59 protein-coding genes, 1 tRNA gene and 1 riboswitch (1 of these 61 only partly in view) are annotated in these 56864 nt (G+C 42.1%); of the genes, 31 read left to right on the top strand and 29 right to left on the bottom strand.

The window, feature by feature from the left end:
* Window positions 1-855, bottom strand: the 5' portion of a protein-coding gene (locus tag GWK08_RS12420; RefSeq protein ID WP_163607541.1) for a YncE family protein. It extends 390 nt beyond the left edge of the window; only the first 855 of its 1245 coding nucleotides appear in the window; the start codon lies at window positions 853-855; the stop codon falls past the left edge of the window.
* A gap of 189 nt (window positions 856-1044) precedes the next feature.
* Between GWK08_RS12420 and GWK08_RS12425 the strand changes: the two genes are divergently transcribed.
* Both GWK08_RS12425 and GWK08_RS12430 read left to right on the top strand, forming a co-directional pair.
* Window positions 1045-1833, top strand: a complete 789-nt coding sequence (locus GWK08_RS12425; protein WP_163607542.1) for a LytR/AlgR family response regulator transcription factor — start codon at window positions 1045-1047, stop codon at window positions 1831-1833.
* 2 nt (window positions 1834-1835) lie between these two features.
* A complete protein-coding gene (locus GWK08_RS12430) occupies window positions 1836-2933 on the top strand; it encodes a sensor histidine kinase (protein WP_163607543.1) in 1098 nt (365 codons plus the stop codon).
* A 607-nt stretch (window positions 2934-3540) separates the two neighbouring features.
* Here the strand turns inward: GWK08_RS12430 and GWK08_RS12435 are convergent.
* Window positions 3541-4128 carry a riboflavin synthase gene (locus GWK08_RS12435; RefSeq protein ID WP_163607544.1) on the bottom strand — a complete coding sequence of 196 codons (588 nt, stop codon included), beginning with the start codon at window positions 4126-4128 and terminating at the stop codon, window positions 3541-3543.
* Between the two features lie 60 nt (window positions 4129-4188).
* On the opposite strand from GWK08_RS12435, the gene pdxA reads away from it, so the two are divergent.
* The 9 genes from pdxA to GWK08_RS12480 all read left to right on the top strand — a co-directional run bounded on the left by pdxA (window position 4189) and on the right by GWK08_RS12480 (window position 11573).
* Window positions 4189-5253 (top strand): 4-hydroxythreonine-4-phosphate dehydrogenase PdxA, encoded by a 1065-nt coding sequence (gene pdxA / locus GWK08_RS12440; protein WP_163607545.1) that lies wholly within the window; start codon window positions 4189-4191, stop codon window positions 5251-5253.
* A 79-nt stretch (window positions 5254-5332) separates the two neighbouring features.
* Window positions 5333-5866 (top strand): YceD family protein, encoded by a 534-nt coding sequence (locus GWK08_RS12445; RefSeq protein WP_163607546.1) that lies wholly within the window; start codon window positions 5333-5335, stop codon window positions 5864-5866.
* A gap of 8 nt (window positions 5867-5874) precedes the next feature.
* Window positions 5875-6072, top strand: coding sequence for a 50S ribosomal protein L32 (gene rpmF, locus GWK08_RS12450; RefSeq protein WP_163607547.1), 198 nt, complete (start codon window positions 5875-5877; stop codon window positions 6070-6072).
* Window positions 6073-6240: 168 nt separating this feature from the next.
* Window positions 6241-7236, top strand: coding sequence for a beta-ketoacyl-ACP synthase III (locus GWK08_RS12455; RefSeq protein ID WP_163607548.1), 996 nt, complete (start codon window positions 6241-6243; stop codon window positions 7234-7236).
* A gap of 23 nt (window positions 7237-7259) precedes the next feature.
* Complete coding sequence (gene accB, locus GWK08_RS12460) at window positions 7260-7757, top strand: acetyl-CoA carboxylase biotin carboxyl carrier protein (RefSeq protein ID WP_163607549.1); 498 nt, start codon at window positions 7260-7262, stop codon at window positions 7755-7757.
* A gap of 84 nt (window positions 7758-7841) precedes the next feature.
* Complete coding sequence (gene accC, locus GWK08_RS12465; RefSeq protein WP_163607550.1) at window positions 7842-9191, top strand: acetyl-CoA carboxylase biotin carboxylase subunit; 1350 nt, start codon at window positions 7842-7844, stop codon at window positions 9189-9191.
* Window positions 9192-9313: 122 nt separating this feature from the next.
* Window positions 9314-10429: an NAD(P)/FAD-dependent oxidoreductase gene (locus GWK08_RS12470; protein WP_163607551.1), complete on the top strand. Its 1116-nt coding sequence runs from the start codon at window positions 9314-9316 to the stop codon at window positions 10427-10429.
* 1 nt (window position 10430) lies between these two features.
* Entirely contained in the window at window positions 10431-11114 is a 684-nt protein-coding gene (gene mtgA, locus GWK08_RS12475) for a monofunctional biosynthetic peptidoglycan transglycosylase (RefSeq protein WP_163607552.1), read from the top strand.
* 6 nt (window positions 11115-11120) lie between these two features.
* Window positions 11121-11573: a GreA/GreB family elongation factor gene (locus tag GWK08_RS12480; RefSeq protein ID WP_163607553.1), complete on the top strand. Its 453-nt coding sequence runs from the start codon at window positions 11121-11123 to the stop codon at window positions 11571-11573.
* On the opposite strand, the gene GWK08_RS12485 is transcribed toward GWK08_RS12480, so the two are convergent.
* The 12 genes from GWK08_RS12485 to GWK08_RS12540 all read right to left on the bottom strand — a co-directional run bounded on the left by GWK08_RS12485 (window position 11574) and on the right by GWK08_RS12540 (window position 22595).
* Window positions 11574-12545, bottom strand: a complete 972-nt coding sequence (locus GWK08_RS12485; protein WP_163607554.1) for an ABC transporter ATP-binding protein — start codon at window positions 12543-12545, stop codon at window positions 11574-11576.
* Between the two features lie 76 nt (window positions 12546-12621).
* Window positions 12622-13341, bottom strand: a complete 720-nt coding sequence (locus tag GWK08_RS12490) for a DUF434 domain-containing protein (protein ID WP_163607555.1) — start codon at window positions 13339-13341, stop codon at window positions 12622-12624.
* Window positions 13342-13890, bottom strand: a complete 549-nt coding sequence (locus tag GWK08_RS12495; protein ID WP_163607556.1) for an RNA 2'-phosphotransferase — start codon at window positions 13888-13890, stop codon at window positions 13342-13344.
* A complete protein-coding gene (locus tag GWK08_RS12500) occupies window positions 13866-14831 on the bottom strand; it encodes an ADP-ribosylglycohydrolase family protein (protein WP_163607557.1) in 966 nt (321 codons plus the stop codon). Before GWK08_RS12500 ends, GWK08_RS12495 begins: the two co-directional genes overlap by 25 nt.
* Window positions 14832-15155: 324 nt before the next feature.
* On the bottom strand, window positions 15156-15836 hold the full coding sequence (locus tag GWK08_RS12505) for an NUDIX hydrolase (protein ID WP_163607558.1): 681 nt from the start codon (window positions 15834-15836) through the stop codon (window positions 15156-15158).
* A gap of 136 nt (window positions 15837-15972) precedes the next feature.
* Window positions 15973-16269 (bottom strand): phage repressor protein, encoded by a 297-nt coding sequence (locus GWK08_RS12510; protein ID WP_163607559.1) that lies wholly within the window; start codon window positions 16267-16269, stop codon window positions 15973-15975.
* Window positions 16270-16438: 169 nt separating this feature from the next.
* Entirely contained in the window at window positions 16439-18595 is a 2157-nt protein-coding gene (locus GWK08_RS12515; RefSeq protein WP_163607560.1) for a prolyl oligopeptidase family serine peptidase, read from the bottom strand.
* 93 nt (window positions 18596-18688) lie between these two features.
* Window positions 18689-19066, bottom strand: coding sequence for a DoxX family membrane protein (locus GWK08_RS12520; RefSeq protein WP_163607561.1), 378 nt, complete (start codon window positions 19064-19066; stop codon window positions 18689-18691).
* 83 nt (window positions 19067-19149) lie between these two features.
* Window positions 19150-20160 carry an aspartate-semialdehyde dehydrogenase gene (locus tag GWK08_RS12525; RefSeq protein WP_163607562.1) on the bottom strand — a complete coding sequence of 337 codons (1011 nt, stop codon included), beginning with the start codon at window positions 20158-20160 and terminating at the stop codon, window positions 19150-19152.
* Between the two features lie 182 nt (window positions 20161-20342).
* Window positions 20343-20756 carry a large-conductance mechanosensitive channel protein MscL gene (gene mscL / locus GWK08_RS12530; RefSeq protein ID WP_163607563.1) on the bottom strand — a complete coding sequence of 138 codons (414 nt, stop codon included), beginning with the start codon at window positions 20754-20756 and terminating at the stop codon, window positions 20343-20345.
* 89 nt (window positions 20757-20845) lie between these two features.
* On the bottom strand, window positions 20846-21952 hold the full coding sequence (alr, locus tag GWK08_RS12535; RefSeq protein ID WP_163607564.1) for an alanine racemase: 1107 nt from the start codon (window positions 21950-21952) through the stop codon (window positions 20846-20848).
* On the bottom strand, window positions 21936-22595 hold the full coding sequence (locus tag GWK08_RS12540; protein WP_163607565.1) for a thymidine kinase: 660 nt from the start codon (window positions 22593-22595) through the stop codon (window positions 21936-21938). Before GWK08_RS12540 ends, alr begins: the two co-directional genes overlap by 17 nt.
* A gap of 208 nt (window positions 22596-22803) precedes the next feature.
* Here GWK08_RS12540 and GWK08_RS12545 point away from each other — a divergent pair, with 208 nt between their 5' ends.
* The 5 genes from GWK08_RS12545 (at window position 22804) to GWK08_RS12565 (ending at window position 26186) form a co-directional block, all read left to right on the top strand.
* On the top strand, window positions 22804-23493 hold the full coding sequence (locus GWK08_RS12545; protein WP_163607566.1) for a hypothetical protein: 690 nt from the start codon (window positions 22804-22806) through the stop codon (window positions 23491-23493).
* 134 nt (window positions 23494-23627) lie between these two features.
* The gene (locus GWK08_RS12550) at window positions 23628-23984 is read left to right on the top strand and encodes a DoxX family protein (protein WP_163607567.1); all 357 of its coding nucleotides are present in this window, start codon (window positions 23628-23630) and stop codon (window positions 23982-23984) included.
* Between the two features lie 30 nt (window positions 23985-24014).
* Complete coding sequence (locus GWK08_RS12555; RefSeq protein WP_163607568.1) at window positions 24015-24431, top strand: DoxX family membrane protein; 417 nt, start codon at window positions 24015-24017, stop codon at window positions 24429-24431.
* Between the two features lie 21 nt (window positions 24432-24452).
* On the top strand, window positions 24453-25130 hold the full coding sequence (gene rsmI, locus GWK08_RS12560; protein ID WP_163607569.1) for a 16S rRNA (cytidine(1402)-2'-O)-methyltransferase: 678 nt from the start codon (window positions 24453-24455) through the stop codon (window positions 25128-25130).
* A complete protein-coding gene (locus GWK08_RS12565; RefSeq protein ID WP_163607570.1) occupies window positions 25131-26186 on the top strand; it encodes a flavin monoamine oxidase family protein in 1056 nt (351 codons plus the stop codon). It begins immediately after the preceding gene.
* Window positions 26187-26195: 9 nt separating this feature from the next.
* Here GWK08_RS12565 and GWK08_RS12570 read toward each other — a convergent pair whose 3' ends face one another.
* Window positions 26196-26708, bottom strand: coding sequence for a hypothetical protein (locus GWK08_RS12570; RefSeq protein ID WP_163607571.1), 513 nt, complete (start codon window positions 26706-26708; stop codon window positions 26196-26198).
* Between the two features lie 96 nt (window positions 26709-26804).
* A complete protein-coding gene (locus GWK08_RS12575) occupies window positions 26805-27395 on the bottom strand; it encodes a carboxymuconolactone decarboxylase family protein (RefSeq protein ID WP_163607572.1) in 591 nt (196 codons plus the stop codon).
* A gap of 98 nt (window positions 27396-27493) precedes the next feature.
* Here GWK08_RS12575 and recJ point away from each other — a divergent pair, with 98 nt between their 5' ends.
* Both recJ and GWK08_RS12585 read left to right on the top strand, forming a co-directional pair.
* Entirely contained in the window at window positions 27494-29197 is a 1704-nt protein-coding gene (recJ, locus tag GWK08_RS12580) for a single-stranded-DNA-specific exonuclease RecJ (protein WP_163607573.1), read from the top strand.
* 44 nt (window positions 29198-29241) lie between these two features.
* Complete coding sequence (locus GWK08_RS12585; protein ID WP_163607574.1) at window positions 29242-29619, top strand: hypothetical protein; 378 nt, start codon at window positions 29242-29244, stop codon at window positions 29617-29619.
* Here GWK08_RS12585 and GWK08_RS12590 read toward each other — a convergent pair.
* The 3 genes from GWK08_RS12590 to GWK08_RS12600 all read right to left on the bottom strand — a co-directional run bounded on the left by GWK08_RS12590 (window position 29616) and on the right by GWK08_RS12600 (window position 32232).
* Window positions 29616-30464: an alpha/beta fold hydrolase gene (locus GWK08_RS12590; protein WP_163607575.1), complete on the bottom strand. Its 849-nt coding sequence runs from the start codon at window positions 30462-30464 to the stop codon at window positions 29616-29618. The genes GWK08_RS12585 and GWK08_RS12590 overlap by 4 nt on opposite strands.
* Before the next feature lie 126 nt (window positions 30465-30590).
* A complete protein-coding gene (locus tag GWK08_RS12595) occupies window positions 30591-31484 on the bottom strand; it encodes an alpha/beta fold hydrolase (protein ID WP_163607576.1) in 894 nt (297 codons plus the stop codon).
* Window positions 31444-32232 (bottom strand): UDP-2,3-diacylglucosamine diphosphatase, encoded by a 789-nt coding sequence (locus GWK08_RS12600; protein ID WP_163607577.1) that lies wholly within the window; start codon window positions 32230-32232, stop codon window positions 31444-31446. The genes GWK08_RS12595 and GWK08_RS12600 overlap by 41 nt, the downstream gene beginning before the upstream one ends.
* Before the next feature lie 175 nt (window positions 32233-32407).
* Between GWK08_RS12600 and GWK08_RS12605 the strand changes: the two genes are divergently transcribed.
* Entirely contained in the window at window positions 32408-32590 is a 183-nt protein-coding gene (locus tag GWK08_RS12605) for a hypothetical protein (protein ID WP_163607578.1), read from the top strand.
* Window positions 32591-32698: 108 nt separating this feature from the next.
* Here GWK08_RS12605 and GWK08_RS12610 read toward each other — a convergent pair whose 3' ends face one another.
* Complete coding sequence (locus GWK08_RS12610; RefSeq protein ID WP_163607579.1) at window positions 32699-33151, bottom strand: 6-pyruvoyl trahydropterin synthase family protein; 453 nt, start codon at window positions 33149-33151, stop codon at window positions 32699-32701.
* Between the two features lie 157 nt (window positions 33152-33308).
* Window positions 33309-33409: riboswitch (TPP riboswitch) on the top strand.
* Between the two features lie 108 nt (window positions 33410-33517).
* Between GWK08_RS12610 and thiS the strand changes: the two genes are divergently transcribed.
* The 7 genes from thiS to thiH all read left to right on the top strand — a co-directional run bounded on the left by thiS (window position 33518) and on the right by thiH (window position 39642).
* Window positions 33518-33721 (top strand): sulfur carrier protein ThiS, encoded by a 204-nt coding sequence (gene thiS / locus GWK08_RS12615; RefSeq protein ID WP_163607580.1) that lies wholly within the window; start codon window positions 33518-33520, stop codon window positions 33719-33721.
* Window positions 33722-33738: 17 nt separating this feature from the next.
* Window positions 33739-35595 (top strand): phosphomethylpyrimidine synthase ThiC, encoded by a 1857-nt coding sequence (gene thiC / locus GWK08_RS12620; RefSeq protein ID WP_163607581.1) that lies wholly within the window; start codon window positions 33739-33741, stop codon window positions 35593-35595.
* A 1-nt stretch (window position 35596) separates the two neighbouring features.
* Window positions 35597-36196: a thiamine phosphate synthase gene (locus tag GWK08_RS12625; protein WP_163607582.1), complete on the top strand. Its 600-nt coding sequence runs from the start codon at window positions 35597-35599 to the stop codon at window positions 36194-36196.
* The gene (locus tag GWK08_RS12630) at window positions 36193-36939 is read left to right on the top strand and encodes a hydroxymethylpyrimidine/phosphomethylpyrimidine kinase (protein WP_163607583.1); all 747 of its coding nucleotides are present in this window, start codon (window positions 36193-36195) and stop codon (window positions 36937-36939) included. The genes GWK08_RS12625 and GWK08_RS12630 overlap by 4 nt, the downstream gene beginning before the upstream one ends.
* A 2-nt stretch (window positions 36940-36941) precedes the next feature.
* Window positions 36942-37577 (top strand): thiamine phosphate synthase, encoded by a 636-nt coding sequence (gene thiE, locus GWK08_RS12635; protein WP_163607584.1) that lies wholly within the window; start codon window positions 36942-36944, stop codon window positions 37575-37577.
* Window positions 37578-37603: 26 nt separating this feature from the next.
* Window positions 37604-38377, top strand: a complete 774-nt coding sequence (locus tag GWK08_RS12640) for a thiazole synthase (RefSeq protein ID WP_163607585.1) — start codon at window positions 37604-37606, stop codon at window positions 38375-38377.
* Between the two features lie 149 nt (window positions 38378-38526).
* On the top strand, window positions 38527-39642 hold the full coding sequence (gene thiH, locus GWK08_RS12645; RefSeq protein ID WP_163607586.1) for a 2-iminoacetate synthase ThiH: 1116 nt from the start codon (window positions 38527-38529) through the stop codon (window positions 39640-39642).
* Between the two features lie 248 nt (window positions 39643-39890).
* Here thiH and GWK08_RS12650 read toward each other — a convergent pair whose 3' ends face one another.
* The 5 genes from GWK08_RS12650 to GWK08_RS12670 all read right to left on the bottom strand — a co-directional run bounded on the left by GWK08_RS12650 (window position 39891) and on the right by GWK08_RS12670 (window position 44193).
* On the bottom strand, window positions 39891-40556 hold the full coding sequence (locus GWK08_RS12650) for a ubiquinol cytochrome C oxidoreductase (protein WP_163607587.1): 666 nt from the start codon (window positions 40554-40556) through the stop codon (window positions 39891-39893).
* Between the two features lie 89 nt (window positions 40557-40645).
* On the bottom strand, window positions 40646-41500 hold the full coding sequence (locus GWK08_RS12655) for a LytR/AlgR family response regulator transcription factor (RefSeq protein ID WP_163607588.1): 855 nt from the start codon (window positions 41498-41500) through the stop codon (window positions 40646-40648).
* 66 nt (window positions 41501-41566) lie between these two features.
* Window positions 41567-42337 carry an enoyl-CoA hydratase/isomerase family protein gene (locus GWK08_RS12660; protein WP_163607589.1) on the bottom strand — a complete coding sequence of 257 codons (771 nt, stop codon included), beginning with the start codon at window positions 42335-42337 and terminating at the stop codon, window positions 41567-41569.
* A gap of 18 nt (window positions 42338-42355) precedes the next feature.
* Window positions 42356-43690 (bottom strand): MATE family efflux transporter, encoded by a 1335-nt coding sequence (locus GWK08_RS12665; RefSeq protein WP_163607590.1) that lies wholly within the window; start codon window positions 43688-43690, stop codon window positions 42356-42358.
* Entirely contained in the window at window positions 43687-44193 is a 507-nt protein-coding gene (locus tag GWK08_RS12670; protein ID WP_163607591.1) for a GNAT family N-acetyltransferase, read from the bottom strand. Before GWK08_RS12670 ends, GWK08_RS12665 begins: the two co-directional genes overlap by 4 nt.
* Window positions 44194-44248: 55 nt before the next feature.
* Between GWK08_RS12670 and GWK08_RS12675 the strand changes: the two genes are divergently transcribed.
* From GWK08_RS12675 to GWK08_RS12690, 4 genes are all read left to right on the top strand, one after another.
* On the top strand, window positions 44249-45037 hold the full coding sequence (locus GWK08_RS12675) for a universal stress protein (protein WP_163607592.1): 789 nt from the start codon (window positions 44249-44251) through the stop codon (window positions 45035-45037).
* A 5-nt stretch (window positions 45038-45042) separates the two neighbouring features.
* Window positions 45043-45119 (top strand) — tRNA-Ala (locus tag GWK08_RS12680).
* Window positions 45120-45371: 252 nt separating this feature from the next.
* Window positions 45372-46118: a hypothetical protein gene (locus GWK08_RS12685; RefSeq protein WP_163607593.1), complete on the top strand. Its 747-nt coding sequence runs from the start codon at window positions 45372-45374 to the stop codon at window positions 46116-46118.
* A 220-nt stretch (window positions 46119-46338) separates the two neighbouring features.
* Window positions 46339-47100 (top strand): hypothetical protein, encoded by a 762-nt coding sequence (locus tag GWK08_RS12690; RefSeq protein ID WP_163607594.1) that lies wholly within the window; start codon window positions 46339-46341, stop codon window positions 47098-47100.
* A 47-nt stretch (window positions 47101-47147) separates the two neighbouring features.
* On the opposite strand, the gene GWK08_RS12695 is transcribed toward GWK08_RS12690, so the two are convergent.
* The 4 genes from GWK08_RS12695 to GWK08_RS12710 all read right to left on the bottom strand — a co-directional run bounded on the left by GWK08_RS12695 (window position 47148) and on the right by GWK08_RS12710 (window position 55827).
* The gene (locus GWK08_RS12695; protein ID WP_204336065.1) at window positions 47148-49925 is read right to left on the bottom strand and encodes a PD-(D/E)XK nuclease family protein; all 2778 of its coding nucleotides are present in this window, start codon (window positions 49923-49925) and stop codon (window positions 47148-47150) included.
* Window positions 49926-50000: 75 nt separating this feature from the next.
* Window positions 50001-51362: an OmpA family protein gene (locus tag GWK08_RS12700; protein WP_163607595.1), complete on the bottom strand. Its 1362-nt coding sequence runs from the start codon at window positions 51360-51362 to the stop codon at window positions 50001-50003.
* Between the two features lie 112 nt (window positions 51363-51474).
* A complete protein-coding gene (gene kbl / locus GWK08_RS12705) occupies window positions 51475-52668 on the bottom strand; it encodes a glycine C-acetyltransferase (RefSeq protein WP_163607596.1) in 1194 nt (397 codons plus the stop codon).
* Window positions 52669-52713: 45 nt separating this feature from the next.
* Entirely contained in the window at window positions 52714-55827 is a 3114-nt protein-coding gene (locus GWK08_RS12710) for a UvrD-helicase domain-containing protein (protein ID WP_163607597.1), read from the bottom strand.
* A 123-nt stretch (window positions 55828-55950) separates the two neighbouring features.
* Between GWK08_RS12710 and GWK08_RS12715 the strand changes: the two genes are divergently transcribed.
* The gene (locus GWK08_RS12715; protein ID WP_163607598.1) at window positions 55951-56559 is read left to right on the top strand and encodes a superoxide dismutase; all 609 of its coding nucleotides are present in this window, start codon (window positions 55951-55953) and stop codon (window positions 56557-56559) included.
* Window positions 56560-56864: the final 305 nt, after the last annotated feature.

Raw genomic sequence — 56864 nt, forward strand, 5'->3', positions numbered from 1 at the left:
GTTTTTATCCAGGGCAATCCCCTGCAGGTTAAATGCACCTTCTATCTCTATGGTCTTTTTTACAGCTCCTTCTTTGGCGTCTATCAGCAGCACTTCCGGCTTTACCGAGTTCGTGGCATAAAGAGTACCCCCGGCATCCATTATCATACTTCCGATAACACTCTTACCGGGAATGTTAATTTTAGTGATCACCTTTTGCTGCCGCGTATCGAATTTAAGGAGGGTGGATTGCAAGGCTTTTTCCGTATCGAAATCGGAATACTGATCCATCATGGATGCAGAGATCCAGATAATATGATCCTCTGCTCCTTTTTCTATGGCGATGGCAGAACGGTCCAGTTTCAGAATTTCTTTAAAGTTGCCTTCCTTTAAATTGTAAACCCCTACTGCTCCAGAATGGATATCCGTAAAATAGACCTGCTCTCCTATTCGTACCACATCTTCCACATGAAAATTTGCAGGGAGTTCAAAGAGGAGCCTACTGTTTTTAACGGTCTTTCTGTATCCCTCTGCATGGGCCTGTATTTTATTAAAAAGTCCATGTGAAGCCTTCAGACCTTCCAGGTCTTTATCCTCCCCAAACTTTAAAGTAGCATTCCAGCTAAGGATATATTTCAGTGCTTTGGCAGCGGCTTGTGGTTCCTTGTTAAGAGCATGGGCCACCGCCAGGTTATAAAGAAAAGCGGGTTGGGAAGGGTGGATCTTCAGGGCCTGCAGGTTGAGGTTCCTGAATTCCTCATAGTTTTTATGTTCGTAGGCCTGCTTGCTCTGCGTAAACAGTTCCCTCAGGCTTTGTGCATTCGTATTTGAAATAAAGATCAGGCTGAAACACAGCAGTAATAATCGTGTCCTCATAAATACATACTTTTTATAAATGTAGTTTATTTGCTCTCCGGGGATGCTTAATTAGATATTTTATACGGAAAAATTGATATTTTGACATAAACATATCTTTATCTTGAGTCTTGATATCAATAATGGACATGCCGGCCGATATTTTTTTAATTTCATTTTCTTTTGGCCAAAATTCTTTAGTTTTAGTTGATGAAAGTAGCAGTTGTAGACGATGAATCCCTCGCCCGCAAGCGAATTGTAAAGCTCCTGAAAGACAATGAGCACATCAGCTCTGTATGGGAAGCTTCTTCAGGGAAAGAGGCAGTAGATCTGATCAGGGAAGAGCTTCCGGACCTGGTATTCCTGGATATTCAGATGACGGATATGTCGGGTTTTGATGTGCTGAAAAAACTCGATATGAACGAGCTGCCGGTCATTATTTTTGTTACGGCCTTCGATCATTTTGCCGTAAAGGCTTTTGATGTAAAAGCCATCGACTTTCTCCTTAAGCCCTTTAAGAACGATCGCTTTTTTGATGCCCTCGAGAGGGGGATGAAAACCATTGAGAGCAGGGAAAAAGAAAATTTTAAGGACAAGGTAAATGCCCTGATGAGTTTTCTGGATAATGAAGGTAACCAGCTTTTGAAGGAAGAGAGCAGCTACCTGGAAAATGTAGTGATCAAGAGAGGGAAGAAATACTATTTTGTACCGGTAGATCAGATCAAATACATTACCTCTTCGGCCTATTATGCGGAGATATTTACCCTCAATAATGAAAAGCATGTGTACCGGATCTCGATGAACGATTTTATCAGTAAACTGGACCCGGCAAATTTTAGCAGGATCAACCGCTCTTCCATTATCAACACCAGGCAGTTAAAGGAAGTGATAAGTGAAGGCCTGGGCGATTTCAGTATTGTGATGCAGGACGGCCAGAGCTTTCCGCTTTCCAAAATATACAAGCAGGACTTCCTTAGAAAACTGAATATTAAATCCTGATCATGTTGGGAAAAACAGATACGATCATCAACAGGCGTTTTATTGCATTTATTGCGGCCTTCTATTTTATGGCCTGCTTCCTGGATATCCTGGGCATGTCTTTTCAGAAGTTCAACAAACTGGCATTGAATACCTGGGGCTGGGGGCGGTTACTGAGTAGTTCCCTGGCCAACTACACTTCCAAGTTTGTATTTATCGTCCTGGCGGTCCTGTTTACCGCCTACCTGATCCGGAAAAAAGTAAAGCTTGTTCCCAGTATCCTTATCCATACGGTGATCTCGATAATCCTTTCGTTTTATTCTACCGTATTTATCTTCTCTATGAATAAGTTTGTCTACGGGGATGATGTGGATTTTACATGGGTTTCTATTTATTCCCGCGGGATCTTCAGCTTTAGCTTTAATTTCTTTGTGTACTTTTCCATTATTATAATGGTATATGCCTATAACTATTTCCGGAACCAGAAAGAATATCAGGTCAAGGAAGCAAGACTCCGGACGCAGCTGCTCGATTCCAAGATCAGGGCACTTCAGTCTCAATTGCAGCCGCACTTTTTGTTCAATGCTCTGAATGATATCTCCTCCCTGATAGATATCGATACCAAAAGATCTCAGGATGCTATTGCCGATCTGAGCGAGATGCTCCGTTCTACCCTGAACCTGAAAGATGTTAAACAGATCAGCCTAAGGGAGGAACTCGATCTATTAGAAAAGTATATAGATATCGAAAAGATCCGCTATGCCGAAAAGATCTCTTTTAAAATGGAAGTTTCTCCGGATCTGTTGAATATAAAAGTACCTCCTTTATTGCTTCAGCCTATTGTGGAGAACTCTATCAGACATGGTTTCTCTTATGAACACGATAAGCTGATGATCTCCATCCGCGTAAGCGAAGAGAACGGGAGTATTCGTTTTGAGTTAGAGAACAACGGTAAAGCCGTAAATGAAAATGAGATTACCTATGGTACTGGCATTACCAATATTCTGGAAAGAATGGATACTCTATATGACGGGCGTTTCTTTTTTGAAATGAAAAACAGCGCCGGAGAAGGAGTCATTACCATCATTAAGATCCCGTCAATAAAGGAAAGAGAGCAATAAGCAGTCACGATCTCGTGGTTGGAAAAGGGCGGGAAAACAATGATCTTCGGGTTAAAAAAATATTATCCTTTGCCGCAAAACAGCAAATGGGATATACGAATTGCTTTATTCTCGGAATTGTTCTTATATTTGCCCAAACTTCCTGTAAAACAGGAGGATTAACGCGGGAAAACTTCCCGTGAATATCGGGACGAAAGATCGGGAAAGTTCCCGATCCAAAAGGCAGATGAGGTAAATACTCTATGCCTTACCGGAAGAATAAAAGTAAAATATTTATCGTTTATTCTTCGCAAAATGTCGCCCTGAAAAAAGATTGTCACGATAGAATGTTCCCGGATTCTTTTAGGTGTGGATACAATTTTGTAAGGTAAAAGATGTTATATATAAAATAAATTTTTTTACATTTACACTGTTATGACCTCAAATCAAAGAAAATTTATGCTAATCGCACTAATGTGTGCGGTTCCCATGTTGTCCTTTTGCCAGCCCGGCGGAGGACCCGGATCACCTCCCGGTGATGTTCCGATTTCTGAAAGTTTAATATTCCTCCTAATCTCCGGAATTGTCTATGGCTTCAGAAAGAAAGTAAAGAAATAAACCCTCCTTATTATTTAATAGAATACAATCTGGAAACGTATTTACCTATAACGTCGAATTCCAGGTTAACTACCGTTCCTACCTTATAGTTACAAAAATTGGTATGCTCGTAAGTGTAGGGAATAATCGCTACGCTGAAATTATTTTTTCCCGAATTAACTACGGTCAGGCTGGTACCGTCTACGGTGATCGATCCTTTTTCTATAGTAATATTATTGAGTTGTGAATCGTACTCGAATGTAAAGACCCAGCTCCCGTTCTCTTCCTTTATTGAGGTACATACTCCCGTCTGATCTACATGCCCCTGAACAATATGGCCGTCCAGACGATCTCCCAGTTTCATGGCTCTTTCCAGATTTACCTGATCTCCTGTATTTAAGGTATTGAGATTGGTCTTGTCTAAAGTCTCCTTTATAGCGGTTACGGTATATTCATCATCTTTAAAAGAGACCACCGTAAGACATACTCCGTTATGTGCTACGCTCTGATCGATCTTTAATTCGGGAGTCAGGGAACTTTTTACGCTAATATGCAGATTATCTTTGTCTTTTACCAGATTGGTCACAGTACCTAACTCCTCTATTATACCTGTAAACATTTTTAAGTTTTAAATAGTTAATTTTGTAGCCAAAGTTAGAAATAAAAGTTACATACATATATGAAAGGAACCGAAAACATTAAAGTCGGAATTTCCATAGGAGATATTAACGGAATAGGGTGTGAAATTATCCTGAAAACATTTAAAGACCCCAGAATGCTGGATTTTTGTACCCCGGTAATATTTGCCTCTGCAAAGACCATTTCCTTTCAGCGTAAGCAACTGGGAATTCAGATGAATTACAACGGTGTGGAGAAAGCATCCCAGGCAGTGAACGGGAAGATCAATATTGTTAATGTCTGGAAAGAAGTTCCCAAGGTTGAATTCGGAAAAGAAACCGAAGAGGGAGGAAAATACGCATTACTGTCTTTAGAAGCCGCAGTTCAGGCTCTTATAAAAAAGGAGATAGATGTTCTGGTAACAGCACCCATCAACAAGCACAATATTCAGAGTGATAAGTTTAAATTTCCGGGACATACAGATTTCCTGGCAAAAGAACTGAAGGGAGAAGCGTTGATGTTTATGGTTACCGATGAGCTGAAGGTCGGACTTTTTACAGACCATGTTCCGGTTAAGGATGTAAGCGAACATCTTACCCCCGAGCTGGTAAAAAATAAGATAGATAAGGTATATGAATCCCTGAAGAGGGATTTCAGGATTGCAAGACCTAAAATTGCTGTGCTCGGATTAAATCCGCATAGCGGAGACAACGGAGTGATAGGGCAGGAAGACGATAAGGTGCTGAGGCCGGTTATAAGCGAAGCCTTTAATAAAGGAAAGCTGGTGTACGGTCCGTATGCAGCCGATAGCTTCTTTGGCTCGGAGAATTACAAAAAGTTCGATGCCGTTCTGGCAACCTATCACGATCAGGGGCTTATTCCGTTCAAGACATTGTCGTTCGGGCAGGGAGTTAATTTTACTGCCGGCCTCAATGCCGTAAGGACATCTCCCGACCATGGAACCGCTTTTGAAATAGCGGGTAAGAATGAAGCAGATCATCACTCTTTTAAGGAAGCTGTTTTTACCGGGATCTCCATATTTCGAAACCGAAAGGAACACGAAGAAATTAGTGCAAATCCCCTAAAAAAACACTCTTTAAAAGTGGAGACAAAAAAAAATTCATAACAGCTTGAAGATTAATAAAAATGTTTATCTTTGCACCCGCCTTTAACACAAGGTAAAGGCATTAAACTGATTGTTTAAAATGAAGAAGTTAAAGGAGTTTGATATTCCTTTTGTAGGATTAAAGCAGGGAAAACACCAGTTTGTTTATCAGATTGATAATGCGTTCTTTGAAGCTTTTAACTTTGATGAATTCAACAGCACCTCAATTAAGGTTGTTGTTGAGCTGGACAAAAAGAGCAGTTTGCTCGAACTCAGCTTTAATGCCGAAGGGGTTGTAAATGTTCTTTGCGACCTGTCTAACGAACCTTATGACCAGGAGGTCGGAGGTGAGTTAAACCTGGTTGTGAAATTCGGAGAGGAATACAACGATGAGAATGAAGAGATCCTCATTATTCCTCACGGAGAACATCAGATCAATGTTGCTCAGTATGTATATGAGCTGATCGTTCTCTCGGTTCCGGCAAAGAGAATTCATCCGGGAATAAAAGACGGAAGTTTAAGTTCGGAAATCGTAAAAAAACTGGAAGAACTTCAACCCAAAGAAATAAAAAACGGAAAAGAAGAAACAGATCCCAGATGGGACCAATTAAAAAAACTATTAACGGATAAATAAGTTAGAAAATGGCACATCCTAAGAGAAAAATATCCAAAACTAGAAGAGATAAAAGAAGAACTCATTACAAAGCTTCGGTACCTCAGATAGCCACAGATCCTACAACAGGAGAAGCTCATTTATACCACAGAGCTCACTGGCATGAAGGAAAACTTTATTACAGAGGGCAGGTATTGATTGACAACACTGAGGAAAACGCAGCCTAATTGAAATAATGGAAAAGTTAAAACTCTCACCACTGTGGGAGTTTTTTTATTCAAAATTTTTCTATCATTCAAAAAGAACCTATTTTGCGTCGAGAATCAAGGAAAATTTATTAATTTCATTAAATTTTTCGACAGTTTTATACTTTTTTGGTAAAAACTTAACTTGTTATGAGTAAAAAAACAGCAGCAATAACAGCTGTAGGTGGCTATGTGCCCGATTTTGTGTTATCCAACCAGGTGTTGGAAACCATGGTTGAAACAAATGACGAATGGATAACAACCAGAACCGGAATTAAAGAAAGACGTATTTTAAAAGAAGAAGGAAAAGGAACTTCTTACCTCGCCATTAAAGCCGCAGAAGATCTAATTGCAAAAAAAGGCTTAAATCCCGAAGAAATAGACATGGTAATCGTTGCAACTACCACCCCGGATATGCCGGTGGCGGCAACTGCTGCTTTTGTCGCTTCGCAACTGGGTGCGGTAAATGCTTTTTCCTATGACCTGCAGGCTGCCTGCTCCGGATTTTTGTTCGGAATGTCTACGGCAGCCAGCTATATAGAATCCGGAAGATATAAAAAAGTACTTCTTATCGGTGCAGATAAGATGTCCTCTATTATCGATTATACAGACAGAACCACCTGTATCATTTTTGGTGACGGTGCTGGAGCTGTTCTCTTCGAACCCAATGAAGAAGGCCTGGGCTTCCAGGATGAATATCTGAGAACCGATGGGATCGGAAGAGAATTCCTTAAGATCGATGCGGGAGGATCTATTATGCCTGCATCTGAGGAGACCGTAAAGAACAGAAAACATTTTGTGTATCAGGATGGAAAGACTGTTTTTAAGTTTGCGGTTTCCAATATGGCAGATGTAGCCGAAAGGGTTATGAATCAAAATGACCTTACAAAAGACGATGTTCAATGGCTGGTACCACACCAGGCGAACAAAAGGATCATCGATGCCACAGCTAACAGAATGGGATTGGATGAATCTAAGGTAATGATGAACATTCAGAGGTACGGAAATACAACTTCCGCTACCCTTCCTCTTTTGTTAAACGACTATGAAAAACAACTAAAAAAAGGTGATAACCTTGTATTTGCTGCATTTGGTGGTGGCTTCACTTGGGGAGCCATGTACCTGAAATGGGCTTATAATTCTTAAAAATTAAAACTAACAACTGTATCATGGATTTAAAAGACATTCAAAACTTAATTAAATTCGTAGCCAAATCGGGAGCAAGCGAGGTTAAGCTCGAGATGGAAGATGTAAAGATTACGATCAAAACAGGGGCGGATGAGACCAAGGCTGAAACTACAATTGTACAGCAGATCCCTATGACAACTCCTGTACCTCAGGTAGCTGCCACTCCGCAAACACCTGCACCTGCAGTGACTCCTGCTGCTGAAGCTGCTCCGGAAAAAGCAGCGGCTGACAATGATAAATACATAACGGTAAAATCGCCTATTATTGGTACTTTCTATAGAAAGCCATCTCCGGATAAAGCACCTTTTGTTGAGGTGGGAAGTACAGTTTCTCAGGGAGATGTACTTTGTGTGATCGAAGCGATGAAACTTTTCAATGAAATTGAATCTGAAGTTTCCGGAAAAATTGTAAAAGTATTGGTTGACGATTCTTCTCCTGTAGAATTTGATCAACCATTATTTTTAGTAGACCCATCATAAGTATTTACAAATTCCGATATACAGATCCCGAAAGCTGTTTCGGGTGTTTAAAAACCGGAATTTAGAACTTTTAATTCGGAAGTCATGTTTAAAAAGATACTGATTGCAAATAGAGGTGAGATCGCGCTTCGGATCATAAGAACCTGCAGGGAGATGGGAATTAAATCGGTTGCCGTATATTCTACAGCAGATGCCGATAGTCTTCACGTAAGATTTGCCGATGAGGCGGTTTGTATTGGTCCTGCACCCAGTGTAGACTCTTACCTTAAAATACCAAATATAATTGCAGCTGCAGAGATTACCAATGCAGATGCGATTCACCCGGGATACGGGTTCCTTTCTGAAAATGCCAAATTTTCCAAGATCTGTGAAGAGCACGATATTAAATTTATCGGAGCTTCTGCAGAGATGATAGAACAAATGGGAGATAAGGCCACTGCAAAAGCAACAATGAAAGCTGCAGGGGTACCTACCATTCCAGGTTCTGAAGGGATACTGGATTCCTATGATGAAGCTGAAACACTAGCGGTAGAGATGGGCTTCCCTGTCATGCTTAAAGCAACCGCAGGTGGTGGAGGTAGAGGAATGCGTGCCGTGTGGAAAAAAGAAGACCTGCTAAGAGCATGGGAATCTGCACGTCAGGAAGCAGCTGCAGCCTTTGGAAACGACGGGATGTATATGGAGAAGCTTATTGAAGAGCCTCGCCATATCGAGATCCAGGTTGTGGGAGATTCATTCGGAAAGGCTTGCCATTTATCCGAAAGAGATTGCTCCGTTCAGAGACGTCACCAGAAACTAACAGAAGAGACTCCTTCTCCGTTTATGACCGATCAACTCCGTGAGGACATGGGAGAAGCTGCGGTAAAAGCTGCAGAATATATTAAATACGAAGGTGCCGGAACCGTAGAGTTCCTTGTGGATAAACACCGCAATTTCTACTTTATGGAGATGAATACACGTATCCAGGTAGAGCACCCGATCACAGAGCAGGTTATCGATTACGACCTGATCCGTGAGCAGATCCTTGTAGCTGCAGGAGTTCCGATCTCCGGAAAGAACTACCTGCCTAAACTGCACTCTATTGAGTGTAGGATCAATGCAGAGGATCCGTATAACGATTTCAGACCTTCACCAGGTAGAATAACCACTTTACACGCTCCGGGAGGTCATGGGGTTCGTCTGGACACCCACGTGTACAGCGGCTATATGATCCCGCCTAATTACGATTCTATGATCGCCAAGCTGATCACTACGGCTCAAACCAGAGAAGAAGCGATCAACAAAATGAAACGTGCACTCGATGAATTCGTTATCGAAGGAATAAAAACCACCATTCCATTCCACAGACAACTTATGGATGACCCTAATTATATTGCAGGGAATTATACCACCAAGTTTATGGAGGATTTTGAAATGGCACCGATTGAAGAATAAGGAGAGAACCTTAATTATATAGAAATTCCCGCTTTTGGCGGGAATTTTTTTTGATGGCAACTCTTCCGGAAAGCCAGGCTATCTGACCGAAATACGTATCTTAGTCCATCAAATTTTTATACATGCATTTAAGTTACTGGGAAATAAAAGAATGGTTGGATCGGGTAGATTTTACGGTTATCGGGAGCGGGATCGTCGGGCTGAATTGTGCTTTGGCGCTGCGGAAGAAATACCCGAAGAGTAAGATCCTGGTATTGGAAAAAGGAATATTACCCCAGGGAGCCAGCACCAAAAATGCAGGCTTTGCCTGTTTTGGCAGTGTTTCGGAACTGCTTGACGACCTGAAGGAACATTCCGAAGAACAGGTAACAAGCCTTGTGGAAAAGAGATGGACAGGCCTCCGGCAACTGAGATCCCTTCTGGGGGATGATCAGATCGGCTATCGTCATTGGGGAGGTTACGAGTTGTTTCCTCAGCAGGATCAGGCCACATTCGAAGACTGCAGGGAGAAGATCCCTTACCTGAATGAGTTGTTGTTTCCCCTTTTTAAAGAAGATGTATACAGTTTGACACCCAACAAGTTTCAGTTTGAGAAAACAGGGCAGGAATACATCTTTAATGCCTTTGAAGGGCAGCTGGATACCGGAAAAATGATGCAATCTCTGCTGCAAAAATGCGTTTCAGAAAATATAAGGGTTCTCAATACGGTAGAAGTTAAGGCCGTGGAAGACCTTAAAACATCGGTTGCAGTAAAGACCAATTATTTTGAAATGAGATCGGGGAAAGTCCTGATTGCCACCAATGGTTTTGCATCAACACTCACCAATGAAGATGTAAAACCTGCAAGGGCACAGGTATTGATCACAAAGGCTATAAAGGACTTGAAGATTAAAGGGACCTTTCATCTGGACAGAGGCTATTACTACTTCAGGAATATAGATGATCGCATCCTTCTGGGAGGCGGAAGAAACCTGGATATAAAAGGAGAGACCACGACAGAATTTGCAAATACCGAACAGATACAGTCTAAACTGGAAAGCCTGCTGCGGGAGGTGATATTACCTCAAACGGCTTTCGAAATAGATCACAGATGGAGTGGGATCATGGGGGTTTCGACCTCTAAGAGCCCCGTAATAAAGCCTCTTTCAGACCGCGTTTTTTGCGGGGTCCGCTTAGGAGGAATGGGAGTAGCTATAGGAACCCAGGTGGGGCATGAACTGGCTTCTTTGGTAGATTGAGATGATAAAAAGAATTATTCGGATCTTAGTAAAAGGGGTGATCGGTTTCATCCTGTTCTCTGTTTTACTGGTGCTCATTTTTAAATGGGTGCCCGTACCCTTTACACCCCTAATGGTGATCAGGGCTATCGAACAGAAAAAACAGGGAAAAGAAATGAGCTGGAAACACGATTGGGTGTCTATAGAGAGGATCTCCAAAAACTTTCAGCTGGCGGTTGTATGCAGTGAAGACCAGAAATTCCTGGAACATCGCGGGTTTGATGTAAAAGCCATTGAGAAGGCCTATTCCGACCATAAAAAAGGAAAAAGACTGAGAGGTGCCAGTACCATAAGCCAGCAAACCGCTAAAAACGTATTTCTATGGCCTCAACGCAGCTGGCTGAGAAAGGGGCTGGAAACCTATTTTACCTTTCTGATAGAGCTCATGTGGAGTAAAGAACGGATCCTGGAAGTGTACCTGAATTCCGTAGAAATGGGAAAAGGGATCTATGGAGCGGAAGCAGGGGCCCGGTATTGGTTTCAAAAACCGGCCGGACACCTCACAGCTTATGAAGCAGCTTCTATTGCTGCAATCCTTCCGAATCCCAGAACCTATAAAGCAAATCCGCGTACCCCTTATCTGGAGGGCAGGAAGAAGTGGATCATGGAACAGATGAATTATTTTGGTCCTTTTAAATTAAAATAAAACCCCATGCCCGACCTGAAAAAACAATTACTGGATAGCTGTACAGCTTTTGTAGAGGAGAGAGCTGCAAAGCTCGGAAACAGGATGAAAGAGATTGAAGAATCCCTGTTAAGCGAGACTAAAAGTACCGCAGGGGATAAGCATGAAACAGGCAGGGCCATGCTTCAGATTGAGCGCGAAAAAACAGGGAAGCAATTAGCAGAAGTAAGGAAGTTGCAGGAAACCCTTCTTAAGGTGGATATCTCTCCCGATCCGGCACTTATTCATCTCGGAAGCCTGGTCTATACTTCTCAGGCCAATTACTTTTTAGCGATCTCCTGCGGAAAGATCACAGTAAACAAAGAAGACTTTTTTGCTATTGCTCCCAACACTCCCATAGGGCAGCTCTTACTGGGTAAAAAAGCCGGCGATGAGGTAAGCTTTAACGGCAGACCTATCCGTATTGAGAAAGTGGTATAGTTAAGCGATCCTGTTACGGATAAGATTTTCGGAAACCTTAAGAGAAACCGTATCATTTTCATTTAAAGCTGTAGGATGCTCAAAGAAAAGTACCTTGTGTTCATAAGCAGCCTTTATTAAGAAGCGACTTCCTTTAAAATAGGACTTCTTAACCGTGACTTTAAAATCAGATTCCATGGTGTATTTTAATTCATGCGGATAGAGCAAAACCTTTTTGCCCGGATCTTCAAAAGGGATCAGCAGGGAAACAGCTATTTCATTAACCTCCCCGAAAAGGGAAGCAATATACCTGTTGTCGGGTTTCTGATAAAGGTTAACAGGCTTGTCCTTTGCAATCATATTCCCTTCTCTGAGCACGATGGTCTCATCTGCAAAAGACAGGGCATCGGTACTGTCGTGAGTAGCCACAATACAACTTATTCCTTTCTTTTTAAGGAATGAGAAAAGGTTTCTCCTCAATGCGTTTTTCCGGAAATTATCTATATGGCTAAAAGGCTCATCCAATAAGAGGATCTCCGGTTCTACGGCAAGGACCCTGGCCAGGGCTACCCTTTGTTGCTGCCCTCCGCTTAAATACCTGGTTTTGGTCCTGGCAAAGGGAGTAAGTTCGAGGATCTCCAGTAATTCCCTGGTGCGTTCCATTTTCTTTTCCGGATAGAAATTGGAAAGGAAGGCCCCGACATTTTCTTCAACGGTTATATAAGGCATCAGGTCAAAATCCTGGGATAGATACTTCATAAACGATTCCCCGGGAATAAGATGGTAATTGGGCCCCAGCAATTTCTGATCGTTCCAGTAAATGGTTCCTTTGTTCGGATGAAGCAGGCCGTAAATGAGTTTTAAAAGAGTGCTTTTTCCGCAGCCACTGGCTCCGATAACCGATATATTCTGCCCTTTTTCAACGCTGAAACTAATGTCTTTAATAGTGAACTGATCGTTATATCCGAAAGAAATATTATTTACGGAAAGCATAAACAGGCAATGGTTTGAAGGTTAACAAGACATACAAATATAATTGCTTTCTGCTAAGAAATCACCGCTCTTTACACTATTTGGAAAAAATAACATTTGCATCTTCAATACAGTCCTCTATTAGATATGCACCGAGGTTAAACCAGCGAGTTGCCCTGTCCAGGATCCAGGCATCGGAGCTTACAACTACAGACGCACTTTCTGCAAGATAGGTGTCCGGGTTATTTTCAAGGGATATTTCCCAGGGAAAAGCGTATTCCTCGGCCAGTTCATTCATCATGCTTTTTAACCTTCCGCTGTTGGATACCGGTTTGTCGAGGATCCAGTGTACCTGTTTTACCCCCAGACTGTTCAGGTTGTTCCCGATAAGAAGTAATGCTTCCTCTGTTTTTTGTATGCGCTTATAAGTCCCGTGTACTCCCGAAATATCCCGGTAGCAATCGTCAAGACCTTTAAAGACATAAGCTCCGGAAAGGGCACTTTCCAGGATGATAAGAAGGTTAAAGCCATCAATAGAAAGCGATTGATCCTTCAGGGCATCGGCACTTACCAGGCGGGCCCGGCGCGAGGTGATCTGTTGGCTGCCGGCGCTCATTCCCAATAGTGCTTTTTGCTGGCGTACATTGAGTTTATAGCGGTTCCCGACCAGTTGAAGAGAAGATCGTTCACCATAACCCCTGCTCAATAAATAACACATATCTCCGGCTGCTTCCTTTAGCTTTTTTTGCATGGCAGGAGTTCCGAAGAGACGATCGTCGCTTCCTTCTTTTCCGCGTTTTCTTGTAGATGAGGACATTTAGTTTTCTTTAAATTCAATATAGGATGCAGGGACCTGGTCGGTAAGCCATACCCCGTTCTCCGATTCGTAAAACTGCATCCCGTCTTTATGCATTTCTGCTGCACGTATTCTCAGGATTATGGCCTTACCCCTTCGGGAACCCACTTTGATAGCTGTATCCGTATCCCTGCTTAAATGTACGTGATGCCTGCTCATTTTTAGCAGACCGTTTTGCTTTATGGGATCAAGAAACTTTTCAACGGTTCCGTGATACAGGAATTCAGGTGGTAGTTTCGGAGAGTATCCGAGATCTACCGTCAGGGAATGACCCTGACTGGCCCTGATACGTGATCCATCCGAATTAAAGGAGAATCGCTGTTTGTCGTTACTTTCCACAATTTCGGTCAGAAGAGCTGTGTCCAGTTGCGGAAAATGTTTTTTTGCTTTCTCCAGTAATTCCTGCGTCACTGCCCAGCCTTCTTTATCGAGTTGCAGATCTATTTTATCCGGCCGGTGTCTTAATACCAGGCTAAGGAATTTGCTTATTTTTTTATGGTCGATGCCCATCTCAAATTAAGATTAAAACGATTGATCAGATCTTCTATATCCTCAAAGCGGGCCAGTTGGTATTTCCAGAGTTCGGGAATATTATCATATCCGTAATAGATCCCCGCCAGCCCCCCGGTAATGGCCGCTATGGTATCGGTATCCTCACCGAGGTTAACAGCTTTCAGGACGGCATCCTTATAATTATCGGTGGTAAGGAAGGCCCATAAAGCGGCTTCCAGACTGTGGATAACATAGGTGCTGCTTTCTATGCTGCTCTCCTTCAGTTTTGAAATATCCTCTTCAATAACCCTTGAAAAAAGAACCGTTTCTGTCGGATCCAGTTGCTGATCTTTGATAAATTTAGAAAAGAAAAGCCGGATATCCCTATAGGCTTCAGATTTCTCTTTTCCCTGTAATAAATGAATAGCGAGATCCACATAAATTATACAGGCCAGTACGGAACGCAAATGTCCGTGGGTAATGGAGGAAACATCTTTAACCATCTTAAAACGCCTATGGCAATTCTCCTCGTTCTGCAGGTAATATGCCATAGGAAGGATACGCATCAGGGAGCCGTTACCATTGGAATGTTCATCCGTTCCTCCGCATTGCTCGGCCCGGTACCCCTGTTTGATCCTGTAGATAGCCTGTCGGGTGGTCATTCCAATATCAAAGACACGTCCATAGGGCGTCCAGTGAGAGAAATCATACCAGCTTGCAAACTGCTGTGCGATATCGTTAAGATCAAAACCGTTTAAGAGGCTTTCCATTAAACAAAAGGTGAGGGAGCTGTCGTCAGACCAGGTTCCTGCCGGCTGATTATGACTTCCGTAAGCCATCATTTCCTGTGCAGGCCTTTTTTTGAGAGCATCCCTGCTTTCAAATTCGTAGGGAACACCCAGGGCATCACCGATGGTGAGGCCGAATATGCCCCCTTTTATTTTATACAATAAATTCATTCTGGTTAGTATTTGGTTGTAATTTGGTTTATAGTTGATTAAATTCATATTGTGTAGTATTTACGCAAAATTATATTTTTAAAAGGAATTAACAAAGATATTTACGTATTATTTACGCAAAAAGATAAAAATTGACTTCAGAAACACTTTCAGATACTGATTTTGACCGAAGTTAGAGAGCAATGATTCCCGGGAAGAGATACGTTGTGATATCTACTTAAAGCTATGATCCTTATTCGGAAAAAGAAAACGCCAATTAGACAATAGACCGTCCGGCTTATGGAACAGCTGTTCCTGTTGAGTTATGCTGCGGAGAGGAGGGATTTATTTAATATCGAAAAGAAAATTATCCTTTTTAAGCTTTGCATACTGCTTCTGGTTGAATTTAAAAAGATTGGCGGGCCTTCCTCTTCCTTCCGATACTTTTTCATCCAGTTCTTCAAGAATATCCAGGCTCAGGATCTTTTTTCTGAAATTCCTTCTGTCTATATCTTTTTCCAGGATGGTCGTATAGAGTTTTTCCAGGTCGGAGAACAGGAATTTATTGGCCAGAAGATCAAAGCCAATAGGCTCATAGCTAAGCTTATTTTTTAAACGATCCTTGGCCATCCGGAGGATCTTTAAATGATCGAAGGCCAGTTCCGGAAGCTCTTTTACCGAAAACCAGGCTACGTCATTGGCATCGGTATCGGCTTTAATGCTGTGATGTTCTGGCTTGACCAGTGCAAAATAAGCTACACTAACCACCCTGTTACGCGGATCGCGCCCGGGTTCACCAAAAGAATAGAGCTGTTCCAGATAATCGATGGTTACATTGGTCTCTTCTCTGAGTTCCCTTTCTACTGCCTGTTCCAGGCTTTCCTCATTGAGTACGAGTCCGCCGGGAAGCGCCCAGTAATTCCGGTAAGGCGCAACATCCCTCTTTATAAGAAGAACGTTAAGGTTCCTGTCTTTATAACCGAAGACCACCGCATCGACCGCTATTTTAATATTTTGGCGTACCATTAACGCAAAATTAAGGATTAATGTCGAAAAATATTTCCGAACCGAAGAAATTATTGCTCTCAAAAACCTTTTAGGGTTTAGGAGAAATATAGTTTTGAAAGTGTGTTTTAAAGGTAAAGTGCTCAAGGCGCATGAGTTACGACATAGGTAGTATTTCAATTACCTTGCCGTAAACATTTTTGGTCCACCCGTTAATTCCTCCGTGGTTATTACCTATTAAGAGTCCGCGTCTCGCATTTTTTCCTTTAACCAAATGCGTAAAACAGTTTCCTCTTACCTTGCAGTAAACAATATCTCCTGCTTTACAATCTTCCCAGGAAACGGGTTGAAGAACAACAGATTGTTTAGACTTCAGGATAGGCAACATGGAATTACCGGGTTCCTTAGAGACAATAGTCTCTCCATTCATTAGTTTTTGAATTTTCCAATTCATAATTAAAGTATTTAAATTAAACATTCTGATTCAAAAACTTCTGAACAGGATTCAAAGAACTTGTCTGTAAGACGGGGTAAAACTAATAAAATAAAAACAAACGGCTTTGTTTAAAAAAAATACCCCTCTCCGAAGAGAAGGGTATCTGTATTTTATTTTAGACAGGAGTTTACTCCTTAAACTCTTTTAAAACAGCTTTATTCGGTAATTCCTTATAGCCCATATTAAAGAGCGTAAATCCGAAGATATCTGCAAACTGATCTATAGTTTTGGTCGTTGAGGTTCCCGCTCCGTGACCGGCACCTGTCTCAATTCGTATCAGGGTCGGATTATTACCATCTTGTTTTTCCTGCAGCTCTGCAGCAAATTTAAAACTGTGTGCAGGTACAACTCTGTCGTCATGATCTCCTGTAGTTACAAGCGTAGCAGGATACATAGTTCCTTCTTTTATATTGTGAACAGGTGAGTATCCTTTAAGGTATTCGAACATTTCCTTATCGTCATCTGCTGTTCCGTAATCGTAGGCCCATCCGGCACCTGCGGTAAAAGTGTGGTAACGCAACATATCCATTACACCTACAGCCGGTAAGGCTACTTTCATAAGATCCGGACGCTGTGTCATGGTAGCACCTACCAGAAGTCCACCGTTAGATCCACCTCTTATAGCCAGGTATTCAGGCGAAGTATAGTTACTTTGAATAAGGTATTCCGCAGCAGCGATAAAATCGTCAAAAACATTTTGCTTCTGAAGCTTGGTTCCGGCAATATGCCATTTCTTACCGTATTCTCCGCCACCTCTCAGGTTTGGTACCGCATAGATACCTCCCTGCTCCAGCCAAACGGCATTGGTAGTACTGAAAGCAGGAGTAAGACTAATATTAAATCCTCCATATCCGTAAAGAATGGTTGGGTTCTTCCCGTCCATTTTCAGCCCTTTTTTATGGGTGATGATCATAGGCACCCTGGTTCCGTCTTTGGACTCGTAGAAAACCTGCTTGGATTCGTAGTCTTCCGGATTAAAATCGATATCCGGCTTCCAGTAAGGATCATAAGTTCCGGTTTCTACATTGTATTTATAAGTAGTTCCCGGGGTCTTGTAATTCGTGAATGAAAAATAAAGCTCTGCCTGATCTTTTTTTCCACCGAAGCCTCCGGCAGAACCGATTCCGGGGAGTGTTACCTCACGGATCAGGTTTCCGTCATAGTCGTATTGAAGTACTTTGGAAACCGCATCGACCATATATTCTGCAAAGAAATATCCGCCTCCGGTACTCGGACTGAGAACATTTTCTGTTTCTGCGATAAAATCCTTCCAGTTATCCGGGCCGGGATTGGCAGCATCTACAGTAACGATCTTCTGGTTAGGAGCATCGAGATTGGTAACGATATACAATTTGCTTCCAACGTTCTCAATCACATAACTGTCGCTGTCTACATTATCGATCACAGGAACAATTTTAGAGTTGGGATCTGACAGATCCTTAATGAACAACTTATTCCCGGAAGTCGATACCGATGCAGTTATAACGAGATATTTATTGTCATCTGTAGTATAACCTCCTATATAGCGATGTTTCTCTGCATCCGTTCCTCCAAAGACCAGTTTATCATCTTTTTGGGAAGTTCCCAGTTTGTGATAGTATAATTTGTGCTGATCGGTTTTGGCCGATAACTCACTCCCTTTGGGCTTATCATAACTGGAATAATAGAAACCTTCGTCTCCTCTCCAGGAAATGCCGCTAAATTTAACATCTACCAACGTATCTTCTACCTGTTCTCTGGTTTCAGCATCGATGATGATCACCTTTCTCCAGTCACTTCCTCCTTCAGATATGGAGTAGGCAGCCAGTTTTCCGCTATCGGAAAAACTCAGCCCTGCCAGAGAGGTTGTTGCATCCTCGGAAAAAGTATTCGGATCGAGGAAAACTTCGGCTTCGCCATCACCTTGTCTTCTGTAAACGACATAGTGATTCTGAAGGCCGTCATTTTTGTAGAAATACGTATAATTTCCTTCTTTGAAAGGGGCAGTTATCTTTTCATAATTAAGAAGTTTCTGCAGGCGCTCCTTTAATTGCGCTCTGTAAGGGATATTCTCCAGATAACCGTAAGTAACACCATTTTGTTCCTTTACCCAGGCAGCTGTTTCATCAGACATATCGTCTTCAAGCCAGCGATAGGGATCTTGTACGTCGGTACCAAAATAATTAGTTACGGTATCTACTTTTTTTGTAGTGGGGTAGTTCACTGCAATTATGTTTTCGTTCGTTTCTTTTTTACATGCGAGCAAAGATAGAACGACCAGTGAACATAAGAATGTTTTTTTCATTGAAAATAGATAATTAGTTGAATCTCAAACTTACGAATAAATGAAAGCTCATGATAAATACACCAAAAGCTTTAACAATATTTTATTAAAATTTTAGAATAAGGACTTATATGCACCCCAGTTCCTGGAAATCAAATAAATATTCAATAATGCTACCAGTAAGGCAGGAGCAATATTTGATGGGTCTAAAAGGGCATGGAACAGCACCACATTAACCGAAATAGGTGCCAGGATAACCAGGGCAAAGGGGACCGATCTGTTTGTGAGGAGTAGGATACCTGCTATTACTTCTACAAGGCCTATCAGATAGATCATATAACCTGTGGCGGCGAGGGCGCCGAAGAAGGCATAAGCCCCTCCATTTTCATCCAGGGGCAGAGCCGGTAAAAACTCGTAGAATTTATTCGCCCCAAAAACTACCAGAATCAAACCTAATAAGATTCTGGCAACTAAAGTTAATTTTGAACTCATAATGTTAATTTTTGGTTTGGGTTAGAGAAATCCTCTCCCTAAAGATATAAATTAAAATTAACATTATGAGCTTTTAGATTTTTCTAAGCTTCTGATAATGAAGTTTCAACGATCTTCTCGGCTACCAGATATTCTGCTATCTGAACCGCATTGGTAGCAGCACCTTTTCTGAGGTTATCAGACACAACCCACATGTTTAAGGTATTCGGTTGAGAATGGTCTCTGCGGATACGTCCAACAAAAACATCGTCTTTACCTTCTGCGTAGATCGGCATAGGATAAGTATTCACATCCGGGTTATCCTGAAGGGTTACTCCGGGAGTATCGTTAAGAAGACTTCTTACTTCAGTCAGGTCGAAATCTTTTTCGAACTCCACATTTACGGCTTCACTATGACCTCCGGCAACAGGAACCCTTACTGCAGTTGCAGTAACACTAATAGTTCTGTCTTCCAGGATCTTTTGCGTTTCCCTAACCAGCTTCATTTCTTCCTTGGTATAACCGTTTTCTTCAAAAACATCGCAATGAGGTAATGCATTCCTGTGAATAGGATAAGGATAAGCCATTTCTCCCGAAACACCTTCGTATTCGTTCTCCAGTTGCTTTACCGCCTTTACACCCGTTCCGGTGATCGACTGGTAAGTAGAAACAACGATCCTTTTTATCTTGTATTCTCTGTGAAGAGGAGCCAGCGCCATTACCATCTGGATCGTGGAACAATTAGGGTTGGCTATTATTTTATCTTCCTTTTCAATACCTGATGCATTGATCTCCGGTACCACCAGTTTCTTACCGGCATCCATCCTCCATGCAGAGGAATTGTCGATTACCGTAACACCGGCTTCTGCAAATTTAGGAGCCCATTCGAGTGATGTGCTTCCTCCGGCAGAAAATAAAGCTATATCGGGTCTCGCAGCTACGGCGTCTGCCATACTTACGATCTTGTAATTATTATTTTTAAAAGAAATTTCCTTACCTACAGATCTTTCCGATGCAACAGGAATAAGTTCTGAAATCGGGAAATTACGCTCTTCCAACACTTTTAACATAACCTGGCCTACCATTCCGGTGGCTCCTACAACTGCTACTCGCATAATATTTTAGATTTAGAGAGACAAAAATACGTATTTATCACTCCCGGCCAATAGCTTTTTCTATCTTTAATTATAATATAACAAAATGTTTTATTTGTAACAAAGTGATAAAAAAGAACCGCCAGACCCTGAGGTTGACGGTTTAATTATACGATAGAATATATAATGTAGCGGTAGCTATATTATTTGTTTTTCAAAAGATCTCTTATCTCAGCAAGTAATTCTTCCTGTGTAGGTCCTTTTGGTGCTGCTGGAGCAGGCTCTTCTTTCTTCTGTGTTCTTTCATAGGCTTTAAGTACCATAAAGATACAGAAACCGATAATGATAAAATCTATGACTACCTGAATAAAGCTTCCGTAATTAATGGTTACGGCAGGGATAGCTTCCCCGGCGGCATCTACTGTAGCTGCCTTGATCTCGTATTTAAGATCTGTAAAGTTAACATTACCCAGAAGCATCCCGATAGGAGGCATTAAAACATCGTTGGTGAATGATGAAACGATCTTTCCGAAAGCACCACCCACGATTACAGCGGTTGCCAGATTTACAATATCGCCCTTCAGAAGAAAGGACTTAAAGTCTTTTAAGAATCCCATAGTATTATCCGTTTTTATTTGTTAGTGATCCACTAAAATAAGGAAAAAACCGAGATTTTAACATAATTTTAGAATTCTCAAAACGGATATTATCGAAGAAAAGAACGTTTTACTCGTTGAGAAACGGCGGTAAGCAGTTCATAGGAGATAGTCGCTGCGGTTGCAGCAAATTCCTCTGCTGTCGGCTCGTTTCCGAAGACAACAACTTCGTCTCCCTCCCGGCAATCTATTCCTGTAATATCGACCATCAGCATGTCCATACAAACATTCCCGATAATAGGAGCTCTGTGCCCGTTTATAGAAACATATCCTTTTTTATTCCCGTACTGACGCCCGATCCCATCGGCATGACCTACAGGTAGCGTGGCTGTTTTTGCATAATGTTCGGCTTTATAGGCCCTGTTGTAACCAACGCTTTCTCCGGGTTCTATCATATGTATCTGGGAGATAACCGTTTTAAGGGAGGCCACCGGTTTTAAAAGCGGATCAATCTCCGGGTCGTTCCCGAAACCGTATAGACCTATCCCGCAGCGCACCATATCGAACTGGGCCTCCGGATAGTTAATAATACCCGATGTGTTTAGTTGATGCATCATGGGTCGGTAGCCGATCTTCTCTGTAAATTCGGCAGCGATCTTTTTAAAGTTGCTTATCTGGGTTTGGGAAAAATCTTTTTCATTTACATCTTCTGAAGCAGCGAGGTGAGAAAATACAGAACTGACCTTAAGCTGTGGAATATCTTTTATCTTGTCTATAATATAATCCACATCGTTTTCCCAGAACCCGAGCCTGTTCAGGCCGGTATTGAATTTTATATGAACCGGATAATCCTTCAGTTCCCTGTCCTGAACAACTTCCAGAAAAGCTTTCAGGATATAAGGGGAATACAAACTGGGTTCCAGCTCGTATTCGATGAGTTTTTCCAGACTTGCTTTTTGTGCATGCAATACGAGAATAGGGGTTTTTATTCCGGCCTCGCGAAGTGCTATCCCCTCACTTACATATGCCACCGCAAAGTAATCTGCCTTTAGTTCTTCCAGGTATTTTGCAACTTCAACGGCATCACTCCCGTAACCAAAAGCTTTAACCACCGCCAGGAATTTGGTGGTATCGGAAATTCTGGATCTAAAAAAATCGAAATTGTGCTTAATCGCCTTTAAATCAATTTCAAGAACGGTCTCATTTATTTGGGCCATCAGCGTTATTTTTCTTTTTAGCGGAAAGTTCTTCCGGATCTTTTACATCCATTTTGCTGACCTTTTCCTTTAGCATGGCCTTGTAGAAAGCTGCCCGGCTAAGAGGTTCGTATTCTTCGGTTTCTCCCAGGAGAACAAGTTTGTCGTTATTGGATTTACGGAAACTGTAATTGGCCAGGTTCCCCGTTCTGGTGCATACGGCATGTACCTTGGTAACATATTCGGCAGTCGCCATAAGAGCAGGCATAGGGCCAAAAGGATTCCCTTTAAAGTCCATATCCAGTCCGGCTACGATAACCCTGACACCGCGATTGGCCAGGTCGTTACAGACCGAAACGATTTCATCATCAAAGAATTGTGCTTCGTCAATACCTACCACATCGCAATCATCTGCCAGGATCCTGATGTTGGCCGCGGCAGGAACCGGGGTAGAGCGGATCTCATTTTCATCATGGGAAACGACCATCTCGTCATCGTAACGACGGTCTACTTCCGGTTTAAAGATCTCTACTTTCTGCTTTGCGAATTGGGCACGCCTGAGACGGCGGATCAGTTCTTCGGTTTTACCCGAGAACATAGAACCGCAAATGACTTCAATCCATCCGAATTGCTCCTTATGATTTACCGTATTTTCAAGAAACATTTTGTAATTTTCAAGACGAAAACGGACAACAAATCCGTTTTAAATAAAGGTCATACAAACATACATAAATTTATTTCACTAAAGCTTTAGGAAAAGCTATGAAAATAAATTATGTGAAGGATTTGAAATGATTTTATTTTTTTAGATTTTAAAGTGTTAAATTTGATGAACTTAAAGAGGTTCATCAATCTGAAATAAAATTATAGAAATGAAGAAGAAATTAGAATCCGAATTGGTTAGCATCGCGCATAGGATCCTGAAGTTAAAGGGGAAGGAGGACGTTATTGCCCTGCACGCAGAGGCAAAGGCAGTGTATGAACAACTTACTATCTTAAAGTTCGTTGAAGAATATTTTGGAGAATTGAAGCCATTTGTTGGTAAAAGTGATGTTGTTTCCAAATTTGAACAGCTGGCAAATAAGGTGCTTGAAAATAACAAGCAGGTACCCGAGAATAACCCGCATGAAGAAGATATCATCATCCCGGTAATGGATACGATCAAAGACATGGTTGCCGAGATGCCCAAGGAAGAATCTCTGGAAGAACTGCTTTCGGATGTTCTGCCCGAGCCCACTTTTGTGAAGAACGATGTAAATGTGGTCACTCCCAATATCAAAGAAGAAAAAGCTTCTGCACAGGCACAGAACAAATCGCTTAACGATACCCTTAAATCGGGAATAAGTATCGGTCTCAACGACAGGCTGGCTTTTGTAAAGCATTTGTTTAACGGAAGTACAGAAGATTTTAACCGGGTGATCTCCCAGTTGAATACTGTAGAAAACCACGAAGAAGCTGTTCAGTTTATCAATGAAATGGTGAAACCCGATTACGGGAATTGGGAAGGCAAAGAGAGCTACGAAGAGCGTTTTCTTGAACTTGTGGAGCACAGATTTATGTAATGGTAGCGGATTTTGCTGCGGAAATAGCCAAACAATAAATATCCTGGATATAAATGCACATAACAAAACTGTCTGCCTGTAAAGACGGGTGGATTTGATTGTTTGCATGCGAACCCGATAAAAACTTTAAACAGATGAAAATTCAACGTATTATCTACTGGGTGGCTACCGCTCTTTTCTCTTTACTTTATCTTTTTTCCGTTTACAACTATTTATTTAATCACGAAGCTATTAAGGGGGCTTTTGAAAGCCTCGGATATCCTGTATACCTCATTTACCCTTTGGCAACCGCCAAGATATTGGGTCTTGTTGTGATCCTGTCTAATAAAGGCGGATCGTTGAAGGAATGGGCTTATGCGGGCTTTGTTTTTAATACCATACTGGCTTTCTTTGCGCATTATATGGTTTCCGACGGTCAACAAATGGGTGCTGCGCTGGCTCTGATCTTAATATTGACCTCTTATTTTTTAGGAAAAAAAGTACGTCCTTAACATTCCGAACATTCTAAAAAACATTTATAAATGAAAATTGCTATACCAACTTTGTTTTCCAGGCTTTTGCTTGGAGTTATCTTTTTAATGCAGGGATACGGGAAGGTTTTTACCTGGGGAGTTTCCAATGTTTATAACAATGGCTTCAAAGCATATGAAGAAACATTTTTACCCGGATTTCTGGTAAAATTTACGGCCTATTTCACCTCTTACGGGGAGCTGATCTGCGGACTCCTGTTAATCCTGGGACTCTTCAGAAAAGTATCTTATCTGTGGCTGGCGGCTATTTTGCTGATCGTTTCCTTCGGACATGGCCTTCAAAGCCCTATCTGGGACCTTCAGCATGTATTTGTACGAAGTGTATTCCTGATTTTCCTCATGATGATCCCGCTGGAAAAAGACAGTTATGCACTGGATCACCTCATTGGAGGAAAGAAAGAGAAATAACATATAAATCTTAAACAGGGAATGTCTAAACTTTATATTGTACCTACTCCTATCGGGAACCTGGAAGACATGACCTTCAGGGCGATCACTGTTCTTAAACAGGCAGATCTCATTTTGGCGGAAGATACCCGTACCAGCGGAAAACTCCTTAAACACTTTGAGATCAATACGCCTATGCAAAGCCATCATATGCACAACGAGCATAAAACGGTGGAGTCAGTGGTTAAACGGATTGCAGCCGGTGAAACCGTAGCGCTCATCAGTGATGCGGGCACCCCGGCCATTTCAGATCCGGGCTTTTTGCTAAGCAGGGCCTGTATTGAGAACCAGATAGAGGTAGAGTGCCTGCCAGGTGCTACTGCTTTTGTTCCCGCTCTGGTAAACAGCGGACTTCCAAACGACAAATTTGTCTTTGAAGGTTTTTTACCTGTAAAAAAAGGCCGGCAAACACGACTTACATTCCTGGCGGAAGAATCGCGCACCATGATCTTTTACGAATCGCCTCATAAACTCCTGAAGACCCTGGCAGATCTTAAGCAGTATTTCGGAGAGGACAGACCGGTTTCCGTATCGCGGGAACTCTCCAAATTGCATGAGGAAACAGTTAGGGGAACCCTCCATGAGGTAGAGGAGTTCTTTAAAAGAAAGGCTCCGAAAGGAGAGATCGTAATTGTTCTGGGCGGAAAGAAAAACAAGTAAGTGAATAAGTCGGAAGTAATTATTATCGGTGCCGGGCTCAGTGGCCTGGCAACAGCATACTACCTGAAGAAAAAAGGGATTTCCTTTTTAATCCTGGAAGCTGCAGACAGAACCGGAGGGCGTATTGAAACCCTCAGGGGAGAAACCGGTGTAACCATGGAAATGGGAGCTACCTGGTTCGGCCTGAAGCACAAGGCATTGGTGAATTTATTGCAGGATCTGAAACTTGAATATTTTCCACAGTACACCCGGGGGATCTCTCTTTTTGAAATTGCAGACAGGGAAGAACCTCATTACTTTGAAGTACCCGAAGAAGAGGAAGCTTCCTATAGGATAAAAGGAGGAACAGAAAGCCTGATCGCAAAACTCCGGGAGGAGATCGGGGAAGAAAATATTCTCCTCAATACCCGGGTAAACGGGATACGGGACAGAGGAAATGAACTGGAAATAGATAGTTCGGATAACAGAAAGTTCCTCACTTCCAAAGTGGTCACCACGCTTCCTCCTAATTTACTGGTCAATACCGTTTTGTTTACTCCCGACCTGCCCGGCGACCTGAAATCGCTGTGCACTAAAACACATACGTGGATGGGAGAGTCGATCAAGTTTGCCATAGAATATCAAAAACCTTTCTGGAAGGAGAATAATTTTTCGGGAACACTCTTTAGCCAGACTGGTATTATACAGGAGCAGTACGACCATTCCGATCAGGAACATACGGTCTATGCCCTTAAAGGCTTTCTGAATGGAGAAAGCTCCCGCTTTAGCCTGGAAGAAAGAAAAACGATGGTATTTCAACAGCTTGCGCAGCTGATGGGAGAGGAAGCGGCAGATTATATCTCCTATAAGGATAAGGTATGGAGGGACGAAGGCCTGACATTTGTGCCCAATAACGGCTTTGTGATGCCGCATCAGAATAACGGGCATCCCTTATTCCGTGAGTCGTTTATGAACGGGAAACTCTTTATCTCCGGAACGGAAACCGCTTCCGAATTCCCCGGTTATATGGACGGGGCGGTAAGGGCAGCTGCAGAATGGGTAGATTCCCTGAGTTAAAAAACAGAGTTAAAGCGATTTATTCTTCTTCCGGATCTGCTGCTCGTCATAAGAATTGATAAGGCTGTAAACCAGGGTCCCTACAATGGCTATTTTCCAAAGGATGCCTTTGGTCAGGGAAGCCGGATCAAAAACAAAATCCAGAGCATACAAAGACAGGATGAGTCCGAGTCCGAGGGCAACAAAAAGCAAAGGTCTTTTAGATGAAAAATAACCGAATGCGATAAAAGTGACTCCTATGGCCATGGTGATCAGCAGTACAAAAATATCTCCGATCTGCATATAGGTCAGAGCTCCGGAAAGCAGCTGAAGAGCACCGACAATATAAAGGACATAAGCCGATCTTTTCCGGTATTTTCCGGCTTCGGCAATAGTGGCCTTATTGGAAATCTGCTGTCCGATAAAGATCGCTTTTTCTTTTTCGGAACCGGCAATAGGATAACCGCAATGTTCGCAGTTCACCTCTACCGGAGAGATCTCCACCTTACAATTGTCGCATGTTAAAAGAGTATTTTCAGCCATATTATGTGAAGTTATTATAATCCCGGACCCTGTTGATAAATACAGGATCCGGGATCTTATATCTTAAGGTGGAGTGATTTGAATACTCCCCCAGGGTTAGACGTGTTTTCCTCTTTCCCAACCGTGTTTTCCAAGGTACTTTTCCCCGCTTTCTATAGCACCTTCCTCAACAGTAGTTCCCATACTGTCATTCCAGCGGTTCAGATAACCGAAAAGAGAGATCACTCCCAGCATTTCAACTATTTCTCCTTCATTCCAGTGCTTGTACAATTCTTCCTTGATCGTTTCATCAACCTGATTAGGAACCATGGAAGCTGCCAGCGAAAAATCGAGGGCTGCACGTTCGGCATCCGAAAAAGCCGGATGCGTCTTGTATTCCCAGATATTATCTAGTTGCTCCTGCTCCGCTCCGTAACGCTCTGCCGCTCTGATGGCATGTGCCTGGCAATATCGGCAACCCGTAGCATTACTACTTACCCAGGCAATCATACGTTTTAAGGCTGAGGTTACTCTTCCTTCATTGGCCATTACGGCTTTATTGAGATTTATAAATGCTTTGGATATAGCAGGTCTTCTTTGCATGGTTAAAACAGAATTCGGGCAAAAACCCAGGGTTTCATTGAAGAATTCTGCTAATTCTTTGGTCTCAAGATCATGATCCGGAGATAGTGGTGTAACTAATGGCATAATTTTTTTAATTTCATTTTTTCGTCTACCAAAATACAAAATTGAGATTTGTTTTCGGGGCGTTCAGGATTTCTTATTTTTGTAAAAATCAGACTACAATGCGATGGACTTTAAAAGCGAGACCGGAAGCCGGTAAAATTCAAAAACTTGCTAATGAATTAGGAGTAGATGAACTCGTTGCTTTTTTACTGTTGCAAAGGGGAATTGAGACTTTTGAAGAGGCAAAAAAGTTCTTCCGCCCTTCCGTAGAAGACCTTCACGATCCCTTCCTGATGAAGGATATGCACAAGGCAGTGATCCGTATTAATGAAGCTGTAGAAAAAGGAGAAAATATTCTCGTTTACGGCGATTATGATGTAGATGGTACTACGGCAGTAGCACTGGTTTCTTCTTATCTTAAAACATTTTACCCGCAGGTAGCTACCTATATTCCCGACAGATATGAGGAAGGATATGGAGTTTCCTACCAGGGGATAGACTTTGCACATGATAATGATATTAGCCTGATCATTGCCCTGGATTGCGGGATCAAGGCTGTAGATAAAGTGGCCTATGCTTCCGAAAAGGGGATAGATTTTGTTATTTGTGATCACCACAGACCCGGAGATAAGATCCCGGAAGCTGTTGCGGTCCTCGACCCTAAACAGGAAGACTGCACCTATCCTTATGACGAACTTTGCGGATGCGGAATAGGATTTAAGCTTATTCAGGCTTTGGCGGCCGGAAAGGGGCAGGATATTTCAGAACTTTACCCCTATCTGGACCTGGTGGCAACCGCCATAGGCGCCGATATCGTTCCGATTACAGGAGAGAACCGGGTGCTGGCCAGCTTCGGACTGCAGGTGATCAATTCGCACCCGAGAGCGGGAATAGCGGCCATTATCAAACCCCTTAAAAAGAAAAAACTAAGCATTACCGATGTGGTGTTTATTATCGCCCCAAGGATCAATGCAGCGGGAAGGATAAAGCACGGACAGCATGCGGTAAACCTGCTGACGGAAACCGATATAAATACGGCTGTGATCTTTGCAGAGGAAATAGAAACCTATAATCAGAACAGAAAAGACCTGGATAAACAAATAACCCATGAAGCGCTTCAGCAAATACAGCAAAACGAAGAAGAAGAAAAGTTTACTACTGTTGTTTACAGTGAAGATTGGCATAAAGGTGTTATTGGTATTGTGGCTTCAAGGCTGATAGAAACCTATTACCGACCTACCCTGGTCTTTACCCGCTCGGGGGAAAAACTGGCGGCTTCGGCCCGCTCGGTAAAAGGTTTTGATGTGTACAATGCCCTGGAGGCCTGCCGGGAAAACCTGGAACAGTTCGGAGGACATAAATATGCGGCCGGGCTTACGTTAAAGGAAGAGCAGTACGAGGCATTTAAAAACAGGTTTGAGGAAGTGGTGGCAGAAAGCATAGATGAAAACCTGCTTCAACCCGAAGTGATCATAGATACTGAACTTCAACTCGATCAGATCACCCCGAGGTTTTATCGTATCCTTAAGCAATTCGCACCTTTTGGCCCTGGTAACAGCGCCCCGGTATTTTTAAGCAGGCGATTAAAGGATACGGGCTATGGCAAAGGAGTAGGGGAAGAACAAAAGCACCTTAAGCTGACTGCTAAACAAGGCAACTCTCCGGCTTTTGGCGGGATAGGGTTTAACCTGGGAGATAAACTGCCCCTGATACGTGAAAGTTATTTTGATGCGGTCTATTCTTTGGAGGAAAATGAATGGAACGGACAGGTGAGTCTTCAGCTAAAACTAAAGGATATCAAACCCGTTCTTGGAAATCTATAATTAATAATTATTTTTATTTAGACCAAATATAAATAATTGTATATTTGAGTATTCATTATGCAATTATGGACGACATCTATTATATCTATCACAACGAATTCGGGATCTCCTTTCAATGGAAAAGAGATGCCTTCCGTCAGGGTTTCAATAAGTTTCAACTGGTTTTCAGAGACACCGGTTTTTACCTGTCGCACGAAGAAATAAAGCTCTTTTCCGAGAATATTGAGAGTGCAAAAAGTATTAAACCCTGTATGAACTGCGGTGACAGCACGGAGTGCAGGAATATTTTACTCAGGACCCCATCCTGCCGGATAGATCTGGCGGTTAACAAACAGGAATTAAGCTGGATCGAGGACCTGGTCCGCGGAACCCTCTTTCAGATACAATTAGACGGTTTTATCAACGAACTCTGTGATCATTAACTCTTAAGGAAATCCAGGATAAGGCTATTGATCTCTTTCGGTTTTTCCTCCTGGATAAAATGCCTGGCATCGAGGACATGAACATTTTCCGGCTGGATATTCAGATCCTTCATTACCTCTGTTTTCTGATCTTCCCACACCAGCATTTCGTCGTGGGCTCCCCAGATAACCAGGGTCGGAATGTCAATATTCTTAACCATATCACTATAGTCGGGAAGTTCGTTACAGGTTTGGGAAAAGAAGAAATACATGGCCCGGGTTTTCCCTTCCAGCAGCGGTTTTTTATAACCCTCCACATCTACTTTGGTCATGTGGTTTTCCTTGAGTCCCATTTTAAACAATTGCTTCAGAAGGGTATTAGTGGTGATCCCGTTTCTGTACATCCACATGGTAAACTGCGTAAATATTCCCTTTTCCATTCGGATAGGAGGTTGAAAACCCTCTTCGTAAATAATGGTATTCAGGATAACAAGATTGCTGATCCTGTCCGGAGCTTTTCTGAAAAGTTCCCAGGTCCACAACCCGCCTGCATCGTGAAAGACATGTGTCCAGTGTTCGATCTTCAGATGGTCCATTAATGCCAGCAGGCGCTCTGCATGAGCTTCTTCCTCATATATTTCGTAGCCTTTCGGATTTCCGCTGGAGCCGAAACCCAGCATATCGGGAGCGATGACCCGGTAACCCTCTGCCACGAGCCCGTCTATCATTTTCCGGTAGAGCCATCCGGAAGAAGGTACGCCGTGGAGCAGGAGGATGACCTTTCCTTCTCCTTTATCTATATAATTAATCCGCCCGCCTGGCGATTCGAACGTTTTTTGCCGGGATCTGAAATCTTGATAGGTCATTTGTGTTTCTGATTTTAAGAATTTATGTGAAGAACATGAGGTACTCAGCAGGATGCATAAAATGCAGATCAGTTTTCTCATGAATAGCAATTTGTATTTAAATATAAGGATAAAAAACGAGTTGTTTTATTGTACTCCTGCCTGCAAAAGCTTGAGGATCTCCCGGGTAACCAGTTCTTTTCTTGCCCATGGGAGGAAGTGGTTCTCTCCTTCAAGTTCTATTACTCTCAGGTAATCCTGGTTAAAATTTTCTTTGGTGAAAGAGACATTGTCAAAAGGGACCACCACATCTTTGGTACCGTGTATATGTACTACCGGAACTCTTACATTCATCCAGTTATCCCTTATTTTTTTGAGCTCTTTCACATGGGTGAATTTCTCATCTCCCGCCACACCTAAAGCTCCGGGGACCATCCATTTGGTAAGCCTCCATTTAGCCACATAGGCAAACCAGAATACTTTTTCGTTTTCAGGATCGATGGCAGGTGCCAGCATCAGAACGGCTTTTACCTTATCTGATTTTAAACTGGAGTAGGCAGCAATAGGCCCTCCGAAAGAGTGCCCTACAACAATTACATTTTCCTGCTCCAGGCTTTCTATGATCTCTGCAACAATACGGGTTTGCTCTTCAATGGAAGTTACGGCTTTTCCGAAGCGCGAATATCCGTAACCCGGCCTGTCTATAGTATACAAGGCCGCTCTTTCCAGGAGAGCGGAATCTTTCAGATATTCGTAATATCCGTCGGCAGCACCGGGAGCACCGTGAATAAAGAACACAGCAGTATCCATGGGTTTATTAGCCGAGGTGCTTACCACCCGTACCTTATAATCCGTGTTACTGGGCTGAAAATAATCGATTGAATTATTCACCTGGTATTGTTTAAAGAGTTCCATCGATTTTTTATCCGACATCCTGAATCTAAAACAGGACTGGTGCGAGGAAATGAGTATAAAAAGCGCAATAAACCGCAGGGCGATCTTAAGTTTCCGTGGAATTATTTTGCGTCTTTTCTGTCTCATATTTTTCTAAGGAAAGCTGGTGGCCGTCAAAAACCCCGTAGGTAAAATAGCCTATCCAATCTCCCAGGTTAACGTATTTTGAATTGGGTCCGACATCTATGGTCAATGGCAAATGTCGGTGTCCGAAAACAAAGTAGTCGTAATGCCTGCTTTCCAACTTACGTTTGCTGTACTGAACAAGCCATTCATTTTCTTCTCCGAGGAATTTTACGTCCTCATCTCCCGAAATAAGTTTATTCTTTACAGACAGATATTGGGCCAGTTTTACTCCCAGGTCGGGATGCAGCCATCGAAACAACCATTTGGCAAAAGGATTGGTAAAAACTTTCTTCATTCGTTTATACCCTTTATCGCCGGGGCCTAATCCATCTCCATGCCCGATAAAAAAACGGATGTCGTTAAAAGTAAATTCCTGGGGTTTATGATAAACCGGAATATTGAGTTCTTCCTCAAAATAACCGCTCATCCACAGGTCGTGGTTCCCGACAAAGTAATAAACCGGAATTCCCGAATCTGTGATCTCTGCAAGCTTCCCTAAAGTTCGTGTAAATCCTTTTGGTACCACGGTTTTATATTCAAACCAGAAATCGAACAGATCGCCCAGTAAAAAAATAGCAGCGGCATCTTTTTTTACTTCATCGAGCCATTTTACGAATTTCACTTCCCGGTCTAAACTCTTTGCACGGGTGGGTGCTCCCAGATGATTGTCGGAAGCAAAGTATATTTTTTTTCCTTCGGGTATTTTCATTTTTGTAAATCTTGTGTAAAGATACTATTTATGTTTTCTTTCAGGATTTTTGAGCTTTATTTTACAGAAACAAATTTTGCGTGTTGTTAAGAAAAAACTTACTTTTATAAATAAGGTAAAAAACTAAACACCTTCTTAATCAGGAAGTAAGAACTAAAACTGTTTGTATATACTGATGTTATATAAGAAAAAAGAATATCCTGAAAAACATATCCTGCTTAGGGCGATCGACCTGACCAGCGGCGATGTTATTTGTGAAGGATACAACTATGATCTGATTGTAGAAAAAGCAGAAAAGTCTAAGAAGGATTATATTCTCGATTTTATTACCGACCCCGAATTCAATTTCGTGTTTTGAAAAAACAAAAATATCCCATTGTCATTTTCTGGGAGTTTCCATGTTTCTGGATCAGTTTAGGATAACTATTGATTATCCCCGGGGAGAACTTGATCTATCCTGGTAAACTTATCCGTTATCACTCGCAAACCATTCGGCATAGGAAGTCTCGGTTTCCTGTAAACGGAGAGAATAAAGGCTGATGGTATCGGGAAGCCTGGACTTGATCTTTTCGGCAAAATCGATTACCATATTCTCGCTGGTAGGCTGATAGTCGGCCAGGATCACATTATGCCCCCTGTTTTCCAACTCCCTGGCAAGCTCTATATGAGGAGTGTTCTTGTTAAAAACGGTAGCGTGATCAAATTTATCCACCACTTCTTCCTTAACGATCTTTTTCAGGTCTCCGAAATCTATGACCATTCCGTATTTTACATTCGAAGTATCGGCAATAGGAGTACCGATTACCGTTACCGATAACTTATAGCTGTGCCCGTGAACATTACGGCATTTGCCATCATAACCGTAAAGGGCATGCCCGGTTTCAAAGCTGAATTGTTTTGTAATTCGGATGGTACTCATCGATCTTGCTGTTTTAGATTACAAAACTACATAATTATTTCGGCGGATCGCTTATTTCTGATAGTGGCTGCATCAAATAAAACAGCATTTGGAACATAATTGTTAAATAGTTGAAGATTTATCGGGATTTTGATCCAAAAGATTTATTTTTATCGCTGATAAACTTTAGGGGTGCTGATGCTTTTTGCTGAGGCTGAGATAAGACCCTTCGAACCTGATCTGGCTAGTACCGGTGTAGGGAAAAGTTAATAACCGATTCCTGGGATATCTCTATCCCGACAAAAGTAAACCGCTTTTGTTTCTCCTATTTGTTTATCAACAATATCAATACTTCGCATTTGCGATGCGTACTAATTTGTTTTATGTATGATAGACATCAGAATTAACAATAAAAAACACAGTTTCCAGACAGGCTGCTCTCTGGAAAAAGCCCTTGACGAATTAAAGATTTTTCAGAATGGGATTGCCGTTGCTGTCAACAATCAGGTGATAAGCAGACGGGAATGGGCAGCTACCGTTTTGGAAGATAAAGATAATATTCTCATCATCACGGCTACCCAGGGTGGCTAAAACTAAATGCTAAAAACATGAAGAAAAAAGACAGTGCACCACAGAATGTAATCACTACAACCCCTTTTCCGAATTCGAAAAAGGTGTATGTACAGGGTAAGATCCACCCTCAGATACAGGTAGCCATGCGTGAGATCTCACTCAGTGATACGGTAGATTCCTTTAGCGGGAAGAAAACAGCTAATCAGCCTGTAACGGTTTATGATACCAGTGGCCCTTATACCGATCCGGAAAAGGAGATCAATGTTCATGAAGGAATTGAACGTATCAGGGAGCAATGGGTATCAGACCGGGGAGATGTAGAAGAGCTTAACGGCTTTTCTTCTCAGTACAGTAATGAACGTCTTGAAGATGACAGCCTGAACCACCTGAGATTTAATCATATCAGAAAACCTAAACGCGCCAAAAAGGGAAAGAATGTATCTCAGATGTATTATGCAAAACAGGGGATCATAACTCCGGAAATGGAATATGTGGCCATACGGGAAAATCAGAAACTACAGGAAGCAAAGCGTCTTTCAAAGCAGCATCCGGGACAGGATTTCGGAGCGAGTATCCCGGAGGTGATCACGCCGGAATTTGTTCGTGATGAGGTGGCAAGAGGAAGGGCGGTTATCCCTTCCAATATTAATCACCCGGAGAGTGAACCTATGATCCTCGGGCGTAATTTTCTGGTAAAGATCAACGCTAATATAGGGAACTCAGCTACCACTTCCAGTATAGAAGAGGAAGTGGAAAAAGCGGTTTGGGCCTGCCGTTGGGGAGCAGATAATATTATGGACCTCTCTACCGGAAAGAACATACACGAAACCCGGGAATGGATCATCCGTAACTCTCCCGTTCCGGTTGGGACCGTACCTATTTATCAGGCGCTGGAAAAAGTAAACGGAAAGGCCGAAGACCTGACCTGGGAGATCTTCAGGGATACACTTATCGAACAGGCAGAGCAGGGAGTAGATTATTTTACCATTCATGCAGGGGTACGTTTACGCTATGTACCGATGACCGCCAAAAGAATTACCGGGATCGTATCCAGAGGAGGGTCGATCATGGCAAAGTGGTGTCTGGCTCATCATAAAGAAAGTTTCCTCTACACTCATTTCGAAGAGATCTGTGAGATCATGAAGGCTTACGATGTGGCATTTTCTCTGGGAGACGGCTTACGTCCGGGATGTATTGCCGATGCTAACGATGAGGCACAATTTGCAGAACTGGAAACCCTGGGAGAACTTACAAAGATTGCCTGGAAGCACGATGTTCAGACCTTTATTGAAGGACCCGGACACGTTCCTATGCATATGATAAAAGCCAATATGGACAAGCAACTGGAAGCTTGCGGAGAAGCTCCTTTCTACACTCTGGGGCCGCTTACTACCGATATTGCTCCGGGTTACGACCATATTACATCAGGTATCGGTGCTGCCATGATAGGTTGGTACGGAACAGCCATGCTGTGTTATGTTACACCCAAAGAACACCTGGGCTTACCTAACAAAGATGATGTACGTACCGGAGTGATCACCTACAAACTGGCTGCTCATGCTGCAGACCTTGCAAAAGGGCATCCGGGAGCTCAGCACAGAGATGATGCTTTGAGTAAGGCCCGTTTTGAATTCAGATGGGAAGATCAGTTTAATCTGTCTTTAGATCCCGAACTGGCAAGGGAATATCACGATGAGACCTTGCCGGCAGCAGGAGCTAAAATAGCTCACTTCTGCTCGATGTGCGGACCGCATTTCTGTTCGATGAAGATCACTCAGGAGGTTCGTGATTTTGCAGCTAAGAAGGAATTGAACGAAACTGATGCCATTGCCAAAGGAATGGAAGAAAAAGCTCAGGAGTTTAAGGATAAAGGAAGCGAAGTATATTTATAAGATGCTCATTGTACTTACATCGGAAAAGCAAATTGCAGACGAAGCAGCTCAGATCAACCTGTTGTTTGAGAACGGCCTGGAACGTCTGCATTTGCGTAAGCCGGATTTTACAGCAGACGGATACCGCGATTTACTGGAGGCGATCCGGCCCGAATTCTATAAAAGGATCATGTTGCATGAGCATCATGAGCTGTGCAGAGAATTCAAGCTGCTGGGAATTCATATTCAGGAACAACCCCGTTTAGACCTGGGAGGAGAATTAGGAAGCTATGTGGACAGATTTAAAAATGAAGGATACAAAGTAAGTAGCTCTTTTCATGAGAAAGATGTTATCCGGGCCTGTGAGGTAAAGTTCGAATATGTACTACTAAGCCCTGTATTCAGTTCTATCTCCAAGCAGGGATATAAGGGAAGAGGCTTTGATGTATCCGACCTGGACGAGTTTGTTGTGGGGATGGGAGGCATTAATGCAGAGACCCTTCAGGATGCATTCGATTTGGGTTTTAGAGGGATAGGAGTGTTAGGAGGTATCTGGAACAGCGACAATATATTGGAAAGTTTTCTGGCAATTTACCAAAAACTAAAGACCATCAGTAAATGAAACCAAGGCCTTTTGTATTGAGCATAGCGGGTTTTGACCCTTCCGGAGGAGCCGGCCTTACAGCCGACATCAAGACTTTTGAAGCTATGAAATGTTATGGTCTGGCCGTTTGTTCGGCCAATACTGTGCAGAACGATACAGAATTCCTTTCGTGCCGTTGGACAGATATGGAGACGATGAGGTCTCAGATAGATGTTTTATTTGATCGTTTTGAAATTGGTTTTGCCAAGATCGGGATTGTGGAGAACTGGAAAGTGCTCGGAGAGATCATAGATCTGCTGCTGAAGAAGAACCCTGAGATCAGGATTGTTCTGGATCCGGTATTACGAGCGAGTACAGGTTATGGATTTCACAATTCGGATGAAGAAGACCTCAACAGTGTTTTGGAAAAGATATACCTGATAACCCCCAATATTGAAGAGATCGGGCAATTATACAGCAAAAGAGGGGCGGAAGAGACGGTGAAGGAGATCAGTACAAAAACTCATTTGTTTTTAAAAGGAGGGCATAGAGATGAAGACAGAGGAAAAGATGAGTTGTTCACTACCGATGGAAAGAAATTCGTTCTCAACCCCAAAACAAAGGAAGCTTTTGCCAAGCACGGAAGCGGATGCGTCCTGTCTTCGGCAATTACAGCTCAATTAGCTTTGGGCTTCCCCCTGCTAAAAGCCTGTTACAGGGGAAAAAGGTATACGGAAAGAGTACTAAGCTCCAATAAAACCTTATTGGGATATCATATATAAGCATGGAAAATTTACAGTATATATCGCAAGGCAAAACCCCTGAAGCTCATTTGAGGAATATTATGAAAGTCTGTGAGGCCGGAGGGAAATGGGTGCAACTTCGCTTAAAGAATGCAAAGCCCAAAGATCAGTTAAAAATTGCCTTTTTAGCCAAAAGGATCTGCGATCGTTATGGTACGAGACTTATTGTAAACGACAATGTAATGATCGCTAAAAAACTGGATGTAGATGGAGTGCACCTGGGCTTAAAAGATATGTGTACCAAAGAAGCCAGGGAATTTTTAGGAGATAAGATCATTGGGGGAACAGCCAACACCCTTGAGGACTGCCTCATGCATATTAAAAACGGAGTAGACTATATAGGCCTGGGACCTTTTCGCTTTACCAGTACCAAAAAACAACTGAGCCCTTTGCTCGGAGCAGAAGGATATCAAAGCATCGTAAAAGAGTTGAGGCAACAAGGGCATAAAACCCCTGTATTTGCCATTGGAGGGATTGCTGAAGATGACTTTGCAGAACTTTCCGGAACCGGAGTAAGCGGAATAGCTGTTTCCGGTATTCTGACCGGAAAGGATAAAGAAGATATTAAGAACATCATAAGTACTTATCACACGGTGTTCAGGACGGAATCTGTTTAAAGAAGATTCCTTTAAAGAAATTATATATGGATGTTTTAAAGATAGCAGATAAAGAATTTAACTCCCGCCTGTTTACAGGTACCGGCAAATTCAGCTCGTCTCAACTTATGAAAGATGCGCTGTTATGTTCGGAGAGTGAATTGATCACAGTAGCCCTGAAAAGGGTGGATGTGCAGGATGAGAACGATGATATTCTAAGACATTTAGATCACCCGCGAATCAATTTACTGCCAAATACCTCAGGAGTCAGGGATGCCAAAGAAGCGGTTTTTGCCGCTCAGCTATCCAGGGAAGCCCTTCAGACAAATTGGGTAAAACTGGAGATCCATCCGGATCCTAAATACTTATTACCAGATCCGATAGAGACCTTAAAAGCAGCCGAAGAATTGGTAAAACTGGGGTTTGTGGTTATGCCTTATATCCATGCCGACCCGGTTCTTTGTAAAAGACTGGAAGAAGTAGGAGTACAATGTGTTATGCCCCTGGGAGCGCCAATAGGAAGTAATAAAGGCTTAAAAACCCTTGAATTCCTGGAGATCATAATCGATCAGAGTAATGTACCGGTAATTGTCGATGCCGGAATAGGAAGTCCTTCACATGCAGCACATGCGATGGAAATAGGTGCCGATGCAGTTTTGGTAAATACCGCCATTGCCGTTTCCTCCCATCCTGTAGCTATGGCAGAGGCGTTTAAGCTGGCGGTAAAAGCAGGAAGAATGGCATATAACGCCCGGCTGGCCCCTGTGCGCCAGAAAGCAGAAGCCAGTAGCCCGTTAACTTCTTTTTTAAGCGAAAATTAGGAGAGCTTTTAGCATTTAGTGATTAGCGTTTAGCTGTTAGCACTTAGCAGAAGCCGTTTTTAATAATTTTCAACTAACAACTAACAACTAACAACTAACAACTAACAACCAACAACTAACAACTAACAACCAACAACGATCAACCACCTGTGAAAAGCTTTAAAGACATATTAGATACTTATAACTGGGACGAAACCCTTTCTGATGTTCTTTCCAAAAAAGAAGAAGATGTGCTCCGTGCCCTGGGGAAAGAAAAAAGGGACCTGGAAGATTTTAAGGCGCTGATCTCCCCGGCAGCAAAGCCCTATCTGGAGCAAATGGCCCATTTGAGCAGGGAAATTACTCAAAAAAGGTTTGGCAATACTATTCAGATGTATGCCCCTATGTACCTGAGTAACGAATGCCAGAATATATGTACCTATTGCGGATTTAGCCTGACCAACAAGATCCCGAGAAGAACACTTACCGATGCGGAGATTTTAAGGGAAGCCGACTATATTAAATCCAAAGGCTATGATCATATCTTACTGGTAACTGGAGAAGCCAATAAAACAGTGGGTGTCGACTATATTGATAATGCGGTTAAACTGCTTCAGTCGCGTTTTGCAAATATCAGTATTGAGGTGCAGCCCCTGGATGAAACCGAATACGGGACACTAATTAAAAACGGACTCTATGCGGTGCTGGTATACCAGGAAACCTATCACCGGGAAGAATACAAAAAGCATCACCCGAAAGGGAAAAAATCCAATTTCGATTACCGCCTGGAAACTCCGGACAGATTAGGAAGGGCGGGGATCCATAAAATAGGACTTGGTGCTTTATTTGGTTTGGAAGACTGGAGGGCAGACAGCTTTTTTACGGCCCTGCACCTGAAATACCTTCAGAAGACCTATTGGAAAACCAAATATTCCATCTCCTTTCCCAGATTGAGGCCACATTCGGGAGGCCTGGAGCCCAAAGTAGAAATGACAGATCATGACCTGGTACAACTCATATGTGCTTATCGCCTGCTGGATGAAGATGTAGAGCTTTCTATTTCCACCAGGGAAAGTCAGAATTTCAGGAACCATATTGTCAAACTGGGGATTACTTCTATCAGTGCGGAATCCAAAACCAATCCGGGAGGTTATGTGGTAGAGCCTCAATCATTAGAGCAGTTCGAGATCTCCGATGAACGAAGTACCGATGAGGTAGCAGAAATGCTCCGGTCTAACGGTCTGGAAGTGGTTTGGAAAGACTGGGAAAGCTTTAAGGTGTATTAGCGTTTAAACTTTTTATTATATCGGTAACGCCTTATCAGATAAACAACAATAGCTATAAGAAGGGCGATCGGAAAAACGCGTTTACTGTTTAAAAATTCAAAAAGATCCATGGGCTAGTTTTTAGAATTTATATCTCTTCTAAAGTCGGACAGGGCCAAAATTCCTGACACCTAACCATAATAACACATATTAATCAGAAAAATTTCAGCCTTGCATAAATTTTTTATTGAAGATCACCTTAAGCTGTTTCAGGCAGGCTTTGCTTCAGTTGCCGGAGACCGCTCCGGGAAAAAGATGATCGGGAAAAGATAAGACTGTATAATGGCAATGATCACTCCTATCTGATCTGTTAGTCCGTGGGGCTCTCCGGTGGCAAACAGAAATGCCTGTATGGCTATGGGCCCCAGAAGGATTATTGCTTTTAAGTTGTTGGAACGCCCCCAGGGAATCTGAACCTCCGGCATTTTCCGGTCTTTCCGGATCACCAGTACGATCAGGATAAGAGCCAGGATCGACATAGGGATCACAATGGCGGAGAGGGAAATATGAACATCCAGGGTATCTCCGTGAAACATGGCATCTCCGTTGCGGATAATATCATAAAGTACATTGCCAAAGGCGTGCAACCACCACCATCCGAGGAGAATATAAAAGACCATCCTGTTCTTTATCCAGTAAAAGGAAGCAAACAGGAAAAGGTATAGTACAAAGAAGACCACCAGTAAAAGATAATCCGCCGAAAGGCCTTTGCTAAAGAATGACATTCCAAAATACGACTGCCCCCAACTATAGGAAGGACCGTCAAACAGGCATCGCAAAAGAGGTAACCATACCAGCATAAAGGTAAAAGCCACAAAAAACATAAGAGCATTAAAGATCCGGGTATTCGTCCGATAGGAAATTAGTTGTAACATGATATAATAATTTTGATTGATCGTAGAATGAAATTATAGATCAATCCTTTCCTATCCATGATTCGGAAAGACTTTGTGGTAAAAAAGCCTTATTTGTGGTGAATGTCCAGTTGCTCTTCCAGAAGCGGAATATAAGAGCGGGAAACAGGAATGGGAACATCAACCCTTTCTATGTGTAATTTAAGCTGATGGTTATTACCGGTTACTTTTTGTACCGAAGAAATATTGATCAGGAAGGAGCGATGGCATCTGACCACGGGAAAAGCCTGTAGCTGAGATTCCAGTTTTTTCATGGTGGTACGCAAGAGGCTCTTTTTTACCCTTTCATTTTCACGATGGAATACCGCTACATAATTGTCCTGCGCTTCGATAAACAAAAGATGCTCGAGCGTAAGGCCGAGCTTGTCCTTTCCGTTATCGGCCGTAAGCCAGATGAGTTCCTCCGACTGCCTTTGAAGATCCAGATAGGCCTTTCGGTTGTCCCGGTAACCAAAATAAAGAAAGATAACCCCAAAGGGAATGACCCCCATCAGGGAAACATCGCGAATAAAACCCAGATAGCTCTTAAAACTCCAGTCGTGAAAATTCCCGATATAATTATATAATAAAAAGGTGGTTGAAGAAAGAAATATCAGGGCCAGGATGATCCTCACCGCAAATACAGGCAGGTTGTTTTTTCTGAATAACAGGGGTACTATCCCAAATTCATATACAAAAAGGGTTATTCCGTTCATCAGTCCGAATCCCATAGCACTCAGTGCAAACACGAGGCTTACCTCATGAGTGGGGTCGTAATTGTTTACGCCGAAGGGTTGAAACACGATCAGGAAAAAAGGAGCGTAAAAAACAGAAAAGAGCACAAGTATCCATTTGTCCCGTTTAGACTGTAGAAAAGGGAGTTGCCGTTTCCAGAAAGGTAATGGAGTGCTTGCCGAAATATCCATTTTTCACTTTATTTATATTATAAGTATGAGCGAAAAACAGAAATGTTACACTTTTGCTTTGGAAGCTTATTTATCCTTAAACTTTGCCAGGGCTTTTCTGGTAAATTCGGAGAGTACCAGTTGTCCGGATATTTCCGCTCTTTCGATCAGGAGTGAATCCCAGTGGTCCGTCCCTTGCCACAGCACTTTTTTCATGGCGCTTAAAGCTTCGGGATTATAGGAAGCCAGTTTTTCGGCCAGAAGATCTACTTCGTTATCCACTTCTTTTATGGTATCGAAAACTTTAGAGTACAATCCTTTTTCTTTTGCCCAATAGGCATTCTTCCATTCGTGAGCGGCCAGGCTAAGCTCGGAGAGCGCTGTTCTTCCTATTTTGTGTTCTACAGCCGGGGCAATCACAAAAGGCCCGATACCGATAGTAAATTCTGAAAGTTTAACCGATGCATTAACAGTAGCTATGCTATAGTCGCAGGCAGAAACCAGTCCGACCCCTCCTCCGACAGCCTTCCCCTGAACACGTCCGATAACAAACTTATTACAGCTGCGCATGGCGTTAATTACATTGGCAAAACCGGAGAAAAAGGCTTTCCCTTCTTCCAGGTTGGAGATGGCCACCAATTCGTTAAAAGAGGCTCCTGCACAAAAGGCTTTTTCACCTTCACTTTTAAGGATGATCACCTGAACCTCTTCCGAGGCAGAAAGCCGGTTAAATTCGCTGGCCAGTCGCTCCAATAATTCCGAAGGAAAGGAATTACTTGCCGGATGACCGAATTCTATAGTGGCTATTTTATTTTGGATACTGGTATACAGGCTTCCGTTAAGGCGAGTAGTTCCCATGCTGATTTTTTTCTAAAATTAAGCTTTTTGAACTCTCGGATAAAACTTTTTTCTGAAAAGCAGCAACAGTGGTATCCCACGGAAAATAATCCAGATGGTAAAGGCTATCCAGATGGCGTAGAGTTTATAATCGAGTGCATCAAAGATCAGAAGGGTAGGAATAAAACCAATAAAGGTAGCAAAGAGCAATACATTACGGAGGGCCTTCATTTCGCCAAGACCCTTGAACATCCCGTCAAAAATAAAGGTAACGGCACAGAAAGGCTGCATGGCCAGGACGATCCAGAAAACCGTATAGAATTTACTGAGGACCATAGGCTCTTTGGTAAAGAGCTTTCCGATCGGATAATAAAGCATTCCTCCGATAAGCGCCAGCACAATTCCAACGGTGAATCCGTATTTGGTGAGCTTTTTACTTAGCTTAATAAGGGTAGAATAATCCCTGGCTCCTAAAAGCCTTCCGGAGATAATATTTCCGGCACTGGCAAAACCGTCGACAAAAAAGGCTCCGAAAAACCAAAGATTGATCGCAATGGTATAAGCTGCTATATGCTCTTTTCCATAGGCAGTGGCAAATGAACTTCCGAAATAGAGCGCAATGTTCAGTGCCAGGGTCCTGACAAAGAGGTTCAGGATCATGGTGATAAGCCGCCCGATCTCTTTGTTAAATGGAAAAGTGAGCTGTAAGCTGATACTGGTCTTTTTAAGGAGCAGGATCAAAGAAAGTATAGCCATGACTATCTGTGCAATGATACTGGCATAGGCAGCACCCTCAATATTCAGGGCCGGGATCATTCCCTCAACCCCATATACAAGAATATAGTCCAAGACAATATTGGTAACCGCTCCGATAATAGCAACGATCATGGGGTAAAACGTATTCTGCAGCCCCCGAAACACACCAAAAACGGCAAAAGTAAAAAGGGTAAGAGGAAAACCGAATACTCTTATCTTATAATAAATGATACTGTACTCCAGGATCAGACCCGAAGCGTTGTACAGTTTAAAGATCTGTTCGGAAAAGGGATAAGTTACGATGATGATCAGAACACTGAGGCCTGTAATAATGGCAATGGCCTGGGCGGGTAAATTCTTTACTTCGTGAAGCTTGTTGGCTCCGAGGTATTGAGATACAATAGCCGATATAGCACTCCTGGTCTGCCCCAGCACCCAAATAAGCATAGAGATAAAAGCACCTACGATACCCACTGCAGCTAGAGATTCGGTAGCATTTACCTGAATGTTCCCAACAATGGCCGTATCTGTTATAGAAAGAATAGGCTCGGCAATTCCTGCGATCAAAGCCGGAATAGCGAGCTTATTTATTCTTTTAAAGGAGATCTTATCTTTCAAATTAAAACGTACTCATAACAATAAAACGGATATTCACTTTGCTCGGGAAGAGCTATATTCTCCAGGCGTTTATATCCGCGCACTTCATAAAATTTCTGGTTCCTGGGATTCTGGCTAAAGGTATCCAATCGCAGCGAAACAAATTTGTTCATTCTTGCATAATTTTCTGCATAATCCATTAGTTTCTGTGCAAGTCCTTTGCCTTGTTCTCCCGGGTCTACCGCCAGCCGGTGAACGTATATATTGTTCTTGTTGGGAGTTAACCAACGTACCGGTTTATATACTTCGTCCATATAAGTCGAAATAACTATACAACCAATTACTTTATTTTTTGATTCGAGTACATAAAGCTCTTTTCTGCTGACATCCAGTTTAAAAGATTCACGGGACGGATAATCATCAGTCCACTGTGCAATACCGTTTGTCCGCATATGCAGATTACAAGCCCGGGTTACTTTTAAAACCCTTTCTATATCGTTTTCTGAAGCCAGGCGAATATTCATTCTTTTATTGCTACTTTTTTGTGTATTTTTAAAGCCGTAAAAATAAGAAAGACCGATGAAAAACATTCTAGTCCCTATAGCGGCCTCCACAAATGTGGAAAGTACTTTACAATACGCAATCGATTTTGCCGAGCATTTTAAGGCCAAAGTATATGTACTCGGGGATTTTAATGTGGTTTCACGGGCAGGAAGTATTATACGAATAGACGAGATCATAGAAAGAGAAACAAAGGCTCACGTAAATGAGATCGTTTCCGGAGTGGATCGAAAAAAGGTGGAGGTTGCCACGGTAACCGCCAAAGGAAACCTTCAGGATATACTGGAAGATGTTTCAAACGAACTCAATATAGATCTGGTTATGATAGAATCTAATAATGCCATTGCCAGTGATGTTTTTCTCGACAATATTTCCGGGGGAATTATTAAACAAATGGAGATCCCTACCTTAATTGTTCCTCATGGTTATGAATTTTCTGCACCCAGGACCATTCTCACAGCGTTTAAATCGGGTATCCTGAAAAGAAAAAAGGTTTTAAGACCGTTAAGATCGGTAGTGGAGACCTTTAAAGCAAAGGTTAATCTTCTTCTGGTAAAAACACCGAAGTTTAAAGAGGAAGATCTTGTGGTTAACCCGAAATTACAGGCTATGGGTGAACTTACAACTACAGAGAACGCCACTACTTTCCAGGGGGTTCTGGAACACTTTCAAAGTAGCAAACCGGACATGTTATGTGTTTTTAGAAGAAAAAGAGGATTTTTTGTAAAACTTTGGGAGAAAAATGTAATTTTGAAAAAAGAATTCCACTGTAATATTCCAGTTCTGGTTCTCATTGGAAAAATGTAATAAAAGGGGCATTAGCTCAGCTGGCTAGAGCGCTACGCTGGCAGCGTAGAGGTCATCGGTTCGACTCCGATATGCTCCACCAAACCCTTTTAAACACCCGGTTTTTGACCGGGTGTTTTTTTATCCCGATATAAAGATCTGAGACTACTTTTTTGATTTTGAATACCTTACGAAACGTATTTAAAACTCCTGTATTTTGACGTTGGTCTTATAATTTTTTAACTTCACTGTTTCTATCGGAGACAAAAGAGTAAAAATATCCTCCAAAGGGTAGGGTATCGAACCCTGTTAAGGATTATAATTATAGCTAACAAACAAACCAAACAAAGTAAAAATGAGAAACACATTACTATGCACCGTATTTCTGCTGGTGGGGGCTTTCTGCCTGAATGCCCAGAATCCTACGGGCAGATTTACACCTCAGGCGGCTACCGCATTTACCGAAGACCTTAGAACAATTGAGCAGATCAAGAGAGTAGTAGGTCAGGCAGGATCCGGAATAGACAGATTTAATGAACTTGGAGTTACCGGAACTGCATATTTGTACGAAGACTTTAAGCCGGGGAATATCTTTTTTAATGATAAGGACAAGGGAAGATTTATGCTTCGTTATAATATTTATGCTGAGGAATTCGAAACCCTGGAAGATGACGGATCTAACAGTATCGTCTTAAAAACAAGCGAGGTAAGCCTTGTAATGGACGGAATGAAATATATCTTTAAATACTATCTGAACGACGATCGAAAGGAATTCGGATATTTTCAGATAGTTGAGGAACTGGGAAGGATTACCCTTCTTAGAAAATACCGCAAAGTGGTTCAGGAAGGGAAAAAGGCCATTACCAGTTTCGATGTAACCAGGCCCAACAGATTGGTGGATCTTGATAATTATTTTATAATGATAGATAATAATGAGATCTATCTTACCAAGCTGACAAATTCCAAACTGGCAGCTGTCTTTAAGGAGCTTGGTGTAAAACTGAAGCCATACCTGAAAGATAACAAACTGAACGTAAAAAATCAGGAGGATTTTTTAAAAGCGTTAAAATACGCTAATGATCAATTAGGTGAAAAGCAATGATCTTTAGAGAATATCTTTTCGTGGAATTGCCTGACTTTTTAGTCAGGCAATTTTTTTTGATCTCATTTTAAGGATCCAAGACAATTATATTCGTTTTCAGGGAGTTAATGGTCCTTTTTTACGCTTCGGTAATTTTGATTGTAGTCCGATATTTGTTAATTTAACAAACTCTTACAGCAGTAAGCAGAAAATATCGATAATCTCTAACTAATTCACGAACATGAAAAAAACGATTTTTTTAACCGCTATTCTAGGCTTGTTTAGCCTTGTGGCACTTGCACAGGCACCTACTCCGGGGCCTTTGGGAAAATATTCGGCACAGGACCCCACCCTGTTTACAGAAGGTAACAGACTTACACAATATATTAAGGAAAACATTATTGATAAGGCAGATCCATCCGCCCAACGCTTTCAACTCAGCACCCGCTTTATCGGGACGGCTTATATGGAAGAAGATTTTAAACCGGGGAATATCTATTTTAACAATGAGGACAAGGGCGCTTATATGTTGAGGTATAATATCTTTTCGGAAGAATTCGAGACTCTGGAAGCAGACGGATCCAATAGTATTGTTCTCAAGACCAGTGAGGTAAAGGTGAATATGGATGGAAAGAACTATATCTTTAAATATTACCTGAATAATGACCGCAAAGAATTTGGTTATTTCCAGGTGATCAAGGAATACGGGACCATTACCTTATTAAGGAAATACAGAAAGCTGGTACAGGAAGGAAAAAGAGCCATTACCAGTTTCGATGTAACCAGGCCTAATCGTTTGGTAGACCGGGAAGATTATTTTATAATGATCAACGACAATGAGATCTTCCAGATCAAGGAATCCAACAACAAATTGTCGAGAGCCTTTAAATCACGAGGCGTAAATCTGAAACCATACCTGAAGGAAAACGAGCTTAACGTAAGGAATGAAGAAGATCTTCTAAAAGCACTGTCCTATGTGAATGGCCAGATAAAAGTAGACTAAAACACATATTCCAAATATAAGATACCCGGCTTTTCAGTCGGGTATTTTTATGCGATCTCTTTTTCGGTGATGGGGATCCCGGGATCGAAGATCTCCAGGATGAGCTTTTTTAATTCGGCAAGGAATTGTTCCCTTATCTCCTCGCCTATGGTCGAGTCTTTTTTGGCATAGGCCCCGGCTTTGTCTTTTTTGGAGAACCTCAGAAAACCGCTTTGGGTATTTTTAAATGAAATGATGCCTGCTTCGACAATCCGGTCCTTAATCGCGGCTTCGTCAAACATGCAGGTGTAGGCCAGTACCTGAAAAGCTTTGCTGAATTTATAATCGGAAGTGAGGTCTTCCCAGTTTACGATCTCCACATCTCCCTGATTTACCTTTCCGGTCTTATAATCTATAATCCGTACCGATCCGTTCCTTTGATCTACCCGGTCTACTTTTCCCTTCAGATAGACAGGGAAGCCTAACTCGGGAATATGAATGGCTTTTTTGAGATTGCTTTCGATAAACAGTATTCTTATCTCCGCTCCTTTTCTGAGATCTTCCTTTTCCTGCTGAAGGAACTTCTCGACGTATTTGAGAGCAATATTAAATATGATCAGGTTCTTCCCCCGGGAAAAATCGCCGCTTTTGTATACTTTTCTGAATTCCCGGGCGATCAGTTCTTCCGCTCCGGATTCCATTTCTTCAATAAGTTCAGTACTCAACAGTTTTCCCTCATGAGGTTTGTAGAGGATCTCCAGTGTATTGTGGACCACCGTTCCCAGTGTATTTGCCGCAATGGTCTCTTCTACCTCTGCGGTGTCCTTAATACCCAATACACTCTGATGATAAAAATCCAGAGGATTCCTGATATAATTGGTCAGTGAGGTAGGGGAAAATCCTTTTTCGGCTATTCTTTTCAATTCCTCTATAACAGTTGCGGTCTTTGTAAGCTGAACTACCGATCTTTTCTGCACCGGAACCACAGGACTTGCAATAATTTCCTTTATGGAATGTAAAGGATGGGAGTTCATGCTCAATTGAAGGAGGAACCGGCTTTTTTCACTTCCCTCCAGAACATCGGGTTCCGTGTTATAAAGAATATAGATATTCCTCGCCCGTTGCAAAAGCCTGTAAAAGTGATAGGTATATATGGCGTCCTTTTCCTTATAGGTAGGAAGCCCGAAGGCGTGTTTAATATCAAACGGGATAAAGGAGCCGTCACTTTTACCCGATGGAAGGATCCCTTCGTTTACCGAAGAGATGATAACGGTCTCAAAATCCAGGTTTCTGCTTTCCAATACTCCCATTAACTGGAGGCCTTCCAGGGGTTCTCCCTGAAAATCCACACTTTCCTTAAGCAATAACTCCTTGTAGATGCTTTTTAAGGCTTTGAGGTGGGCGATAGAGCTGTAGGCAGTATTGAGAGCGTCTATCTGATTGAAAAGCTCGTAAAAGCGATATAAGTATTCCAGATAGAGCGGGTTTTTGTCCTGATCACTGGAATAGACCTCCCTGAGCTCCAGAACGAGGTCCAGGCAGTTTTTAATGATCTGCCCGGCTTCGGTCTCTTCTGCATAGAAGAAGCATTTGGAGATAATGGGATTCAGTTCCTGAGGAATGTACTTCTCCAGAAACTGCGGTCCTATATAAGCGATGTTTTCACTTTGTATTTTCTGAATAATAAAAGTCGCATAATCATTGTTACCTTTCTTAAAGAGGATCCTTGCAGAAGGGTGAGACAGAAAATCGATAAAGGGTTTATGATACCAACCTTTGGACGACCTTGCCTCGTTTACCTCAAAAAGGATATTAAAAAAGGAAGCTATCGGACTGAGGTTTAAAGGAAACCCACTGGTAATGTTTACTGATGTAATTCCCGGAGGGATAGAATTTATTACCGGGGGAAGAAGGTGTTCGTTTCCAAGTACTACAGCTGTATTGGAGAGGCCCGATCCGTTAGTTTCCAGTTTTTGCAGCAGTCCGCCAATGTATTTGGCCTGCCCTATGTTCTTGGGGATCCCGATAATTTCTATGTTCTTTTCCTCTCCGAAGTGACCTGATATATTTTTAAACGGATGTTTTTCAAAGTATTTCCAGGAATTCCTGTATTTCCTGATAAAGAGGCCGGCGTCGTGTTCCGGATCTTCAAGGAAGGCGGCATCAATATCCCAGTAGACCTCCGAATCCGTACTGTGTAAAAACTCCTGTATAATTGTAGACTCGGCAGTGTTCAGGGCATTGAAACCTACGAAAATGTGTTTTTTAGATTCGTTTGATTGAAGGTAGTGCTCCAGGTTTTCGACAGCTTCTCTGTAAATAAGCCCCTGGTACCCTATCTGCTTTTGCAGCAGTCGTTCTCTAAAGGAATGATAGTAGTCTTTCAGGTTATTCCAGAATTTGATATAGTTTTTCTGGATAGTGGTCTTGTGCTCCTGGAGATACCAGTGATTGAGTTCTTTTACCGAAGACAGATAGGAAAAGATCCCGTCGGGAGGGATAAGGTACCTGTCTATTTCATTAAAATCCTGCAGGGCGGTGGTTGCCCATTTGGAAAAGACATAGAATTCGTCTTTCTCTTCTTCCGGGTTGATCTCCAGATACGCCTGATAGAACTCAAATAACAATACGGTATTCTGGACCAGCCTGACTCCGGAAAGCTCCTGGACAAAATCTTCAATACTGTAAAGAGTGGGGCCGAAAACGGTTTTCTTATTTTTCTTCAGCAACTCGTTCCTCAGGAAAGTACAGGCCCTTTTACTGGGAAGCACAAAAACGCATTCGTCCAGCTGTACGGGAGTGTCCAGAACTTCCTCGGCCACTTCTTGTATAAAAGATTTTATCATGATGATAAAAATAAAAAACGCTCCGGATTTCCGGAGCGTTTTTCTATTTATTAATAAAACTTAAAGTCCTATTTCTTATTTTACTAAGTTGATCTCAACTCTTCTGTTTTGAGCTCTACCAGCTCTGGTTCTGTTAGAAGCGATCGGCTTAGACTCACCGTAACCAGCAGCAGTTAATCTGCTTGAAGAAACTCCATTGCTAGTTAAGTAATCTTTAACTGCATTAGCTCTTGATTCAGAAAGAGTTTGGTTTAGTTTTTCACTACCAACGCTGTCTGTGTGACCTTCTACAGTAAATTTAGCATTTGGATACTCATTTAAGATCTTGATGATGTCTCCAAGTACGCTTTCAGACTCAGTCTTGATAGAAGACTTACCTGTATCGAATAAGATAGTTTTAGCGTAATCGTTAAGTTGCTTCTGAACTTCGTCAGTTACTTCAGGACATCCGTTGTTAGCAACAGGTCCAGCAACATCAGGACACTGATCATCTTTGTCTAGAACACCGTCGTTATCTCTGTCTGGCCATGGGCATCCTCTGTTAGCCTGAGGACCAGCTTCGTTTGGACAAGCGTCATCTTTGTCAGCAATTCCGTCACCGTCAGAATCAGGACATCCTCTTAAGCTAGCGATTCCAGCTACAGATGGACAAGCATCATCTTTATCAGCGATACCGTCACCGTCAGAATCAGGACATCCGTTTAATTCAGCAGGACCAGCTTCGTTTGGACAAGAATCCTTGCTATCTTCGATACCGTCACCGTCAGAGTCAGGACATCCGTTGAATTCAGGAAGACCTGCTACTTCTGGACAAGCATCATCTTTGTCGTAAATACCATCTCCGTCAGTATCTCTACCTCCGAATTTGATAGATACTCCAGCAAAGTGTTGGAAGTGAGGAACTGGAAGTCCGTCATCTTCAAATACGTGCTTATAAGTAGACTGTAATGTTACACCTACGTTCTCGTTAAACCAGTAATTGAATCCAACACCACCGTTTAAGGTACCGTTTCCTAAGTCATCAATCCAGGTATAACCTCCACCTACTTCTAAGAATGGATCAAAGTTCCCTAATTTCAAAAACTCATTAAGGTTGTATTTGATCACCGCGTCAGCAGAGTAGTAAGAGAAATCATCTACTTCAGTATCTCCAAAATCAGATATTTGGTTTAAGCTTCCTCGAACGCCAACAGAGAACCCGTCACCTACGTATCTAGATACGGAAACTGCTGATATGGAAGGAAGAATATTCCAGTGATCATTGGCATTAAAAAATTCGTCAAACCATCTTCCTTGACCTGGCTGATTTGTAGGATATACGTCAACAGCGTTTATACCGAAACTTACCAACCAAGGGTTATTTTGGTCTTGCGCTTGCACATTGCTAAGTCCTACAAAAAGTAACACAGCAACTAAAATTTTGCTAAGATGTTTCATGTTCAATTATTTAATTTTAAAGTGTTAATTAGCAACAAATGTAAGTTGTTAAATTTTATTAACAAAAACAAATATATTAAAATTTTTGTTTTTTTTATGATTACGATTTTTTTTAAACCACGCCCAGTTCCTTGCCTACTGCCGTAAATGCCTCGATCGCTTTGTCGAGATGTTCTCTGTTATGAGCAGCGGAAAGCTGTACTCTAATTCTTGCTTTTCCCTTAGGGACAACCGGATAAAAGAAGCCGATTACATATATGCCTTTTTCCAGAAGTTTATCTGCCATAGTTTGTGAGAGCTTCGCATCGTATAACATAACCGGAACAATTGCCGAGTCACCGTCAATGATATCAAAACCTGCTGCTTTCATACCTTTTTTAAAGTAACTGGTATTCTCCTCCAGCTTATCCCTTAATTCCGTACTTCCGGAAAGAAGATCGAATACCTTAATAGAAGCTCCTACGATTGAAGGGGCTAGCGAATTGGAAAATAAATAAGGCCTGGAACGTTGACGAAGCATTTCTATGATCTCCTTCTTCCCGGTGGTATAACCACCCATTGCTCCTCCCAGGGCTTTCCCCAAAGTACCGGTAACGATGTCTATACGTCCCATTACTCCTTTTTCTTCGAGGGTACCTTTACCTTTAGGTCCGATAAAACCTGCAGCGTGACATTCATCTATCATTACCAGGGCATCGTATTTATCGGCCAGGTCACAGATCTGATCCAGCGGAGCAACAAGGCCGTCCATAGAAAATACTCCATCGGTAACGATGATCTTAAAACGGGCTCCGTCTTCACTGGCCTGTTTTAGCTGTTTTTCAAGATCTTCCATATTGTTGTTCTCATAGCGGTACCTCATGGCTTTGCAAAGGCGAACGCCGTCTATAATGGAAGCGTGGTTCAGCGAGTCGGAAATAATGGCATCTTCCTTGGTTAACAATGGCTCGAAAACTCCACCATTGGCATCGAAGGCCGCAGCATAAAGAATAGTATCCTCGGTCTGATAGAAATCGGCTATCTTGGCTTCCAGTTCCTTGTGGATATCCTGGGTCCCGCAAATAAACCGTACAGACGACATCCCGAAGCCGTGAGAATCCAAAGTGTCTTTGGCTGCCTGGATAACCTCCGGATGAGACGAAAGCCCCAAATAGTTGTTGGCACAGAAATTAATAACTTCCTGTCCTGTTGAGATTTTGATTACTGCGTCTTGTGGGGAGGTAATGATACGTTCTTTTTTGAATAGACCATTGTTTTTTATGTCTTCAAGCTCCTGCTGAAGATGCTCTTTTATTTTACCGTACATTTTATGTGTTTTTTTACAAAAGTAATAAACTTTAGTATCCTTAATTTATAATGATTTTATTTCTATTTTTTCGTTGATGAACACGATGAGTTTATCGCTTATCCGGAGCCCCATTTCCTCGATAGCTTCTGCATACCGATCCAGCTGTAACTTAAAACTGTCTTTATAGGCTCCCGTTTTATAATCGATAAGGACAACTTCGTTCCTGTGATTTACAGCCAGCCTGTCCGGGCGTATTAATTGTCCTTCGGCAGTATATATATCGTGTTCATTATATATGGTATAGTCTGTAGTGAAATAAGGATGGATAAGCGGGTGATGGATCAGTTCGCTTAGGTCTTTTTCTATATCCTTATAATTACGCTGACTGATATGCCCCTGATACAAGGCATCCTGAATAACGCTTTCCAGGTCGTGAGCGTAACTGATCTGAGACAAAAGATAATGATAGAGGTTCCCTTTCTGAATGGCCTTTTCCTGAGTGGTATCCCACAAAGAACCTGACCGGGTTATTATTTTATACAATGGCCGGTCTGTAGCATTGGCCAAAAACGGGATCGTATCGGTTTTGGTTCGTGTATCCTCCAGATGCATTTTTAGCAACTTCGACCCGAAACTGTAAGTGTCTTTTTCTGCTTCCCACATCGATTTGGATTTCAGGTAGTTGATAAAAAGCCCGGAAAAACTCTTCAGGTTTTCTTCCCCTTTGGCCCGGATATCTTTTTTTGAAAATATGTGTAACTGCTCTACTGCACGGGTTAAGGCTACATATAAAAGGTTAAACTGATCCAGTTCCAGCTTTGCCTGATCTTCATCATAAAGGGTTTTACTGTATTCGCTAAATTCACTGAAATCCTTGTTTTTTGAGAAAAGCCCTGAAGAAAGCCCGAAAGTGTCCTTATCTACCGGCATCCATAACCTGGGATCTATCTCTTCATAAATATTGCTTTGAGCATACGGGTAGATGACTACAGGAAATTCAAGTCCTTTAGATTTGTGAATGGTCATCAATTTAACTGCATTATTGCCCTCGGGAGAGATGACGGACAAACGGTCTTTTTTCTTTTCCCAATAAGAGATAAAGCTTCCGAAACCACTATTCTGTTTAATACTGAAGTCCAGGATCTCGTCCAGGAAGAACTGAAGATAAGCATCTGATGGATCATAAAGTCCGAACGAATATATAGCGTATTCAACAGCATTTAAAAACGGGAGTTTGTAAAAAGTGTCCTGCACAAAACTGTATTCTGAAAATACAGATTCCATGTTCCCGAGATTACTGCTGAAAAAATGGTGCTTATCGGTTACAGATCCCTTTTCGGCCAGGAAGTGAAGGATCTCGATCTGTATCTCACGGCTCTGAGGTTGCAGCGTGTGCCGGATAAGGTTTATAAGAAACCCTATTTTCGGGTGACTCTTTAAAAGGAGAGATTCCGAGGAAATAATATCTATTTCGTTTTCAAGCAAGAAATTCGATAGGACCAGGCCGTGTTTTTTCTTTCTTGTCAGAATGCAGATATCATTATATCGGTACCCTTCTGCAATGAGGTCTTTTATACGGTTCAGGACCAGCTGGCAATATTGTGTGTCTTCTTCCTCCTTTTTATCTATAAAATCTATCTGAACATAACCGCCTTTTTGCTGATTGGGTTTCTGATGGCTTTTAGAAAAGAAAAGGTCCCGGTAATCTTCTTTGGTCAGATAGGCAGAGATATGTTTAAAAAAATCGTTGTTAAAACTCACGATCTCCTCACAACTCCGGTAATTGACAGGGAGGTTTTCCACCATCTTTTCTACCTGAAAAGGATTCTCACAATTGTACAGATCTATAAACTGTTCTGCTTTTCCGCCTCTCCAGCGATAGATTGCCTGCTTGGCGTCGCCTACAATGAGTAAACTTCCTCTTTTGCCGGAAAGAGTTTCGCTTTCCAGTGCGTTACTCACCAGGGGGATGAGGTTGTTCCATTGCATTTCGGAAGTGTCCTGAAATTCATCAATAAAGTAATGACGGTACTTTTCTCCAATTCGTTCATATATAAAAGGCGCGGGTTCATGAACAATTACATCCGAGATAATACTGTTGAACTCCGAGATCAGCAGGAGGTTTTGCTCATCTTTAATGATCTCCAGCTCTGCCTGAATGGCGTTTAATAAAGATAAGGGGGTACTGTTCTTGTAGAAATTCTGAAGGAACTTAAGGTTAAAAACAGCATTCCTTATACTGAGGTAGATCTGTTGTAATTCCGGAAGCAACCCGTCTATAGCGGCCTTCTTGCCGGGATCGAGTGTCTTGTTATAGACCTTGCCTTCGGCAATATTCTCTCCGAGTTTATTATTGTAGAGGCCGTCAAGTTTACCCGATGCTATCTTTTTAAAATGCGCGGGAAGCATTCCACGGCTAAAATCATCGATTTCCAGGCCGTTGACCTGCAGGAGTTCGAGGACTTCCTGCCCGCTTTTTTTTATAAAGTGTTCCTGAGCCTTTATTTTCTTCCGTAAGAGAGCGTTTAGTTGAAGAAAATCGTCCAGGGTTTCATTCTTAACAGATTGGAGGGCACTGCTGTGATTTTCATTCAGCAAGAGCGATGCGACTTTCTTGAGGTCTATGGCAATATCCCAGCTCTTGTCATCATCTGCTTTTTCCAGCGCAAAATCTACCAGTACCTTTGTTAGCTTTTCTTCGGTCCCTGCTTTAAATATAAGCTGATCTATGGCTTCTTCTATAAGCAATTCGGTATCGAGTGCCACCTCAAAATTCATGGGGAGTTTAAGGTCGAAAGCAAAAGTCCTCAGCAATCGGTGATTAAACTTATCGATGGTCACCACGTCAAAAAAGGCGTAATTATGAAGGATCCTCTTCAGGATCTTTTCGGAGCGCTCCATCAGATTAACTTCCGTTAGCCCCAGTTCTTTTGCCAGGCCGCTAAACATAGGACTCGGTTTTTCCAGAATCGAGGGATTGGAAAATTCTTCCAGGTTTTTAATGATCCGCTCCTTCATTTCATTTACGGCCTTATTGGTAAATGTAATGGCCAGGACCTGTTTAAAACTGTCCTGGTAGGAGGTCTGAAGTAAAATTTTAAGGTATTCTTTAACGAGGGTAAAAGTCTTACCCGATCCTGCAGAAGCATTATATATTTTAAAAGGAGTATCCTGCAAAGCAAAATTTTATACCAAAATAATGAAACTCTATGAGTTCTTAACCATTTATTGTTGGATAAAGTTTAAGTTTATATGTAAATTTGATACACAAATTAAATCACTAATTTAAAAACAGATATTATGGCATTTGATTTACCGAAATTACCATATGCATATGATGCATTAGAGCCCCATATAGACGCTCGAACAATGGAAATACATCATGGCAAACACCATAACGGATATACAACCAAATTGAACGGCGCAATTGCCGGAACAGACCTTGATGGAAAATCTATTGAGGATATCCTTACGGGTCTTGATATGAATAACGGAGCTGTTAGGAATAACGGAGGCGGATTTTACAATCACCGCTTGTTCTGGGAAGTAATGTCTCCCAACGGAGGAGGAGAACCAACCGGAGAACTGGCTGCAGCAATTAATGAAGCTTACGGTTCTTTTGAAGAATTTAAAAGCGCATTTTCTACGGCAGCAGGAACGAGATTTGGTTCCGGATGGGCCTGGTTATGCGTTCATAAAGGAGGTAGAGTAGAAGTATGTTCTACACCAAATCAGGATAATCCTTTAATGCCGGGAGTAGGTTGCGGAGGCTTTCCTGTTTTAGGAATAGACGTTTGGGAGCATGCTTACTATCTGAACTATCAGAACAGAAGGCCTGACTATGTTGCTGCTTTTTTCAATGTTATAAACTGGGAGAAAGTTTCTGAGCTATACGCGTCCAACAAGTAGGATTACAAAACATATAGAAAATAAAAAAGGTGGAAGTAATTCCACCTTTTTTTGCCCCAAATCTTACCATGAACTTAACCTACTTATGCTATGGTAGTACAAATATAACGCAATTTTGTCAATATTATGATAATAAATATGTTATAATGCTCTTAAATTAGATAAAGTGCCAAAATCAAAAAGCAGCTTGTGATATTTGTAAAGAATTTGATTTTCAATGTTAGAAATAATCGATTCTGAGTCCCCTGCAAAGGGCTTCGGGAGATCTGATTGTGAAGCGTCCGTATTTTATTCCTGTAAATAAA

The organism is Leptobacterium flavescens, from assembly GCF_010671605.1.
GTDB classification, from domain to species: Bacteria; Bacteroidota; Bacteroidia; order Flavobacteriales; family Flavobacteriaceae; genus Leptobacterium; species Leptobacterium flavescens.

Excerpts from the sequence above, each read along its gene's own strand:
- thiE (WP_163607584.1), top strand. The coding sequence starts at position 36,942 with ATGGAAAATTTACAGTATATATCGCAAGGCAAAACCCCTGAAGCTCAT.
- GWK08_RS12595 (WP_163607576.1), bottom strand. The coding sequence starts at position 31,484 with ATGAGACAGAAAAGACGCAAAATAATTCCACGGAAACTTAAGATCGCC.
- GWK08_RS12515 (WP_163607560.1), bottom strand. The coding sequence starts at position 18,595 with ATGAAAAAAACATTCTTATGTTCACTGGTCGTTCTATCTTTGCTCGCA.
- GWK08_RS12485 (WP_163607554.1), bottom strand. The coding sequence starts at position 12,545 with ATGCTTTCCGTAAATAATATTTCTTTCGGATATAACGATCAGTTCACT.
- GWK08_RS12650 (WP_163607587.1), bottom strand. The coding sequence starts at position 40,556 with ATGTTACAACTAATTTCCTATCGGACGAATACCCGGATCTTTAATGCT.
- thiS (WP_163607580.1), top strand. The coding sequence starts at position 33,518 with ATGATAGACATCAGAATTAACAATAAAAAACACAGTTTCCAGACAGGC.
- GWK08_RS12600 (WP_163607577.1), bottom strand. The coding sequence starts at position 32,232 with ATGAAAATACCCGAAGGAAAAAAAATATACTTTGCTTCCGACAATCAT.
- GWK08_RS12510 (WP_163607559.1), bottom strand. The coding sequence starts at position 16,269 with ATGAATTGGAAAATTCAAAAACTAATGAATGGAGAGACTATTGTCTCT.
- GWK08_RS12575 (WP_163607572.1), bottom strand. The coding sequence starts at position 27,395 with ATGCCATTAGTTACACCACTATCTCCGGATCATGATCTTGAGACCAAA.
- mtgA (WP_163607552.1), top strand. The coding sequence starts at position 10,431 with ATGATAAAAAGAATTATTCGGATCTTAGTAAAAGGGGTGATCGGTTTC.
- GWK08_RS12470 (WP_163607551.1), top strand. The coding sequence starts at position 9,314 with ATGCATTTAAGTTACTGGGAAATAAAAGAATGGTTGGATCGGGTAGAT.
- GWK08_RS12545 (WP_163607566.1), top strand. The coding sequence starts at position 22,804 with ATGAAGAAGAAATTAGAATCCGAATTGGTTAGCATCGCGCATAGGATC.
- GWK08_RS12540 (WP_163607565.1), bottom strand. The coding sequence starts at position 22,595 with ATGTTTCTTGAAAATACGGTAAATCATAAGGAGCAATTCGGATGGATT.
- GWK08_RS12630 (WP_163607583.1), top strand. The coding sequence starts at position 36,193 with ATGAAACCAAGGCCTTTTGTATTGAGCATAGCGGGTTTTGACCCTTCC.
- thiC (WP_163607581.1), top strand. The coding sequence starts at position 33,739 with ATGAAGAAAAAAGACAGTGCACCACAGAATGTAATCACTACAACCCCT.
- GWK08_RS12700 (WP_163607595.1), bottom strand. The coding sequence starts at position 51,362 with ATGAAACATCTTAGCAAAATTTTAGTTGCTGTGTTACTTTTTGTAGGA.
- GWK08_RS12675 (WP_163607592.1), top strand. The coding sequence starts at position 44,249 with ATGAAAAACATTCTAGTCCCTATAGCGGCCTCCACAAATGTGGAAAGT.
- GWK08_RS12605 (WP_163607578.1), top strand. The coding sequence starts at position 32,408 with ATGTTATATAAGAAAAAAGAATATCCTGAAAAACATATCCTGCTTAGG.
- GWK08_RS12570 (WP_163607571.1), bottom strand. The coding sequence starts at position 26,708 with ATGGCTGAAAATACTCTTTTAACATGCGACAATTGTAAGGTGGAGATC.
- accC (WP_163607550.1), top strand. The coding sequence starts at position 7,842 with ATGTTTAAAAAGATACTGATTGCAAATAGAGGTGAGATCGCGCTTCGG.
- GWK08_RS12425 (WP_163607542.1), top strand. The coding sequence starts at position 1,045 with ATGAAAGTAGCAGTTGTAGACGATGAATCCCTCGCCCGCAAGCGAATT.
- GWK08_RS12505 (WP_163607558.1), bottom strand. The coding sequence starts at position 15,836 with ATGGTACGCCAAAATATTAAAATAGCGGTCGATGCGGTGGTCTTCGGT.
- GWK08_RS12690 (WP_163607594.1), top strand. The coding sequence starts at position 46,339 with ATGAAAAAAACGATTTTTTTAACCGCTATTCTAGGCTTGTTTAGCCTT.
- GWK08_RS12555 (WP_163607568.1), top strand. The coding sequence starts at position 24,015 with ATGAAAATTGCTATACCAACTTTGTTTTCCAGGCTTTTGCTTGGAGTT.
- GWK08_RS12495 (WP_163607556.1), bottom strand. The coding sequence starts at position 13,890 with ATGGGCATCGACCATAAAAAAATAAGCAAATTCCTTAGCCTGGTATTA.
- GWK08_RS12550 (WP_163607567.1), top strand. The coding sequence starts at position 23,628 with ATGAAAATTCAACGTATTATCTACTGGGTGGCTACCGCTCTTTTCTCT.
- GWK08_RS12655 (WP_163607588.1), bottom strand. The coding sequence starts at position 41,500 with ATGGATATTTCGGCAAGCACTCCATTACCTTTCTGGAAACGGCAACTC.
- GWK08_RS12430 (WP_163607543.1), top strand. The coding sequence starts at position 1,836 with ATGTTGGGAAAAACAGATACGATCATCAACAGGCGTTTTATTGCATTT.
- kbl (WP_163607596.1), bottom strand. The coding sequence starts at position 52,668 with ATGTACGGTAAAATAAAAGAGCATCTTCAGCAGGAGCTTGAAGACATA.
- GWK08_RS12640 (WP_163607585.1), top strand. The coding sequence starts at position 37,604 with ATGGATGTTTTAAAGATAGCAGATAAAGAATTTAACTCCCGCCTGTTT.
- GWK08_RS12590 (WP_163607575.1), bottom strand. The coding sequence starts at position 30,464 with ATGACCTATCAAGATTTCAGATCCCGGCAAAAAACGTTCGAATCGCCA.
- GWK08_RS12520 (WP_163607561.1), bottom strand. The coding sequence starts at position 19,066 with ATGAGTTCAAAATTAACTTTAGTTGCCAGAATCTTATTAGGTTTGATT.
- GWK08_RS12660 (WP_163607589.1), bottom strand. The coding sequence starts at position 42,337 with ATGGGAACTACTCGCCTTAACGGAAGCCTGTATACCAGTATCCAAAAT.
- rsmI (WP_163607569.1), top strand. The coding sequence starts at position 24,453 with ATGTCTAAACTTTATATTGTACCTACTCCTATCGGGAACCTGGAAGAC.
- mscL (WP_163607563.1), bottom strand. The coding sequence starts at position 20,756 with ATGGGATTCTTAAAAGACTTTAAGTCCTTTCTTCTGAAGGGCGATATT.
- GWK08_RS12490 (WP_163607555.1), bottom strand. The coding sequence starts at position 13,341 with ATGTCCTCATCTACAAGAAAACGCGGAAAAGAAGGAAGCGACGATCGT.
- GWK08_RS12445 (WP_163607546.1), top strand. The coding sequence starts at position 5,333 with ATGAAGAAGTTAAAGGAGTTTGATATTCCTTTTGTAGGATTAAAGCAG.
- GWK08_RS12695 (WP_204336065.1), bottom strand. The coding sequence starts at position 49,925 with ATGATAAAATCTTTTATACAAGAAGTGGCCGAGGAAGTTCTGGACACT.
- alr (WP_163607564.1), bottom strand. The coding sequence starts at position 21,952 with ATGGCCCAAATAAATGAGACCGTTCTTGAAATTGATTTAAAGGCGATT.
- rpmF (WP_163607547.1), top strand. The coding sequence starts at position 5,875 with ATGGCACATCCTAAGAGAAAAATATCCAAAACTAGAAGAGATAAAAGA.
- GWK08_RS12480 (WP_163607553.1), top strand. The coding sequence starts at position 11,121 with ATGCCCGACCTGAAAAAACAATTACTGGATAGCTGTACAGCTTTTGTA.
- GWK08_RS12610 (WP_163607579.1), bottom strand. The coding sequence starts at position 33,151 with ATGAGTACCATCCGAATTACAAAACAATTCAGCTTTGAAACCGGGCAT.
- GWK08_RS12500 (WP_163607557.1), bottom strand. The coding sequence starts at position 14,831 with ATGAATTTATTGTATAAAATAAAAGGGGGCATATTCGGCCTCACCATC.
- GWK08_RS12625 (WP_163607582.1), top strand. The coding sequence starts at position 35,597 with ATGCTCATTGTACTTACATCGGAAAAGCAAATTGCAGACGAAGCAGCT.
- GWK08_RS12715 (WP_163607598.1), top strand. The coding sequence starts at position 55,951 with ATGGCATTTGATTTACCGAAATTACCATATGCATATGATGCATTAGAG.
- pdxA (WP_163607545.1), top strand. The coding sequence starts at position 4,189 with ATGAAAGGAACCGAAAACATTAAAGTCGGAATTTCCATAGGAGATATT.
- recJ (WP_163607573.1), top strand. The coding sequence starts at position 27,494 with ATGCGATGGACTTTAAAAGCGAGACCGGAAGCCGGTAAAATTCAAAAA.
- GWK08_RS12525 (WP_163607562.1), bottom strand. The coding sequence starts at position 20,160 with ATGCGAGTAGCAGTTGTAGGAGCCACCGGAATGGTAGGCCAGGTTATG.
- GWK08_RS12435 (WP_163607544.1), bottom strand. The coding sequence starts at position 4,128 with ATGTTTACAGGTATAATAGAGGAGTTAGGTACTGTGACCAATCTGGTA.
- GWK08_RS12455 (WP_163607548.1), top strand. The coding sequence starts at position 6,241 with ATGAGTAAAAAAACAGCAGCAATAACAGCTGTAGGTGGCTATGTGCCC.
- GWK08_RS12685 (WP_163607593.1), top strand. The coding sequence starts at position 45,372 with ATGAGAAACACATTACTATGCACCGTATTTCTGCTGGTGGGGGCTTTC.
- accB (WP_163607549.1), top strand. The coding sequence starts at position 7,260 with ATGGATTTAAAAGACATTCAAAACTTAATTAAATTCGTAGCCAAATCG.
- GWK08_RS12670 (WP_163607591.1), bottom strand. The coding sequence starts at position 44,193 with ATGAATATTCGCCTGGCTTCAGAAAACGATATAGAAAGGGTTTTAAAA.